Source organism: Aequorivita xiaoshiensis, from assembly GCF_022008395.1.
Classification (GTDB): Bacteria; Bacteroidota; Bacteroidia; order Flavobacteriales; family Flavobacteriaceae; genus Aequorivita; species Aequorivita xiaoshiensis.
In genome coordinates this window covers 461,371-519,041 of the sequence record NZ_JAIRBB010000001.1, presented here as the reverse complement: position 1 = coordinate 519,041, position 57,671 = coordinate 461,371, and the positions used below count along the sequence as shown (strand labels likewise).

Genomic DNA, 57,671 nt, shown 5'->3' with positions numbered 1-57,671 from the left:
GTACTGAACAACGCGTTTATAACTACTCGAAAAAATATCACTACCTCCTAAAGCACTAAATAGAAAAAATATTACAACAGGTATGGCTACATATTTCAAGTATTTAGCATTCGTTTTAAAATTTATAGCGCTTTTAAAAGGAATTGGTTGTAGTTCTGAAGCCTTTTGATCTATGCTGGCTGCAAGCAATTCACTTTCGTGCTTGTTGTGATTAAGTTGAATTACATTTAGCAGTTTATCACTAACCTCTGGAAAATGATTTCCAATTATTCTTGAAGCTTCCTCATAATTAATTCCTTTTTGAAGTTTAAAAAGCTTCGCAAGTGGGAAAGCGATAAATCGAAGAAACAAACCTATTTCAACAATTATAAATGTCCAAAATAAAATACGTCTTCCTAAGGGATTTAGCCAAAGGAAGTATTCAACCAATAGCGTAATTAGGAGGTACAACAGTCCTATAGCAAAGAAAAGGATACTTCCTTTTATAAGCTCATTGGTGTAGTATTTCCTAATAAATTCCTCCAGCTTTTGCTGAATGATACTAAAGGTGCTCATAATTGTGCCTAATGATATTCAAATCTTCTAAATTACAATAAATTTTGCTCTCTATGAGGTACAAATATTGCTCCAGAAAAAGAAACAAACCGCAGACACCAATAGCTTTAATATGAGACACCATAATTGTACCTTTGTAACTTCATAAAAAGAATGCATATTATGTCAGAAAAAGTTCGGGTACGTTTTGCCCCAAGTCCAACAGGTCCTTTACATATTGGAGGTGTACGCACCGCATTGTACAACTATTTATTTGCAAAAAAACACGGAGGTGATTTTCTCTTAAGAATTGAAGACACCGACCAAAACCGTTATGTAGAAGGCGCTGAGCAATACATTATTGAAGCTTTAAACTGGTTAAATATTCCTTACGATGAGGGTCCAAACAAAGAAGGTAATTGTGCTCCATACCGTCAAAGCGAAAGAAAAGAACTCTATAAACAATATGCAGATGCGTTAATAGAGTCTGGAAATGCATATTATGCTTTTGATACTTCGGAAGAACTTGACGCACATCGCAAAGACCACGAAGAAAAAGGGAAAACCTTTATTTATAATTGGCATAACCGTTTGAAATTGAATAATTCTTTGGTTTTATCGGGCGAAGAAACGCAACAAAAAATTGATAACGGAGATGAGTATGTAATTCGTTTTAAGTCACCAGAAAATGAGATGCTAATGCTTCACGATATTATTCGCGGGGGTATTGAAGTAGATTCAAACATTCTGGATGATAAGGTTTTGTTTAAGAGTGATGGAATGCCAACCTACCATTTAGCAAATATTGTAGACGACCATTTAATGAATATTACTCACGTAATTAGAGGAGAAGAATGGTTGCCTTCATTGGCATTACACGTTTTATTATATCGTGCATTTGGCTGGAAAGCTCCTGAATTTGCTCACTTACCTCTAATTTTAAAACCTACTGGTAACGGAAAATTAAGCAAGCGAGACGGAGATAAAATGGGCTTCCCTGTATTTCCATTACAATGGAAAACTGCAGAAGGAGATATATTCACAGGCTACCGTGAAGACGGTTATTTACCTGAAGCAGTAGTAAATATGTTGGCCTTTTTAGGCTGGAATCCTGGTACTGAACAGGAAATCTTTAGTCTAGAAGAATTGGTTGAAGCTTTTGAATTAGAACGCGTACATAAGGCAGGTGCAAAATTTGATCCTGAAAAAACAAAATGGTTTCAGAATCAGTATTTACAACAGGTAGACGACGCAACGCTCTCAGAAGATTTTATTCAGTTCTTAAAAGAGAAGCGTGTATCGACTGATTCTGACCTAGATATAACAAAAATTGTTTCAATTTTAAAAGAGCGCGCAACGTTTGTAAATGATCTTTGGGAACAAGGAAGTTTCTTTTTTGAAGCACCTTCGAATTACGATAAAAAGGCTTCAGCTAAAGCATTTAAAGAAGAAACACCTGAATTACTTCGAAAAGTAGTTGATATTATTGAAAATGAAGAAGATTTTTCGGCAGAAAACCTTTCAGAAAAAGTAAAAGGTTGGATTACATCCGAAAATATAGGATTTGGAAAAGTAATGATGCCTTTACGTTTATCCCTAGTTGGTGAAATGAAAGGACCAGATGTTTTTGAAATTCTTTCAATTCTAGGCAAGGAAGAAGGCGTAGCTCGAATAAATAAGGCAATTGAAACAATAGCTTAATAATTGTTAAAATTTTGTACCTTAAACCACTAATTATTATCAATTAAAATTTTATATATGGGTTATGCTATTGTAGTGCCAATTTTACTCCTTGGTTTATTTATTATTTTAGGTGCATTTTTTACTGTTAAACAACAAACTGCCGCTATAATAGAGCGATTCGGAAGATTTCAAAGCATGAGAAATTCTGGATTACAATTTAAAATACCTTTTATAGATCGAATTGCAGGAAGAATAAATTTAAAAATTCAGCAACTTGATGTAATAGTTGAAACGAAAACAAAAGATGATGTATTTGTTAGATTAAAAATATCGGTTCAATTTCAGGTACTGAAATTAAAAGTTTACGACGCTTTTTACAAGCTTGAGCATCCACACGATCAGATTACCTCCTATGTATTTGATGTAGTACGTGCAGAGGTTCCAAAAATGAAATTAGATGATGTATTCGAGAGAAAAGACGATATTGCTATTGCAGTAAAGGCGGAGTTAAATCAAGCTATGAGCGAATACGGGTACGATATCATTAAAACACTTGTTACTGATATTGACCCAGACATTCAAGTAAAAGCAGCTATGAATAGAATTAATGCTGCAGAACGTGAAAAAGTAGCTGCAGAATTTGAAGCTGAAGCGGAACGCATTAAAATTGTTGCTAAGGCACGTGCTGAGGCCGAAAGCAAGCGTTTACAAGGACAAGGTATTGCAGATCAACGTCGTGAAATTGCACGTGGACTGGAAGAAAGTGTAGATGTATTAAACAATGTTGGAATCAACTCGCAAGAAGCATCTGCACTAATTGTAGTTACACAACATTACGACACACTACAATCTATTGGAGAAGAAACCAATACCAACCTTATCTTATTGCCTAATTCACCACAAGCGGGAAGCAATATGCTTAATGATATGATTGCTTCATTTGTTGCTAGTAATCAAATTGGCGAGGAAATGAAAAAGCAAAATCTTAAAAAAGGTATAGTTCCCAAAAAGAGAACTAAACCAGAAACCCCTGAAAGACCTGAAGAAGGAGAAGATTTAAGCTAATAATCTTATACGTATATAGTATTAAAAAAGCCGTCTCAATATGTTTTGAAACGGCTTTTTTAGTGTTATAATTCAAAATTTTTGAAGGCAGTGTTCTATCTAGGATTAAGTTTTAAGTTCAAATAAAAGAAAAAACTTATCTTGTCTTTACAGTTTTAATACCAATTAACTTATCCACTAGTTTTAAAACGAAGGCTTTTTTAATAACTGATGAAACTGTACTAGCTATTAAATTCATTGGCGAAAATGATTCTATAGCAGATTCTTTACTTTTAGCAAAGCCCAATTTAACTTCTTCCAAATCTATTTGCGATTTTAATCGCAAATATTTTAAGTCTCTATCAATTTCTTCAAAATTGGTATATCTCTTCATAACGTAAACTAGGGTTATAGATTCATTTCTTTAAGTCTTTCTTCTGCTCTGGTATCATTTCTTAAAATATCCTGATATTCGTCAACTTCCTGTACAGCCTTAGCCTTAGGCTCGATATCATCTTCATCGTACAATATACCAGAGAATTTATACAACATTTTCTCTTCTATTATTTTTTTTCCAAAAATGAACATTAGAAGGAATAATAGTGCATAAAATGCTCCTATCAATAAGAAACCTACATAAACATGTTCAAAAAAAGTCCCTAACCAAAAAGCGGCTCCTATTGAAAGAAAAACGAGTACAAATAGAAAAAGACTACCAAATACTAGAAGATTAACTAAAGAAATACTACCTTTCATAACAGATTTAAACACGCGAAGTTTATAATACTCCGCAGTGCTTAATCCGTAATCCTCAACTTTATCGGTAATCTTATTTAGACTATCTGTCAGTTCTTTAAACATATTTACGATACTACTTTTTTCGCAGTTGCTTTAGCTTCATCCAATGTTGAATCGGCTTGTAATTTAGCATTTTGTTTTCTTAAAGCCTCCAGTTTTTCTTCCATTGCCACCAAAATATCATCTGCTTTGTGACTTGCTGTAGAAAGAGTGTCATTCAATTTCTGATCGAAACTATAGCGTGCTTTTTGAGCTTTATCACTCAAATTTTTGCTAGTTTCTTTAAACTGTTTATTTAATTTCTTTTGAGTTTTCTTAGCTTCTTTATTAAGCTTATTTCTTGTTTTAGAACCTTTTTCCGGAGCATATAGAATTCCAATTCCAGCTCCGATTGCTGCTCCTGTTAATAATGCTAATAGGGTTTGTCCTGTATTATTTGATGCCATTTTTAATTTGTTTTATAGGTTAATAACACAAAGATAGGTGTCCTTTCTATAAGTTCTTGTTAACAAGCGGTTAATAGTTAAACTAAACCTATAAAATTGTCTTAAAAATTGATATATTAAAAAAATTCGTCTTAAAAGAGCGATTAAATGTAATTTTAAATGTTAAACAAACACCTATAAAATGAAATTTAATAGATGAGGATGTTTAAAATGTTGTGGTAAATTTGAAAAATATAATTTTCTAATACCGTACTCAATCTTGAAAAATATTAAGAAATACTTTTCTGTTATATTATTCTATCCTCTTTTAATAGTTACAATTCTGGGTTGGTTTCTCATCCCTTATTTTAAACCATATTTAAAAGAAATAATTGGATTTGGAATAGTAACCACTATTCTATTTAGTTTGTATTTATTAATTCCTAAATTAAAAATACAAAAGTGGTTTTTAATAGCTTCAATTCTTTTACTCGCTGCCTTAGCTTTTATAAAGCTTTCCTTCTACTATCACTATAACGTAAAATTAAGTGGATCTGCACTATTCGTAATTTTTGAAACAAATACACAAGAAACAAGTGAGTTTCTGAGTTACTATTTAAATACGTCCATCATTCTTCTTGCTATTGTATTGTTCCTCCCTTGGCTTTTCTTGATTCCTTTTATATTAAAACAAGAATCAAGTTTACTATTTACAGATAGATTAAAATCGGTAAAATGGAAAATATTAATAGTATTAGGCATTGTATTATCCCTATTTATAATACACAAGAAATTTAGTGAACATAATATTATTTACACTAGCATAGCATCTTACTCCGATTATCAAATAACTAAAGCCAATCTTAAAAAAACTTTAGCTAAGAGCGCAAGTGACATTTTAAAAGTCCATTCTTCAGATGAAAAACCACAAACCTATGTTGTTATAATTGGAGAATCTACCTCGCGATGGCATATGCAACTGTACGGTTATGAAAGAGAAACAAATCCGTTATTAACAGAAATCAAGGATGAATTAGTGATTTTTAAAGATGTAATTACTCCTAATGTCCACACTATCTTGGCGCTAGATAAAATATTGACCTTTTCAGATTATAAGCATCCTAACAAAGAAGAAAATGCATCTATAGTTCAATTAGCAAATCAAGCGGGTTTTACTACCTATTGGATATCAAATCAAAGACCTGTCGGACTCCACGAAAGTGTATCTACATTAATAGGCAATGCATCAGACCAAACGTATTTTTTAGCTACAGATAACTATAATAGTAATATTTATGACGAAGTAGTATTACCCAAGCTTGATGAAATTTTAACGCAAGGGGACGAAAAGAAAATGATTTTTATCCATTTAATAGGAACTCACGGAGATTATAAAAAAAGATACCCAAAAAAATATGCTTTTTTTAACGACAGCCCACCACAAACTCCATTTATCACCAAGTCTAATGAACACTATGTAAATGAATATGACAATGCAATTCGCTATAACGATTCCATTGTTCGAAGCATAATTGAAACTGTTCGAAAAGAAGAAAAGTCTAGTTTTGTAATTTATTTTTCCGATCATGGGGATGAATTGCACGATACAATGGATTTAAGAGGTCATAACGAGTATTACGGCACTCCTCCTATGTATGAGGTTCCATTTGTAATTTGGACGTCGCCTGAATACAAAAATCAACATCCAAATCTATCCGATTTAAATAGCTTTACTGATAGAAAATATAATCTTGAAAATTTTATACATAGTTTTTCCGATTTAAGTAGAATTGAATTCAATCTAATGGACAAATCGCGAAGTATTTTCAATCCCGAATTTCAAGAACGAACACGATGGATTAAAGAAAATGAAGATTATGATAACAGGTAAAAAATTCATAATACTCATATCGATTCTGATTTTAACTCTGTTGTTAGGAATGGCATATCGCTATTCGCCTTATAAGATTGAATATCTTGGTTATTACGATAAAATTTGGGCTCATAGGGTTAATAGTCCTGAAAAACTTGAAAGTGCTTTAAAATACTTTAAAGGGGTTGAATTGGATTTGGTATATAATGAACAAGATGATATTCTGGATGTAACCCACCCTCCTGTTCCATCGATAGGTCTATCTTTTGAAAAGTATTTATCTTATATCGATGTAGTTGAAAAACCGTATTTATGGTTGGACATTAAAAACCTAAATTCAGAGAATGCGGATTCTATTCAAAAAAAAATATTGAAGCTATTTTCCGAAAAAAAATACCCTCTGGACAAAGTGCTTGTTGAAACACGGTATCCAGAGGCATTATTAGATTTTTCAAAATTAGGATTCAAAACAAGTTATTACTTACCTTTCGGATTAACAGAAATGTCACCTGAAACTCGAAATATTGAGCTTAAAAAAATAACTAATATTCTTGACGAACAACCTAATTTAGCTATTTCATCAAATTACACTGATTATGAAGTTATGACCAAAGAATTTCCTACAAGAGATAAATATTTTTGGATAACATCCTCAATAAGAAAGCACGGTTTTTCAACTCCTAAAAAAATATTGAAAGACAGTACTGTAAAAGCTGTTTTAATTAGTTATAAAGTAATTAAAGGACACAGATGACTTATGAAAGTTTTGCCCAAGAATCGCGTAATGGCACTGTACGGTTAAATACAATATTATCTCTTGTTGTGTCTTTATCTACCACAAAATACCCTAAACGCTGAAATTGAAATTTATCTTCTGGTTCAGCATTTTTTATACTTGGTTCCGCATATCCTGTAATAACTTCTAAAGAATTTGGGTTTATAAATTCCATAAAATCCTTTTCTTTGTTAGTATCTGGTGATGGATCTGTAAATAGTCTGTCGTAAAGACGAACTTCAACGGGTAAAGCATGCGCTGCAGAAACCCAGTGTAAGGTTCCTTTTACTTTTCTTAATGAAGCTTCTGTTCCACTACCACTTTTACTTTCTGGATCGTAAGTACAGTGAATTTCGGTGATGTTTCCATCGGCGTCTTTTACTACACTTTCTCCTTTAATAATATATGCATTTTTTAAGCGGACTTCTTTCCCAATCGTCAATCTAAAAAACTTGCGGTTTGCTTCTTCTTTAAAATCTTCTCTTTCAATCAATAATTCTTTAGAAAAAGGTACTTCTCTAGTTCCAGCACTTTCGTCTTCTTGATTATTTTCTGCTTCAAGCATTTCAGTTTGACCCTCTGGATAATTATCAATAATCAATTTTACAGGATCTAAAACCACCATAATTCTCGGTGCCTTTTTATTTAAATCTTCACGAACATTAAATTCTAAATGAGAAACATCAATCAAGTTTTCACGTTTACCAACCCCAATACTATCGGCAAAGTTTTTAATTGATTCTGGAGTATAACCTCTTCGGCGCAGACCAGAAATTGTAGGCATACGAGGATCGTCCCAACCGTTTACAACCCCCGCTGCAACTAATTGAGCGAGTTTTCGTTTACTCACAACAGTATGACTTAGATTTCTACGTGCAAATTCGCGCTGTTTAGGACGTAATTTATCTTCTTCCACCACTTGGTCTAAAAACCAATCGTAAAGTTCTCTATGAGGTAAGAATTCAAGCGTACAGAAGGAATGCGATACCTGTTCTATATAATCACTCTCTCCATGTGTCCAATCGTACATTGGAAAAATTTTCCAATCGGTTCCGGTACGGTGATGTGATTTAAACAAGGTTCTATACATCACAGGATCGCGCATTAACATATTAGGCGATTCCATATCAATTTTAGCACGAAGTACGTGTTCCCCTTCTTTGGTTTCCCCATTCTTCATCTTTTCGAGTAACTCTAAATTTTCCTCAACAGAGCGATTTCTATAAGGACTAGCTTTTCCTGGTGTGTTTGGAGTACCTTTTTGTTCAGCAATTTGTTCTGAAGTTTGAGAATCAACATAAGCTTTTCCATCCTTAATCATTTGAACAGCCCAATCGTATAACTGCTGAAAATAATCGGATGCATAACATTCAGTTGCCCATTTATAGCCCAACCAAGAAACATCTCTTTTTATAGCATCAACAAATTCCTGTTCTTCCTTTGCCGGGTTTGTATCGTCAAAACGAAGATTTACAGGGGCATTATATTTTTCTCCTAAACCAAAGTTTAAACAAATTGATGAAGCATGACCAATATGTAAATATCCATTAGGTTCTGGTGGAAATCGAAAACATAAATCATCTTTTTTGTAACCTTTTTTAAGGTCTTCTTCTATTATATGCTCTATAAAATTAAGAGGTGCTGCTTCGTTACTCATATCTGTTTTTTTAAGTCGTGCAAAGGTAAGGAATTAAGTGAAAAAGAAGTTGTTTAAAATTAGGTTTCGCCCTTGGTTTATCCAGAGCGGAGCCGAAGGACTCAAACTGACTTTGTTTGTTATATTTGTCAAAAACTATTTTATGGGAACCATTCATTTAAAAAACATTAAGATTTATGCATTTCACGGATGTTTAGTTGAAGAAGGACAAATAGGATCAGATTATTTAGTGAATCTTACCGTAAAAGCCGATTTAACTAAAGCTTCAAAAACTGATGAATTAGCCGATACTGTTGATTATGTTATGCTTCAAAATATTGTAAGAGAAGAAATGAGTATACGTGCAAAGTTATTAGAGCACGTAGCTAAGCGAATTATTGATTCGGTGTTGTTAAAATTAGAAATGGTTAATACAGTGAAGGTTACAGTGGCAAAACAAAATCCTCCTATTGGTGGAGATGTTTCGGAAGTAAGTGTAACCATGAAGAAGAAACGCTAATTTAGTTTTTATGTAGGAATTAAATGTTTAATTATTTACATTTGCACAACAATATGGCATCGTGGCCGAGTGGCTAGGCTCAGCTCTGCAAAAGCTGCTACAGCGGTTCGAGTCCGCTCGATGCCTCCAAGAAACCTTAACTTAATAGTTAGGGTTTTTTTATTTTTAAAAATTACTTCGGTTAAAATGAGCCAAGAACTTCGGGAGGAGCACTTGTTGCTTTCCAAAAAATATAGAAAAAAAGATATAATTATTGTAGATCCTCTACGGGAGGGATAGGCTTTTCTACCTCCATAGGATTGGATTGTCCTGGTATTTTTTCAAGTCCAGCCTCAACACCTTTTGGAAAAATACCTTGAATAAGAAGTAAAATACCAAATCCAAAAATTAATATACTTACCCATTTTTTAGTTTTAAAAATAAAACGTGGAGTCATTTTATTCTTCAATTTTTTAGCTAAAAGTATTTTCAAAAGATCGGTAAGAAAGAATGTTGCTAATACCGTAGAAATAAATAGAAATACGCCATTATCTGAAGTTGTAAGGGCATTGGCCATAATTAGGGTTCCTATCCAACCCGCCAATACACCAAAGTTTACAAAATTCAATAGAAATCCTTTTAGGAATAGTCCACCGAGATTTTTTTTTACTTTTACAGCGTAATGTTCTCGTACAATTTTGAAGATTGATTTATTGGTTCGGATATACGATATAATTCCATAGGCAATGAGAATCCCTCCACCAAAAATTAGTAAGCCTGGGTCATTCTTAACTTGTTCAAGAATTCTACTTGTACTATAAAAAGCTATTATTATAAAGAGAATATCAGCTACTATTGCACCTAAATCAAAGAATATAGCGGCCTTAACCCCCTTTGTGATAGCTGTTTCAATTAGGGTGAAAAATACTGGACCGACTGCAAAAGCCAGTAAGAATCCATAAAATGCAGCGTAAAGTAAACCGTCAAACATAATAGGGTAAAAATACAAATTACTTTTACCCAATGTCTGCAAAAAAATAAATTTTAGTTTTTACTATTTAATATTTAATTACTAAAAAGTATAAAACCTTTATTTTAAATGTTTTATTTATGACCTAGCATTGTAAAATCTAAATGCTTCTTAACTAAATCGGCATTTTTTACTTTTACATTAACTTCATCTCCAAGTCGATATACATTATTGGTACGTTTTCCAATTACAGCATATTCGTCTTTATCAAATTCGTAATGGTCGTCATTCAAATCTTGCAAACGAACCATTCCTTCACATTTATTCGAGATAATTTCAATATAGATTCCCCATTCGGTAACTCCTGAAATTACTCCAACAAACTCTTCATCTTGATGATCTTGCATATACTTAACTTGCATATACTTAATACTATCGCGTTCGGCATTTGTTGCAAGTCCTTCCATATCACTACTATGACTACATTTTTCTTCAAATTCCTCTTCATTAGCGCTTTTTCCGTTTTCTAGATAATGCTGGAGAAGTCTGTGAACCATAACATCTGGATACCTACGTATAGGTGAAGTAAAATGGGTATAATAGTCAAAAGCTAATCCGTAGTGACCAATATTTTTGGTTGTATACATTGCCTTACTCATACTTCTAATAGCAATAGTATCTATTAAATTCTGTTCTTTTTTACCTTGAACATCCTTCAATAATTTATTCATAGAAGTGGCTGTAGTATGACGATCTTTAGTGTTAAGTTTATAACCAAATCGTTTAATTATATTTTCGAGCGCTGCAATTTTTTCGTCGTCCGGTTCATCGTGAACTCGGTAAACAAATGTCTTTTTTGGATTCTGTTTTCCGATAAATTCAGCTACACTTCTATTGGCTAGAAGCATAAATTCTTCAATCATTTTATTAGCGTCTTTACTTTCTTTAAAGTACACGCCTTCAGGGTTTTTATGTTCGTCTAAAATAAATTTTACTTCTACCTTATCAAATGAAATAGCACCAGCACGCATACGTTTAGCTCGTAATTTTTTAGCAAGCCTATCCATTTCTAAAATAGCTTCAGCAATTTCAGGTTTAACAACATATTCCTCATCGGTAATCGAAATATCGGATGGGATTTTATGTGTTTCATCATCAGAATTTTCAATTACGTGTTGTGCTTCTTCATAAGCGAATCGCGCATCACTTAATGTAACTGTTTTTCCAAACCACTGTTTAATAACTTCAGCTTTCTGATTCATTTCAAAAACGGCTGAAAAAGTATATTTTTCCTCATTAGGACGTAGCGAACACGCATTGTTTGAAAGAATTTCTGGCAGCATTGGTACTACTCTATCTACTAAGTACACAGAAGTTGCACGTTCATAAGCTTCATCGTCAAGTTCATTTCCAGGAGTAACATAATGTGAGACGTCGGCAATGTGAATTCCTATTTCATAATTTCCATTTTCAAGTTTTTTAAAAGAAAGGGCGTCATCAAAATCTTTTGCATCCTTTGGATCGATTGTAAAAGTTAAAGTCTCGCGCATATCGCGACGCTTTTTTATTTCAGATTCTTTAATGGAAGTATCTATTTTATTAGCATAAACTTCAACCTCTTGAGGAAAGTCATACGGCAAACCGTATTGTGCTAGAATAGAGTGAATTTCGGTATTATGTTCTCCAGGCATACCTAGAACTTTAATAACTTTTCCTATTGGAGAATCTTCTTTTTCTGGCCATTCTAGCATTTCAACTAAAACCTTTTCTCCAGATTTAGCTCCGTTTATTTTATTCTTTGGAACAAAAATGTCGGTGTACATTTTGTAATCTGTTACATCTACAAATGCAAAGTTTTCCTGTACATCAATAGTGCCTACAAATTCTGTACGTTTTCTTTCTATAATTTTGGTTACTTCCCCTTCTGTCTTCCCTCCTTTTTTACGTTTAAAAACGTAAACTTCAACAATATCGCCATTTAAGGCTTTATTTAAATTTTTACTACTTACATAAATATCATCTTCAAGATCTTCTACAATGATGTAGCCTTGACCACGACCTGCTATATCAACTTTCCCAGTATAATAGTTTTGTGATGGGGTAAGAATATACTTTCCTCGATCAACTTCTTGTATACTACCTTTTCCATGTAAATTTTTTAGCTTCTTAATTATTTGATTTCTACTACTGGCATCGTCTAATTGAAGTTTAGCAGCAATTTGCTTATAATTAAAAGCTTGTGAATGATCTTTCCGAAGTATGTTTAGAATTGTTTGAGAAAGATTATCTATTTTATTTTTACTCTTTTTACGTTTGTATTTTGGCATAGTTTAATTTGTAATTATTGTAAATGTAATACATATCTCATAATGATTGGATTACATTAGCAAAGATTTAGTACCTTAGAGAAGGTTTATAAACAATATAAACTTGAATTCCATTAATGTGATTGGAATTTAAAAGTAAGAATAATTTCATAAGCTACTTAGATATATAAAATGGAACATTTTAAAACCATAGCTATATTCCAATACCCTGCAGAATATGCAGTACTTCAACTTTTGTTTGATCAAGAAGGAATTAGATATGTGTTTCAGAATGAAACAATGATTAGTGTATTTCCTTTTTACTCGAATGCTATAGGTGGTATTAGACTTCAAGTACATATAGACGATATTTCTCAAGCAGAACAAATAATGAGCGATTTCAACAATCCTTCTAACTTAAAAATCGTTTAAAAATTTCTAGTCTTACTCTAGAATTAAAAATCTTTATTTTCCTTTTTTGTAGTTATCAACATATATTAATACTACATTTTTCTTTTTTAAAATTTAATTAAATAAAATGGTGTTTATTATAGTGTGTTAATATGTACAATAACTTTTTGATGTTTTGTTTTGAAATTAACTTGTTCTCTTTTAATAATAAGTTATTAACATAATATTACAATCTGAACAGCTTAAATTATAGTTGAATAGCTATAGTAATTAACAACTGTGAACAACCTATCTCTACAAATTATAATTGATAAGTATTTTTAAAATTAATGTTGTTAACTGAAAATTTTCATCCCATAACTGACCAATAAAAAACGGTTAAAAAATTTGCATTATTAGAATTTTAAAACCTATTGTAAATAATTTTTACATCTGCAATTTTACTTATAGGAATTCAATTAACAAATATCAACAATGTTGTTAACCATTATGTGAAGCTAAGGTTAAGAAACGATTAATTTACACTTCAATTAAATTAATCTATTGAATTTAAGTATCTTAAACATGTTGATAACCTATAATATATACAAAAAGCAATATTAGATAGAACAATAATATTTCTGCTACCTAAATCATTATCTTTGATGAAAATTAAATATTATGAAAATTTCTATCGGAAACGACCACGCAGGTACAGATTATAAATTTGAAATAATCTCTTATTTAGAAAAAGAAGGACATACTGTTATCAATCATGGTACGGATGAAAATTCTAGTGTTGATTATCCAGATTTTGTTCATCCTGTTGCTGAAGACGTTGAGAAAGAAAATGTAGATTTGGGTATCATTGTTTGCGGAAGCGGAAACGGTGCCAATATGACGGCTAATAAACATCAAAAAGTACGTTCTGCTTTATGCTGGACAAAAGAAATTACCGAATTAGCGCGCCAACATAATGATGCTAACGTTTTAAGTATTCCAGCTCGATTTACTAGTAAACAACAAGCAGTTGAAATGGTAAAAACATTTCTGAATACAGATTTTGAAGGTGGCCGTCATCAAAAACGAGTGGAAAAAATAGCCTGCTCATAAATTTTTAAAATGTCGCATAACCACGCACATTCTAATAGCCATTCACATCCCGATCTGAAAGGTAGAAAGCTTCTGCTCTCTATTTTTCTTAATATAGGTATTACTGTTGCTCAAGCTATTGGCGGGTTAGTTTCTGGAAGTCTATCATTACTTTCCGATGCTTTGCATAATTTTAGCGACGTACTTTCATTGGTTGTTAGCTACATTGCGGATAGATATTCAAAAAAAGACGCTTCAGTTACAAAAACTTTTGGGTATAAGCGAGCCGAAATTCTTGCAGCGTTCGTAAATTCTGCAACATTAATTATAGTTGCTGTTTACCTTATTTACGAAGCCATTTTTAGATTTATGGATCCACAACCTATTAAAAGTGGTTTAGTAATATGGTTAGCGATTTTAGGAATTGTTTTTAACGGATTTAGCGTACTATTACTTTTTAAAGAGTCTAAAACAAATATGAATATGCGTTCAGCATATTTACACTTATTTTCAGATATGGCTGCATCTATAGCTGTTTTATTAGGTGGTGTTTTAATGCTATATTTTGAATGGTATTGGGTAGATAGTATATTAACTGTGTTAATTGCGCTATACTTGTTAGTTATGGGGTACGATTTAATAAAAAGTTCTTTTAAAGTGTTGATGCTTTTTACTCCAGACGACTTAAATTTGGAAGAAATAATTGAAACGGTTTGTGAAATTTCAGAAGTGAAGAATATGCATCATATTCATATCTGGCAGCTTAACGAACAAGAAACGCATTTAGAAGCACATCTAGATTTTCATGAAAATGTTTCACTATCTGAGTTTGATGCGGTATTAACTAAAGTTGAAGAAGTTCTTTTTAAAAACTTTGGAATAAATCATGTTACTATTCAACCTGAGCACCAAAAAGACGATCCCAAAGACATTATTGTTCAAGATTGATTTAATAGAAAAACTATGGAAATTGAAGTAAAAAATTTTGAAGAATTAAACACTAATGAACTTTATAGTCTTTTAAGATTAAGAAGTGAAGTTTTTGTTCTAGAGCAGGATTGTGTTTATCAAGATATAGATGGAAAAGATCAACGCGCTTTACATGTTATGGGTAGAGAAGATGGAAAAATAATAGCTTATGCTAGATGTTTTCGAGAAGGAGATTATTTTGACCAATCTTCAATTGGTCGAGTAGTTGTACGGGATAACTATCGCAAGTTAGGGTATGGACATAAAATTACTGATGCGGCAATTAAAGCAATAAGAGAGTATTACAAAGCTGACAAAATAAAAATATCAGCCCAAACTTATCTAGTTACTTTTTACGAAAGCCACGGTTTTAAGACTATAGGTGATCGCTATTCAGAAGATGGAATACCTCACATTGCAATGATTAGAGCTTAATTAAATTCTTTTCAAGATTTAGATCTTTTAATAATTCGTCTGTAAACTTGTAATGTCCACGACGCGTTATTATTTTAAATCGTTGATTACGCATTCTAGTAATCGTATCTAAAAACTGCCATTTAGATTTTAATAATCTAAGTTTTTCCGTTTTTAAACTTATTTCAAAATAATACTTAATTCCAGCCCGACTTGCTACTATATCTGGAGTTATTACTACATCACTATCCTTTTTAAGATAAGATTTTGGAGCTTCGTATCCTTCTAAGTTAGCTCTAATTTGTTCAAACCCTCTTTTTTCTAAATAGTTTACCGATTCTTTAATAATTTCTTTGTTTTCTTCTCTATCTGCTTGTATCATAACAGCTAAAATAAGAATATATTGATTAACAACCGGTTAAGGTTATGTTAAGCTAAATATTTAGAGTGTTAATTTAGTTTTTGTACTTAACAGAATTATCAAATGGAAGCTTTAATTGATGTAAAATATTTTCATCATCCTGGTGGTCGGTAATGTCTAATCCGTACTTAATGTTTACTGTATTTTCATAAACGTAAGTTCCAAATAAGTGATCCCAAATTGAAAACATATTTCCAAAATTAGAATCTGTCCAAGGCATTTGATAGTGATGGTGAAACTTATGCATATTCGGAGTTACAATAACAAGGCTTAAGGCTTTGTCGAATTTTGTTGGAATCGAAATATTTGCATGAGTAAAATATGTAAACAGTACACTTAAAATTCTATAGAATAGATAAAAAGCTATTGGCATTCCCATAATTACAACCGCGACTAACGCGAAGGTTTCTCGAATAATAAAATCGAAAGGATGATGTCGTGTTCCAGTTGTTACATCTACATTTTTATCGGAATGGTGAACGATGTGTAAACGCCACATCCATTGAATTTTATGAAGTAGAAAATGTACAAAATACTGGGCGATTAAATCTAAAATTAAGATTGATAGTATTAATTCGAACCAAACAGGGGCAGCAATATGTTGTAATAATCCAAAGTTTGAATTGTCCAACCAAAAAAATACTCCAGCCGTTAATATTCCAAAAAATAAATTTATTAACATTACAAATGCAAGTAGAATAAAATTTGTTTTAGCGTGTCGCCATTTGTTGTATTTAGTAAATACTAGTTTGTAATATCCCTCTAAAATCCAGAAAATAGTTAGTACAAAAAACACCCAACCTGCTTTCATCCAAGTAGGCATTGTTTCGAAGAAATTTAAGAAGGCCTGCATTTGTCTGTTATATTTTCAATCAAATTCTGTTTATCATTCCTTGCTCGAGCATAATATCTAAAGCTTTATTTGAATCGCTTAAACCCCTACACAGCGAACCAGGTAGAATAATTTTTCTGCTTTTACTCTTATTTTTATCATCAATAAAATCTACCCTAAAATATGCTCTTGAAAAACACTTTTTAGATCGATGGAATGTTACACGAATTATCTTCTCTCTTTTAATTACGGAAGTATTAAAATATTTTCTTTTCCTAAATGAATCGTAAATTGTAAAAACAACTATACCAAAGAGTAATAAAAGATTAATCCAATCACTATTTTTAAATGAATTATAAGTTAAATACAGGAAACATAGTACTGTAAATATTATAGAAATTGTATAAATTACTTTATTTTCTGATGTATCCTTAGAGGTATAATTTTCTAAATTTCCATCAGAAGTAAAAATAATTTTTTCTTCTAAAATATGACAGAATCCTTCATACGTTTTAAACTTCGAGATTTCGTCCATTTTATAAAAAGTGATTGCATGACATCAAATTTCTATAGCGTTTTTTTGAGGCTAAATCAAACAAATTATCACTTCAAAATTTTCTTATATCTTCCTTCATCATTCAAAACAGCCACAGCTTCTAGAATTTCAGGATTGTGTTCTATTTGATAGTTATATAAACCTTCACGATAAAAATAACGCTTTAGAATTTCGTCTTTTAATAACGATTCTATTTCAACTTTTTTATCCATAATAGCCTTCTCTTTTGCTGTATCAATAGCAGCCATTAATTGATTGTAACTTTGAGAAATTTCATTGTTTAATTCGTCCGATTCAGCCAATTTTAAACCTTCTGCAAATTTCTTTTCGGTTTCTGTTTCATATTCAAAATTATTTGCTTTTAAATACTTTAGGAAATCTTGGAAGTCACTTTGTCCAAACTTAAAGTTTTTCCAATCCGTCATTTGATGGCTGTAATAGTATTTTGTAGCATAATCAAAAATTGCATTGTCTTTTAGTAAAGCCGTGGTAATTGGGCTATAAACCGCCGATGCCATTTCAATATCTGGCAGTATTCCTCCTCCGTCATAAACAGTTCTACCTCCTTTAGTTTTAAACTTGTTATATTCTTTTGGATCTTTTCGAATAGGATCGCCATTTTCATCTCTATGCCAGTAATCAACAGCTTGAATTCCACGACCGCTTGGTGTGTAATACCTAGAAATGGTAACTTTTAACTGAGTTCCGTATGTTAGCTTTTTAGGACGCTGTACAAGCCCTTTTCCGAAGCTTCGAGCCCCAACAATCACTGCGCGATCTAAATCTTGTAAACCTCCTGAAACTATCTCACTAGCCGATGCACTACGACCGTTGATTAAAACTACTAAAGGGATTTCTGTATCTACGGGTTCAAAACGTGTTTTATAAGTTGCATTATACTTTTCAATAACTGATTTTGTGGTGGTGATTACTTGATCTTTCTCAACAAAAAGGTTTACAACGCTTATTGCCTCATTTAATAGTCCTCCCGGATTTCCTCGTAAGTCTAATATTATCTTTTTCGCACCTTGAGATTTTAAATCTATTAATGCTGCTTTGGTTTCAGAAGTAGTTTTACTATTGAATTTTGAAAGTACAATATACCCAATATCATTGTTTATCAATTTATAAAAAGGAACTGCTTTAACTTTCACTGCTTCGCGTGTAATGGTTGTGGTAGTGGTTTTACCTTGTCTTTTATAAGTTACATCAACTTTAGAACCTGGAGCACCTTTAAGTAATTCTCCCGCATCTTCTTCAAAATTTGCCAAGGTAACATCCCCTATTTTAATAATTTCATCTCCTGCTTTTAAACCTGCTTTATCTGCGGGATACCCTTGATAAGGTTCTACAATTATTATTTTATCTTCCCGGGTCTGAGCGGTAGCACCAATACCTGTATAAACTCCAGAATTATTAATTTTAGCATCCTCAACTTGTTGTTCGTTCCAATATACGGTATAAGGATCTAAGTCATCTAACATTCCTTTTATAGCTTTATCCATAAGAGTAGCCGGAGTAACTTCATCTACATAATTCATATTTAATTCCTTGTAAAGCGTAGTGAAAATTTCAATCTGCTTCGCTATTTCAAAAAAATCGCTTTTAAAACTTACAGTGGTAAAAAATATACCAATAGCCACAATGGGAATAATTATTCTCTTTTTCATAATTGTTGTGTTAATGAGATTTTGAGTTGTTGTGATAGTCTACCAACTTACTCAAAGTATCAGGATTTTATTCTACACTTCAGAAATATACGAAGAATGATAATATTTCTAATTCCAACGAAGAATAAATAGGAATTGTTTCACGGTTTTGAAATAAATTGAATAAAACTTGAAAGCTTAGCTATTATCTTCTTGCAATTTTTTCAGCAATTTTAGCATTGACTTTTCCAATTGAACATATTCCGGTTTTACTTTTCCTAAATATAAAAAAAGCATCTTAAACCTAGTGTTGCCACTTTCTTCAATTAGGTGTTTATGTAGTCTATATACCTCGCGAAGTTGTCTTTTTACGCGATTTCTATCTACGGCAGATTTAAAATTACGCTTAGGAACAGCAAATGCTGCTAGATTGGTATCAATTTCTTTATTGGGTAAAAAAAACACTTTTATAGGAAATTTTGTATACGTTCTCCCTTCTGAAAACAAGGTTTCAATTGTTTTGGTGCTTTTTAGCTTTTCAGTTTTTGGAAATTTTTTGTTCACCGAGTAAATATATAAAAAGACTTCTCAGCTTTTCGGTTGCACTTCAATAGTTTTCCTATCTTTTAGTTTTAAAGAAAATCACCTTTTAAAGTTGTAATTTTAATTCTTAGTTTAAAACTGTAAAAACAAAATTTAAAAATCATTTATTTTGAAAGAAACGCTTAAAATATCGATTATTCAAAGTAATCTTCATTGGGAAAATGCTGAAGCAAATCTGAAAATGTTTTCAGCGAAAATAAAAAATATTGAAGAGAAAACAGATTTAATCGTCCTTCCTGAAATGTTTTCAACAGGTTTTTCTATGAACGCCGAAAAATTAGCCGAACCTAAACATGGAAATACTTTAAAATGGATGATTAACGAAGCAAAAACGCATAACACAGCCATTACCGGAAGTGTAATTATTAAGGAAGATGAGAATTTTTTCAATCGGATGTTTTTTGTATTTCCTGATGGCAGTTATAAGAAGTACGACAAAAAGCACACATTTACCTTAGCAAAGGAAAATGAAACGTATAAAGATGGTACCGAACGTTTAATTGTAGATTATAAAGGCTGGAAAATCTGTCCGCTTATTTGTTACGATTTGCGTTTTCCTGTGTGGGCAAGAAATACAGAAGATTATGACATTTTAATTTATGTAGCAAACTGGCCAAAAGTAAGAACCTTAGCTTGGGATACGCTACTACGTGCGAGAGCAATTGAAAATATGACTTATTGCGTAGGCGTTAACAGAGCTGGTTTTGATGGAAACGACCACGAATACGTTGGACATTCGGCAATTTATGATGTTTTAGGAGCTAAAATAACTTCTAAGGACATAGGGGAATTTACCGAAACGGTAGTTTTAGAAAAACAACACATTGTTAACAATCGAAAACACTTTCAGTTTTTGAATGATAGAGACGATTTTACTTTAGTATAAAAGTTTCGTTTAAGCTCCAATTGGCACGTACTTCAATCTCTTTAGGATAATAGATAATTTTTTCGGCTTCCATCCTATTTAAGAAACTCCCTGTGTCCCATCTTCCGTTTTGATTGTCGTCGTAGATAATTCTTAAAAGATATTTTTCCGGAGAAAGTTCGTCGAAATAAACAGGACTGTTTTCGGTTAAATATCTTTCTGCTACAACACTATACTTGCTATTTAAAATTTGAACGATAATTGGAAATCTATTTACATTTACCAGATTGAGACTAAGCGTTCCGTAATCTGAAGACAATCGCGTTTTTACGTTAAAATACAGCGTGTCATTGGTATTCTCGAAAAAGTCGGTCAAGGCTCCCGGCATAATGCTAATGTTATAGCTTTCATCTTCTTCTTTTGGAAAATGCAGTTCTGCTAAATTGTGTTTTTTATTCAACCTTATTTTAGTTTCAACAAACACCGAGTCTTTGTTAATAACTTCAAATTTCTCTGTATCAAAAGAAATTATTGGTGTGTTTAATCGCAATTTAAAGGTGTCCTTTAATTTTAAAAACCCAGTTTTAACTGCTGAAACTTTTAACGAATCACTGTAAAGATCACGTATTCTTACCGAAACTGTATCTTCTATATTTCCATTTGTAACTTTAAAGAGCACAGAATCTACTTTAAAATTAGGCTTAAACCAATAGTGAAGTGAATCTTTTATTTCATCTTTATAAGATGTGGAAACGTAATTTTGACCTACATCCGATAACATTTCAACTTTTAAGCTATCTACGCGCCCTTCATAACCAAAAACAATATGGTTTTTAGAAACTAAAGCAGGTCTTGCTAATTTGTAATCCGGAGTTTCTTTAAAAAGTGTAAGTGCATAAGTAGAATCTGTAGGCAAGGTAATTACTTCATTTACAAATCCAATTTTATCTGTCTTTGGTTGAAAAGTGTAATCGTTACTTTTTTCATTTAAAGCAATTAGTAAATATTTTCCTTGTTTTAGATTTGAAAGCTCAAATGTCCCGCTACTGTCTTTAGTAACAGTTATGTACATCGGTTTTTCAGAATAAACCACTGAGTCTTTAAAAGTTTCATTTACTTCGTAAAGCATTACCGTTGTTGGAATTTCAGGAGAAATTAGTTTAGCGTCTTTTACCTCTCCTGAAAGTTTTAAACTATCTATATACGTTCCTGTGGAAAACACATATTTAAAATATTCAAACTCGTTTTCTTCATTGTTATCAACAATACTTTTTCCGAAGTTGAAAGAATAGGTTGTATTAGGTTTTAAGGTATCTAATAGTTTTATTTTTAATCTCTTTGAAGTACTTAGCGGTGTGATAACCGGCGTATACTTCATCGGTGGAGAAATGATTAACTGATTGTTTAAATCTTTTAACTTGATATATTCATCAAATCGAATTTCAATTTCATCTCCTTTAAAATTCGTGCTGTAATTTTCGGGAATACTTCTTACAATTACTGGAGGAATAGTATCTCTTGGTCCACCTGATGGCGTTCCTTTTTTGGCGCAATCAGTAAATGAAAGCATAAACAAAAGCGCAATGGGAATGTATAGAAGGCGATGTTTCAAGATGAAATTTTAGTTGTTAATAAATTTAAAATTGAATTTATTGAAATCTGCCCAAAATTAAACAATAAGAAAGAACTAGTAGCAATTAACAAACAACTATTAATGTTTATGCAACGGCAATCGTTGCAATACTAATGCATACATTCTCTCCTTTAAGCAACTGTAGTGCACATTTTTCTAGCGTTGCACCTGTGGTTATAATATCGTCTACCAATAAAATATGCTTGTTTTTGATATCTTTTAATTTTTGTATGGAAAAAACTTCTTCACTTTCAAAACGGAGCATTCTTGTTTTAAAAACTTGGGAACCAGATTTTGAAATTTTAATTAAAATATCATCACGATAGGCTACGTTAAGGGCTAAGGCAATTTCTTTTCCAAACCCTTCTACTTGATTATAGCCTCTTTTTTTTAATTTCTGTTTATGTAAAGGAACCGGAATTACTAAGTCTATATTATTGTAATTTTTACACTCGGCCAATTCTGCACCAAGCCATTTTCCAAAAAAATAACTAATCTCCTCCTTTCCACGATATTTTAAGTTGTGAAGTAACTCCTGTGTTATTCCTCTTTTTTGAAAATAAAGTAGAGATGTTGCATTTTTTACTAAAAATCTTCCATAAAACTTATTTTTTAAAAAATTACTTTCATTTTTGTGAAACGAAGCTATAGGTAAGGAATGAATACATTCAATACAAACTGTTTTTTCTCCCTTAAGTAACGGATTATGACAACTATAACAGATTTTAGGAAAGAGTAGATTTAACATTTTTTATGAAGTTTTATCATTTTGTAAACGTTTGTTAAAGAAATACCTACCTACATTTACCAATTATACTAAATACAATTAAATTATGAGCACCGAAAATGAAAATAATAGCGGTAAGTTTAAGATCCTTATAGGAGTTCTATCTCTACTGCTTATAGCATTAGCAGTGTATACTGTAACATTATTTAATGAGAATAAAGCTACAATTTCTAACCTAGAAACTGAAAAAGATTCTATCGAGCAAGAACTTGAAGGGTTAATTGCCAATTACGATGAAGTTATTAAGGATAACGAGTTAAAGGATAAAGACTTGTTGGCCGCGCGTGAAAGAATAAATGTGCTATTAGACTCTGTTAAAGATGCTAAGGCTAATATCGGTTTGATTCAGAGATATAAAGTAGAAGTTGGTAGGTTAAAGCAAGAAAGAGCTATGCTGTTTAAAAGAGCCGATAGTTTAATTGATGCCAATAAAAGACTTGCTATGGAGCGCGATAGTACGTTCTTAGAGTTGGATAATACTAGGATGGTTGTAGATTCTGTAAATCAGGAGAACGAAGCAATGAATGAAATCTTGAAAAAAGGATCGATTGTTAAAGCTACAAACTTAAGAGGGGAAGCTGTAATTATTAGAAATAGTGGAAAAGTTGTAGATACAAGACGTTCAAGCCGTGCAGATAAAATTAGAGCTTGTTTTACATTAGCTCCAAATTCAATTGCTAAAAGTGGAGACAGAATTATTTACATTCAAGTTATCAACCCTAAAAATGTTATGATGGGTGATGATACAGTAAAACAATTTGAAGATAAAAACTTAAACTACAGTGCTTCTACAAATGTTTTTTATGAAAATGAAGCACTAGACGTTTGTATTTTAGTTAATTCAAAAGAAACAAACCTAGTTGAAGGTAGATATACAATTAACATTTTTGATGGACCAAATCAAGTTGGAACAACAACTATGGAATTGAAATAGCCGATGAAATATACATTTTGATATAAAATTCATTATGTTTGGCTAAAATTAAAACTAAAACCATTGCAATTTTTGCAATGGTTTTTTAATAATAAAAAAAATCAAGTTCTCTCTTCGAAGGTTGAGGGGACTTTCCTATTTTTGTGACATGGCAAACAACGACGATCATTTTAAAAAAGTAGTTTCCCACGCAAGGGAATACGGTTACATATTTGCATCTAGCGAAATTTACGACGGTCTTAGTGCTGTTTATGATTATGCTCAAAATGGTGTAGAATTAAAGAAAAATATTCGCGAATATTGGTGGCGAAGCATGGTGTATATGCATCAAAATATTATAGGGATAGATTCTTCAATATTAATGCACCCAACTACTTGGAAGGCTTCGGGCCACGTAGATGCTTTTAATGATCCTTTAATTGACAATAAGGATTCAAAAAAACGCTATCGCGCCGATGTGCTTATTGAAGATTATGCTGAAAAACTTTATCAAAAAGCGCAAAAAGAAATTGAAAAGGCAAGAAAGCGTTTTGGCGATAGTTTTAATGAAGAAGAGTTTGTTTCTACAAATCCTCGAGTTGTAAGATATCTAACCGAACAACGCACTGTTTTAGAGCGTATGGCTAGTTCGCTTGAAAAAGAAGACTTAGCAGATGTAAAAGCGTTGATAGAAGAGCTCGGTATTGCAGATCCGGTAACTGGATCGAAAAACTGGACAGAGGTACGTCAGTTCAACCTTATGTTTGGAACTAAACTTGGTGCTTCAGCCGATAGCGCGATGGACCTTTACCTACGCCCAGAAACGGCTCAAGGAATCTTTGTAAACTTTTCGAATATTCAAAAGAGTGGAAGAATGAAAATTCCATTCGGAATCGCTCAAACCGGAAAAGCTTTCCGTAACGAGATTGTAGCACGACAGTTTATCTTTCGAATGAGAGAGTTTGAACAAATGGAAATGCAATTCTTTGTTCGTCCTGGAGAAGAACTTAAATGGTACGAATACTGGAAGGAAACACGCTTAAAATGGCATCTTTCATTAGGAATGGGAGAAGAAAATTATCGTTTCCACGACCACGATAAACTTGCACATTACGCAAATGCAGCTGCAGATATCGAATTTAACTATCCTTTCGGATTTAAAGAATTAGAAGGAATACATTCAAGAACAGATTTTGATCTTAAAGCTCACGAAAAATTCTCTGGTAAGAAATTACAGTTTTTCGACCATGAGATGAATGAAAGCTATGTTCCTTACGTAGTTGAAACTTCTATAGGTCTGGACAGAATGTTCCTTGCTGTATTGAGTAATTCACTTCAAGAAGAAACCTTAGAGGGTGGAAGTACACGTACAGTTTTAAAAATACCAGCAATTTTAGCACCGGTAAAAGCTGCAGTTCTTCCTCTTGTTAAGAAAGATGGACTTCCAGAAATTGCGCAACAAATTATCGATTCTCTTAAATGGGATTACAACGTAGCTTACGACGAAAAAGATGCCGTAGGAAGACGTTACCGCCGTCAAGATGCAGCTGGAACACCTTTCTGTATTACAGTAGATCATCAAACAATTGAAGATAATACAGTAACCATTCGTAACAGAGACACAATGGAACAAGAAAGAATTAGTATTTCTGAGATTTCAGATAAATTGAAAGAAACCATCTCATACCAAAGCTGGCTTTCTAAATAGTTTTTTTTAAGTGGTTAATTCTATATTTCAAGAAGAGGAGGATAATTAAATATCCTCCTTTTTTATACCTAAGAAGTAGTTATTCTGTTCTATTTACGATTGAAGTAACTTCAACAGGAATCGCTTTATTACATCTATTCATCTGTCTTAAGCCATTATATTTTACCCATACAGGCTGATTCTCTTGTTTAAATTTTTCTTTTAAATTCACAGGATCAACGTAGTAAATTCCTCTTTCACCACTTTCCAATTGTATGGTATACTCACAATCATCTTTTATGTTTGAGTAAATAATTTTCCCTGCCAAATACCCTTCTGCTATCATTTTTTTTGCTTCCATTTCTGATGAATTATTCTCATCACCCGCAGATTGGTTTTGCATGGGACCACAAGAAATTATAAATACTGAGAAGAGAGCTAAAGTTGTTTTAATTATCATTTATTATTGTGTTATTGATTTATGAAGATACAAAATTGAACCCATTTATTAAGAAATGATTTCGCATATTTCTTACTAAAAATAAGCTCTCAACTGTACACTTCCTGTATGTACTGTTTTAGTAGTTTCGCTTTTACGTCCAAAATAGGATAGGTTAGCATCCAAATATTTGGTTATTCGTTTTTGTAACAACATCCGCCAAGTAAAGTTAGTTCCTGGTTGTAGGCCCTCCAACATTTGATACGCTACAGGAGAAAATGGACTTCCTTCAAACTTGTTATTAATATAATTAAATTCTCCATTTATAGAAACCTTTTCAGCATTGGAATAAGCAAATGAAAACCCTAATACCTGTTGGTCTAACTTTTCCATTTCACCTAATTTATTCGATTGGTTTTCAAATTCATAAAAAACATCAAATCGAGTTTGCTGGCTCAATAAATACGAAATTTTTGGATTGATAGAATATGATTCGAGTTGGTAATTCCTATTTGCAAAATTTTCTGAAAGACTTTCATTATTGCTAATTTGACTTTTAAAATTCATCAACCAGCTTTCTTTAATCTTGTGATTGAAGTTAAGTTGATGACTTTTCGATTTGTTTTGTTGTAAGCCAATAGCAAGCAGATTGTCGCTAGACGATGAAAGATATGTGTAGCTAGTAGAAAAATGCTGTTTTCCGCGATTGAAAAATAGCGCATTTCTAAAATTTGAAATTAACCCAAGTTGATCCTCCCCTCCATCTTCAAAAGGATTAATATTAAAAGCATCATTTCTTCGTTTTACTTTTCTATCTAGAATGTATGAAGTTTGATTGTAAAAGTGAGAAAGAAACTTTTTAATACCCACTTCATTCATCCATTTTTGAGGATTTAAAGTAAGTATCTGACTGAATTTATTCTGACGGATTTTTAAGAAGACTTGATTGGGTAGTAATATTCTAATGTATTCTGCTTGATCTTGAAACTGCGCTACTTCAAATTCTTCTAATTCTTGAATTCCATTATTATTGTAATCAATCCAAGTGTAAACACCCTGCCCTGGTTCGGTTTTAACATAGGTAAATTCTTGCTGTGGAATAACCCCATTGTTAGATTCTAAAGTAGTATTCCATCGAATTCCCCCCTGCAACAGCGCTTGGTTGAAAATAATTCTGGAGTTTAACGAACGGTCTATTTCACGCTTAGTTTCAATTGTAGGAATTTCTTGACTCAATCCAGTTTCGTCTCCTATTTTAGGTTCATACTTTAGCGTTCTGTAATTAGCAAATGCCGATAGTTGTGTATTGTCAGTATTTATCAATCGCGATTTTAAATAAAATGTATGTGACGAATTTACTTTTTGAAGTATGTTGTTTCTAACACTGTCATTCACCCGATATTGATAACCAGTCTCTACAAACACTTGCGTGCTATCTCCTACGCCCATATAAGCCTCATAAGCGCTAAATTTTTGACTTGTTGGGGAAATGCTATCGCGAAGGATATCTTTAATCTGGTTATCTTCTAAAGCCGTTTTAGCGCCAATCCAAGCTTTGTTCAACGAATATGTGGCCGTATTGTTTAGTCGAAAGAAATTTGATGTAATTGAATCGGCTTTGCTATTTAATAAACTTCCGTTTGTTCTTAACCTGAATTTATTTAGTTTAATCTCTGATGCAATTACATGACGTGTCCCATTGAAGTTTTCAGAATAATTCAAATTTTGAAACTCATACCTACCTATTCCATTTTTTGGATGTGAAAATTCAACTCCAGAAATTACAAAGCTTTGATTTCCTTGTGGGTTTAAAAGGTTCCAATCTCTGTTAAATTCAATATTGTAAAGGTTTTCGATGGTTTTAAAATCTTTTTGTACAAAGTCTAACGAACCAAATGCATTAACTTTTAGTGTATCGGCTGAGGTTAGTACGCGCTGTTTAAAAGCTAATCTACCTGCAAAACCATCGTTATTAGTATCGTCTATATCGCTGAATAAATTGAGATCGTTTTTACTACCTGCAACTTCAAAATCTATTTGAGTTTTATGGGAAGGATGATAACTTCCATTTAAACCACCTATTTGAAGCTTTATGGGAGCATTTAATTTAATAATTGGCTCATAATTACCTTGGGGGACACCATTTACAGGAGGTATATATTCAAAAATCCTGCTGATAGCGTTATTGTCAGCAATTACATAGTTACCGTTGTTACTTCCCACTAGTGAGAAACGCACACTGTATAGTTCGTCTTCTGGATTATTTGAAAACACGAAAACTTCCTCCCCATTGATAATTACTTTTTTGTAGAGAATTTTGTTTTCTGAATAGGTATCAGGAACCGCCGATGGTGCGGTCATTAAATCCATATCATCTCCAGCTGCTTTTAATATTGCCACTTGTTCCTCCGAAAGGCTTTGTTGCAAGGGCTGATTTTTAGCATCATTTTCAGAATAAACATATACTCCTAAATCCAATTTATCACTTGAATAATTCCCGCCTCCATAACCAATAAAACGTGTGTAGCTTCTATCGGTATATTGATATTCTACAGTAATTCGCATATCGCTAGTTATAGGATAAGTAGGATTAAATTTTATTTCACCAGCATTGTAATCAATTACGTAATCTTCGTTTTCGCCTCTATTTAAGAGCAGTCCGTTTACATAAACTCGCTCACTACCTGAAACAACCAAAATATAAAGCTCTCCGTTAGGACCTACGAGTTTATATGGGCCTTGGTTTCCTTCTTGTCCAACAAATTCACTTTTAGAAAAAACACCCTTAACTAATGCTCCAGAAGCGAATGCTGAAATTTTGGAACCGTCGTCGTTGTTAAAAGTCCCGCCTAAAGAAATCCCTTGCACTTTTTTCGTAAATCTTCCGAAGTAGCTATTGTTGTTTTGAAGATCTATATCTCCTGCCCGTATATTCCAATTTTCTCCAAAAAGCTCTATGAAAATCTGGTCAAATTCATTTAAACTCTGTGAATAACCGCCTTCTTGGGTAGGAATATTTGCATCCTGAATAGAAGCACGAATCGAAACCTTATCACTTAATTTACCTGTTATCTGTAAATCTAACTGACTATTAACAACTGCATTTTGATTGTTTCCAATGGTAATACCCCGTGAAATACTTCCAGAAGTATTCAAGCCATCAAAAGGTGTAAAGGTGTTTTTGTTAGTACTTTCTTGTAGAGAATATAATTTATCAATCCGCCCGGTGTTTTCAACAATTATTTTTGGGTCTAGTGCGAAATAATCTCGGGTAAGAAAATCAGGATACTTTAAATACTGAATGGTCACAGAGTCTTCTTTTTGAAGTAGCCCATCGGCTGCATTAACAGTACGGGAAGGAAAAATAATTCTTCCTTTTTTAAAATCTATTAAATAACTAAAGGGATCTAGCTCATTTCCTTCTTTGTCGAAAATGTTGAACTTTTTAGGATTTATTCCTGCACTATCAATTGCAACAGTATCTCTTACAGCAAATTTTTTCTCAACATAATTTGAATTAATATCCTGTGCATAGCCTATTGCTACGAACGTAAAAATGAAAATGGACAGGATTAACTTCATTAACTATAAAACTATTCGTTTGGCTTTTTATTTTGATAGGGTAAAAATACAATCTCAATCCCGAGGGGCTTGGAATTTTCTAGAACAAATTTAAACACTTAATGTAATATTGTATTGGTTGTTAATAGCTGTTGAGATATTTATCTTGCAAGCTTAAAATATTTATTTAACTCACAAAAAAATACCCGACTTCAGGGCATTTTATATGAAAATAATCTCATACAACGTAAACGGAATTCGCGCAGCCATGCGAAAAGGATTTATCGATTGGTTAAAAGCAGCAAACCCTGATGTAGTTTGTATTCAAGAAACTAAAGCTAATATTGATCAAGTAGATGTAGCGGAAATTGAAAAGGCAGGATATCCCTATCACTATTGGTTTAGTGCTCAAAAAAAAGGGTATAGCGGCGTTGCGATATTTACTAAAATTATCCCCAATCACGTAGAATACGGAACTGGAATTGATTATATGGACTTTGAAGGGCGAAATATTCGTGTAGATTTTGATGCTCCTTCTCTTCCTGGTGGGCAGATTTCTGTAATGAGTTTGTATTTGCCAAGTGGAACAAATATTCAGCGTTTAGAGCACAAACTTACATACATGGATGATTTCCGAAAATATATCGACAACCTTAGAAAAGATATCCCAAATTTGATTATTTGCGGCGATTATAATGTTTGTCATAAGGCAATTGATATTCACGACCCAGTAAGAAATAAAAACGTCTCTGGATTCTTGCCTGTAGAGAGAGAATGGTTGGACGATTTTATGAATAGTGGTTTTATAGATAGTTTCAGACACTTCAATAAAGAGCCACATAATTATACATGGTGGAGCTATCGCGCAAACGCAAGGAACAATAATAAAGGCTGGCGTATTGATTATAACTTGGTGTCTGAACCTTTAAAAGATAATTTAAAACGCGCTGTAATTTTATCGGATGCTAAACACAGTGACCATTGCCCGCACTTGGTGGAGTTAGAATTCTAAAAATGCGTCATGTTTGACGAGTTTTGTAAACCCGTCGAGTAATATCAAATACATTATTATGAAATACACAACGCTTCCAAATACCAATTTAACAATCAGTAAACTCTGTCTTGGAACGATGACGTGGGGGCAACAGAATATTGAGGCCGAAGCGCATCAACAATTAGATTTTGCTATTGAAAAAGGGATAAACTTTATAGATTGCGCCGAAATGTACCCAGTTCCCGCAAATCCACGGACCCAAGGCAGAACAGAAACTTATATTGGAAATTGGTTAGCGAGGAAGCAAAACAGAAACAATTTAGTAATTGCAACCAAAATTGCTGGGCCTAGTCGAAACATGGATCATATTCGCTTGCCTTTAGATTTTAGTAGAAAATCTTTGAATGAGGCGATTAATAATAGTTTAAAGCGATTACAAACCGATTATATAGATTTATATCAACTACATTGGCCTGAGCGAAGTACTAATTATTTTGGGCAACGTGATTATACCTATAAAGAAAACGAAGCTTGGAGCGATAATTTTGCTGAAGTACTTCACAATTTAGCGCATTTTGTAAAAGAGGGTAAAATTCGCCATATCGGGCTTTCAAACGAAACTCCTTATGGGGTGATGCGTTGTATGGAAGAGGCTAGAAAAGGGAATATTAAAATTGCAACAGTTCAAAACCCTTATAATTTATTAAATCGAAAAGATGAAATTGGGCTTTCTGAGATCCTTCATCGTGAAGATATTGGGTATTTACCGTATTCACCCCTAGGTTTTGGAACGCTTACAGGGAAATATTTAGAGGGAAAAGCAAATGAAAAATCTCGTATAAATCAATTTAAACAATATAGCCGTTATAGTAGTGATACTGCAAAGGATGCAACGAGACAATATTTTGAAATTGCTAAAAAATACGATTTGAGCTTTACTCATTTAGCACTAGCATTTATTCTTCAAAAGAAATTTGTTACAGCCCCGATTGTAGGTGCTACTTCTTTAGAGCAGCTTTCAGAAAATATTGAAAGCATTAATATTACGCTTTCTAAGGCCACTTTAAAGGAGATTGATCTTGTCCATAACAATATTCCTAATCCGGCTCCTTAGGCACCTACAAGCGTAATAAAATCTAATTTATTAAACTAAAAAGACCTGTCAGGTTTTTAAAATTTGAAAGGTCTAGATTTCACATTATATTTTAAAAATATTATTGTTTATCAATAATTATTCTATATTTGTTATCGTTAAACGATAATACTTTGAAGAAGATTAAAATAATGCACGGTTTTGTGATAGGGCTTATAGTAGTATTTGCGTTGTCTTTTATTGGTAATATATATCTTGAATTCTTTTCTGACTTTATGGACCCATATAGAGAACTAGAACTGTATAATGATTTCATATTTGGATATTACACATCGTTTGTTGGAGTATTTTTATCAGTTTTCACTTTTATAGGCTTAATATATGTTGAAAATGGATTAAGAATAACCTTAAAAAATGGAATGTTTAATGATAAAAGTTCCCATAACTTTATAATGGCAGGAAAATTATTCTTTGTGTCTGCAATTTTAGGCGTTGCTTTTGATATAGCTGTATTTCTTCATTCAGAAGGACAACGAATATTAGGAATTACTGTTGAAAGTTTGAGTAAAAACTTCCTACTTATAATTTTAGCTTTTGTTTTATACATTATTGCCGACATTATTAAAAACGGCAATGAGTTAAAATTGGACAACGACCTAACAATATAATATGCCAATAATTATAAATCTAGACGTATTGCTTCAAGAAAAAGGAATGACAGGAAAGGAGCTTGCCGAAATTGTAGGTATAACAGAGGCCAATCTTTCCATTTTTAGAAGTGGAAAAGCCAGAGCGGTCCGTTTTACAACCCTTGAATCTATTTGTGAGGCGTTGGATTGTCAACCAGGAGCTATTTTGGAGTTTACAAAAGATTAAAATTTCTACTTTAATGATGTCCATATTTGCTATATATGGACATAAAATGTACATTTATAGTACTAAAGTATTTTTATTATGAATGTAAGCTTAACAGAAAAACAACGAAAATACATAGACGACCAGGTAAAATCTGGCGATTATCAAAACGCCAGCGAAGTTGTTCGAGATGCTTTACGTAAACACGAACTTAACGAAGAAAAGCTTCAATATTTAAGAAAAGAAATACAAAAGGGGATTGATAGTGGAATAAGCTCAAGAAATGTTCAGGATATTCTGAAAGCAAAAAGAAAAGAGCATGGACTCGAATAAGAGACAGTTCTTAAGTTATCAACTTTCTGAAACTGCAGATCTTGATCTTGTTGAAATATATGAATATTCGCTTATAGAATTCGGATTTGAGCAAGCGGAAGAATATTTAGATGGTTTTCATCACTTATTTAATCAATTAACCAATTTTCCGAATGAAGGTGTTTTAAGAAAAGATATTGGACTTAACATACTTAGTATTCCTTATGGTTCTCACCTCGTATTTTATTCAATTGCCAAAAATTCTATTTCAATCATAAGAGTTTTACATCATAGCCAAAATACTTTGTATTATTTTAAGTAAACCGTTAATATAATAAAGGGCAGTTCAGAAATTATTGAAAAGAAAAAGACCTGTCAGGCTTTTAAAACCCTCGAGGTCTTGTATAAATTAATAGTGAGAAATAAAAAATCCCAAACTCCAGTTAACTGAAATTTGGGATTTTAATATTTTTAAAGTTTGCGTTAGCTTAATCAGCCAATACCATTACTTTATTATTGTTACATTCAACAGTTCCTCCAGAAATATGAAGTATCCATTGTCCGTCTTCTTGAGTAAAGTTTTTTTGAAACCCTTCAGCAAATGTTGGGTTTCCTCTAAATTTTACTTTTCCTTTTTGTAAAACAGAAACAATAGCTGCGTGGTTGTTAAGCATTTGAAACTCACCTTCCACACCAGGAACGGTTACGCTTTCTACTTCTCCAGCAACTAATGATGCTTCAGGGGTAACTATTTCTAAGTACATTTTTTCAATTATGAATTATGAATTATGAATTCAGGATCTGTTTTATAATTCAGAATTCTGCATTCTTAACTCTGAATTATTTTAAGCTTCCGCAAGCATTTTTTCTCCTGCTGCAATTGCTTCTTCGATAGTTCCTTTAAGGTTGAATGCTGCTTCTGGAAGGTGGTCTAACTCTCCATCCATAATCATATTGAAACCTTTAATTGTTTCTTTAATATCAACTAGAACTCCAGGAATACCAGTAAACTGCTCTGCTACGTGGAAAGGCTGAGAAAGGAAACGTTGTACACGACGTGCGCGTCCTACTGCCATTTTATCTTCCTCTGAAAGTTCTTCCATACCAAGAATCGCGATGATATCTTGTAATTCTTTATATCTCTGTAAAAGCTCTTTTACTCTTTGTGCACAAGCATAGTGTTCTTTTCCAAGAATAGCTTCTGTAAGAATTCTTGAAGTAGAATCTAAAGGATCTACTGCAGGGTAAATACCAAGCTCAGCAATTTTACGAGAAAGTACTGTTGTTGCATCCAAGTGGGCGAACGTTGTTGCCGGCGCTGGATCCGTAAGGTCATCCGCAGGTACGTAAACCGCCTGTACAGAAGTAATAGAACCTCTTTTTGTTGAAGTAATACGCTCTTGCATAGCACCCATCTCTGTTGCCAAAGTTGGTTGATAACCTACCGCTGAAGGCATACGACCTAGAAGGGCAGACACCTCAGAACCTGCTTGCGTAAAACGGAAAATGTTATCTACGAAGAAAAGTACGTCTTTTCCTTGTCCTTCTCCTGCTCCATCACGGAAATACTCAGCAATTGTCAATCCTGAAAGCGCAACACGTGCACGTGCTCCAGGTGGTTCGTTCATCTGTCCGAATACGAAAGTAGCTTTAGATTCTTTCATCGCAGTTTTATCAACTTTAGAAAGATCCCATCCACCTTCTTCCATAGACTTCATGAAATCGTCACCGTAACGGATAATTCCAGATTCAAGCATTTCACGAAGTAAGTCGTTACCCTCACGAGTACGCTCACCTACACCAGCGAATACTGAAAGTCCACCGTGTCCTTTTGCAATATTGTTAATTAACTCCTGAATAAGTACTGTTTTTCCTACACCAGCACCACCGAATAGACCAATTTTACCACCTTTTGCGTAAGGCTCAATAAGGTCAATTACTTTAATACCAGTAAATAGAACTTCAGTAGAAGTTGAAAGATCTTCAAATTTTGGTGCTTCACGGTGAATTGGAAGTCCGTTATCGCCAGCTTTTGGCAAGTTTCCAATACCGTCAATAGCATCACCAATTACGTTAAAAAGTCGGCCATATACTTCATCACCAATAGGCATTTGAATAGGCGCTCCTGTAGCAACAGCTTCAGCACCACGGCTTAAACCGTCTGTAGAATCCATTGAAATGGTACGCACCATACTTTCACCAATGTGTGATTGAACCTCAAGAACTAATTTGTTCCCGTGGTTGTTTACCTCTAACGAGTCGTATATTTTTGGAAGTTCCGATCCGCTTTCAAAAGCAACGTCTACTACCGGGCCAATAATCTGTGCAACTTTTCCTGTACTTTGTGACATGAGTAACTCTTTATTTTATAGTTATCTAAGGCTGAATAAACCAGCCCTGTTTTAAACAGGTGCAAAGATAGTTTTTTCTGAATGATAATTGCAATGGAATTTTTAAAAAAATTACAACCACACAATTATCTGCATAACAGTTAATTAGAACATCTTATAAAGGAACAGCAGAATCGTTTTTTTATTCTATTCGTAAAACAGTTTCTATGAAGAAGTTTCTGCAATTAACTTTAGAATTATTTTAAAGCAATTTTCAAATTGTTAGTCGAGTTTTTCACAAAGTCTACGAACCTCCTTCGAGAATAAATCGATTATCTTGTTTTGTAGTTTGTCTCCTTTAGGAATAATCCGGCCATCGATTTCAACAACAGGTGTCAATTCACCCATAGTCCCTGTGGCAATTACTCCATCGGCATTGTAAAATTGTGAAAGTGTAATATCGGCTTCTGAAATTTCAATTTCGTGTTTTTTACATAATTCAATTACTGAGTTTCTCGTAATTCCAGGTAAACAGGCATGAGCGAATGGAGTAAAAACTTTACCATCTTTTACCATAAAAAGATTGCTGCCATTTAATTCGGCTATAAATCCACGATCGTCCAGCATTAAACCTGCATCTTTTCCTGCAACATTAGCTTGAATTTTTGCAATTATGTTATTAAGTAAGTTGTTGTGATGGATTTTACTGTCTAAAAATTGCGGCGAATTTCTTCTTTGACTTGTACTAATTACTTTTATTCCATGGTCATTGTCGTATACTAAAGGTTTCCATTCTGCTAAAACAATTAAACAAGAACCACTCTGATTTAATCTAGGATCCATACCGCTTGTAATCTTTTCACCTCGGGTTAACGTTAACCGAATATGAGTATCATCGGTCATTCCGTTTGCATCGAGAGTTTGCTTAATTGCCTTTTTGATGAATTCCTTTGAAGGAATATCTGCAAAGGCCAAGGTTTTAGCCGATTCGTGTAAACGAGTTAAATGTTTGTCTAAACAAACTATTCCTTCAGGGTAAACGCGTAAACCTTCCCAAACTGCGTCACCACCTTGAACCGAGCTGTCAAAAACGGAAACTTTTGCTTCACTTCGCGGGTGTAGCTTGTCTTTTATAAATATTTGAATATAGTCGTTTTTGGGGTTAGATTTTTGAAGCATTTTATTGAAGTTATGAGTTATGAGTTGATGGAGTTGTTATGTCGAGAAAGAATTTCCTTTAAATTAAAATATTTTTTTTAGCACCTCATCCCGAAGGAATGAAATATTTATAGAAAAAAGTAACCGATATTTATACGACCCCATCGGGGCCGGATGCGGTTTCAATGATGTTTGCTATAAATATATGAACCATTCGGGTTCGGTATTCTTATAGTATTGGTTTGAATTCATAATAATTATGTATTATTCACAATATTATTTTTTAGAGTTTCGTAATAGGGCAAAGCCTCTTTTAGCAACGATTTCAAATGTTCGGGTAAGGGCTGAGAACTACTTTTTTGAAGCCTAAACCCTTCGCTGTTGTGAACATTTTTATACCAATGTTTTGCCCAAATTCCATCTTCTGGAATGCTGCCTTTTTCCCATCGAAGCATTTTTTCAGAAAAAGGAATTTTCAGTAATTTACAAAGTTTTCTTAGATAGGCTTCGGGATTTTTTAAAAGTTCGTCACTATCAATAACTGTAGGAGTCTTTTTATTGTTCTTCAGAAATAAGAATAATTCTGAAGCTTTTTTTATTCCAATATCATTCAAAGTAGGGGTGTGGATTACTTTTGAAAAGGATGCAATCAATTTTTTTGGATGACGAATAAGAATAACATTTTCCCAATTTAATATAAAGTGTGGTGTGTCTGTTAGGTAATGATGTGCCATCCCTTTTACAAAAACCTTTTGGGTTTTAGAAAGCTTGTTTATAGCATCAACCACCTTTTCCTCTTTCAATTCCATAGTTTGTAGAATTTCTTTTTGAGAAGGATGCTCATTTTCCAATGCTGCGTTAGCGAGATAGTAACCGTAAAAAGGCTCGTCTAAAACAGAAATATCTTCTCGTTGTGCAAACGAATACATAAGGGCGGTAGAAAGATTTCGCGGACCCGAGATAAGATTGATTACTTTCATTTACTAAAAGTATCAAATTTATTTTGGAAATAGGATATCTTTTATAATAGCTCGAACTGAATTTTTTCAGTGTTTTATTCTCGACTTCTTTTATATTGACAACTTGAAACAGGAGTAAAAAAATACAAGGATGTTTAAAACATTCAACATAATCTATAATTAAAAAAGACGAACCTTAGAAATATTTCTAAAATTCGTCTTTAAAGTATTATTCGTTTCGTTCGAAACTTATTCCACAGTAACCGATTTGGCTAAGTTACGGGGTTGATCTACGTTTTTATCTAGTAATACTGCAATATGATAAGAAAGCAACTGCAATGGAATTGTAGTAACCAACGGTGTTAATGCTTCTGGAGTATGGGGCACTTCAATTACATAATCTGCCATATCTCTAACCGCAGTATCCCCTTTAGAAACTACAGCTATAATTTTACCTTTTCTAGCTTTAATTTCTTGGATGTTACTCACTACTTTTTCGTAATGCTCACTCTTTATTGCGATTACCACAACTGGCATATGCTCGTCAATAAGAGCAATAGGGCCGTGTTTCATTTCGGCTGCAGGATATCCTTCGGCGTGGATATATGAAATTTCTTTTAACTTCAACGCTCCTTCCAATGCCACTGGGAAGTTATAACCTCTACCTAAGTAAAGGAAGTTGCGTGCGTCTTTAAACACTGCAGATATTTCTTTTATTTTATCCTCGCTTAATAACGCTTCTTGAACTTGATCTGGAATTAATTCCAATTCACGTAAATAAAGCATATAAGCACTGTTAGAAATAGTTCCTTTGGCTTTTGCTAGGCGAAGAGCCATCATTGTTAAAACAGTGATTTGAGTTGTAAACGCTTTAGTTGAAGCAACTCCAATTTCGGGTCCGGCGTGGGTATAACTACCACTATGCGTTTCTCTTGAAATAGTAGAACCAACAACATTGCAAATACCGAAAACAAAAGCACCTTTAGATTTTGCTAATTTAATAGCTGCAAGCGTGTCGGCTGTTTCACCACTTTGTGAAATAGCAATAACAACATCTTTTTCTGAAATAATCGGATTTCTATAACGGAATTCTGATGCGTACTCTACTTCAACAGGAATACGTGTTAAATCTTCAAAAATATACTCCGCAACTAAACCAGCATGCCATGAGGTTCCACATGCAACAATAATAATTCTATCGGCATTTAAAAACTTTTCGATATGGTCTTCAAGTCCGCCAAGCCTTACAATACCTTGGTCGGCAAGGAGTCTTCCACGATAAGTATCTTTAATAACAGAAGGTTGTTCGTAAATTTCCTTTAGCATAAAGTGATCAAAACCACCTTTTTCAATTTGTTCAAGATTCAACTGAAGTTCTTGAATGTAAGGAGCAACTAATTTATCGTCTTTTATCTTTCTGATTTTTACATCACGTCCTAGTCTAATAATAGCTAACTCTTCATCTTCAAGATAGATAGCATTATTTGTAAACTCGATAAATGGGGAAGCATCACTAGCTATAAAAAACTCATCTTCTCCAACACCTATAGCCAATGGGCTACCTAGTTTAGCAACTACAATTTCGTTTGGTTTTTTAATGTCGAAAACAGCAATGGCATAAGCTCCTACAACTTGGTTAAGTGCGATTTGCACTGCTTTTCCAAGTTTTACTTTTTCTTGTTTTTGAATATCTTCAATAAGATTAACTAATACTTCTGTGTCTGTTTCAGACTTAAAAGTGTAACCTCTATTTGTTAATTCTTTTTTTATTGATGCGTAGTTTTCAATAATACCATTATGTATCATTACCAATTCACCATTATTTGAATAATGAGGATGGCTATTTACATCATTTGGAACACCGTGAGTTGCCCAGCGAGTATGTCCTATTCCAACATTTCCCTCGCGATTTATCTCAGTTTCAGCCTTAGTTTCTAAATCTGCAACCTTTCCTTGAGTTTTACAAAGCTGGATATCTTTTCCGTCATAAAGTGCAATTCCTGCACTATCGTATCCTCTGTACTCTAAGCGCTTAAGACCGTTTAGAATTATCGGATATGCTTCTCTTTTGCCAATATAGCCTACTATTCCACACATAGTCGAATTTTAATTTGGTTCTGTATAATAAATTTGAAGTTTCAGTTTTTTCTCTTGGTTGGAAGTTGCATTTCCGTAAATAACGGTTCCTTCAGGAGAAATAACACTACTAGATGGCACCTCTTCGATACTAGGTTCCATAGCTTCTTTTAATTTTTGAGTTGTTCTATTCTTAACATTTTGAGATACAACAATTCCTAAAGGAACGTTTGTACTATCTTTATTTATAATGTTACTAATATGGTCGGTAATTTTTAATTTATAATATTTTCCATTTCCATCAGTACCGCGCTCTAACCTTCCAAAATGATTGGTAAAAGCCTCAATTGGCTCCAAACCGTTTGTTGGGTCGGAAGTGTAATCTACTAAGACGTTGCTGTTTTTTAAGTCGTAAATCATAATACGTTCTGGTTCAGATGCACCACCTGATACGATATCTTGATTTACATAAAAAACAAGGTTTGCTTCATTAACAAGCCATTTTTTACTTCTAAGTAATTCAAGTTCATCGGCAACACCATTATTGTCCAGATCTTTTCCAAAAAGTTCTACAACAGAAATTATTCCATCACCTCCACGAATGTAAAGGTTTTCATTTCCTGTTTCGGTATTTGGATTATCTACAGCTGTTTGTATAGGGCTAGGAAGTTCATTTTCAAAGGTATTAACATTAATACCATTAAAATTTAATTTAAAGACATCGTCTTTTCTTCCTTCACTATCTTCATCGTAATAACTATAGAATATAGAGACATTTGCTTTAGATTGATCAAACAAAAACAAACTACCATCATTAGTAGGGGAGTTTACTTTAAAATAAATTCCTCTTAAATAATTTTTGAAGTTATTGTTGTTTCGCAACTCCTCTTTCCCTTCCATATCAATTATAGTAGTTTGGAAAAAAGTTGAGTCTAATTTAACGCGTAATCCAGGACCTAATTTTTCTTCTTCGTCAGTACCTTCATTATAAATATACCCATTTCTAGTAGGAATAAATTGTTCTACTTTTCCTAATTCGGTATCGATATAGTTTTCAAATTCAGCACCTTGATTGGTGTAGTAATTTTGAAATTCTTGAAAACCAGCTTCAGGATCATATTCTCTTAAGAAGTAGTTAGATTTATAAATATTCACATTTATAGGACTGATACCGTAGATTGAATCTAACTCATAAGTAGTTACACTATCCACAGTTGTTCCTTCACTAAAATATGGTAAATACACAAAAACACTATCTACACGAGCACTATCACCAAACGTTGGATTGTTTTTTTCCATAGTAAGCTGTGATAACAAGTTAACAGTAGATTTGCCGTAAACAGGGTCATTGTAAACTCCCAATTGGTAGGCTGGAAGTCTATTACTTTGTAGAGGGCCAAGTTTTTTGCTGTAAGAAATTACAGTGTGTGATTCATCCAAAATACCATTCGGACTTTCATCTCCAAGTATTTCAGAACCAATTGTACTTATATCGCTTTCACAAGAAGATAAGCCAATAATTATAAATAAAATAGTGCCGGCGAGGGGCAACAAATTTTTAATTTTCATTTGCAAATAGTATTTGATAAATAGAAACGCCCAATACGCAAATTGCTTTCGTTTAGTAATTCAAAAGTGTTTACACTTTTTGTACCGCAAATAGCAAATAGGCATTTCATCAGTTTCTTTTTAATTGTTTTTCGGTTGAAACTATAAGACGCAAATATTATTGCGAATGTTGAAGAAATTATTCTAATACTTTCTCGCTGTAAAAATCCAAATATGCTTGGGAAAAATTCTCCATATTGTGATAATTTAACACAGGTTTTTCCAAAGTGTTAATATATTCTTCAAGTTCTGCAGGTATTTCTTCAGAACCTTTGATGATGGCGTCAGAATTATCAAGTGCAATCTTCATTAAATTAACGTAAGTTGGATTCTCAAGTCCCATAATTGCTTCATCATCAATAGCATCAAATCTCACTTTGTCTATAGTGTTTTTAGCCAACTCGCCATCAAATCCTTGATTGTACACAGAAGTTACAATCTTACTGTTTTCAAAAAGTGGTTCAGTTCCGTAGTAATTACGCAGATATAATGGTAAGAATGCAGCCATCCAACCGTGAACGTGAATAATATCTGGAGCCCAATTAAGTTTCTTTACTGTTTCAATTACTCCTTTCGCAAAAAAGATAGCACGTTCGTCGTTATCTTTGAAGAAATTCCCTTCCTCATCTGCAAAGGTTGCTTTTCTTTTAAAGTAATCTTCGTTATCAATAAAATAAACCTGTATACGCTCTTTTGGTATCGACGCTACTTTAATAATTAACGGCATATCTAAGTCGTTAATTACTAGGTTCATTCCAGAAAGTCTAATTACTTCGTGTAATTGATGTCTTCTTTCATTAATATTGCCGTAGCGAGGCATAAAAATTCTAATCTGTCCGCCACTGTTGTTAATCATTCTTGGAGCTTCAAACGACATTGAAGAAATCTCGGTCTCAGGAAGATATGGTACTACTTCGGAAGACACATACAAGACTCTTTTATCTTTCATCTATAGGGTATTTTAAGTGTTAAATGCAATTTTTTCCTAAAACAGGAGATTTTTAAAAACACGCAAAATTACGAAAATTTATGTAGATTGTCTTTAATATATTAATTTTGCCGCTCTTAAAACCTTTTTATGGCAATATTTACCCAAAAGCAATCACTGGTACAAGCTCTTTCACTTGTTAGAGAAAACAATAAAATAGGTTTTGTGCCAACAATGGGTGCATTGCATGAAGGACATATTTCGTTAGTAAAGAAAGCCTTAGACGAAAACGATGTTGTAGTTATTAGTATTTTTGTAAACCCAACTCAATTTAACAATAGTTCAGATCTCGATAAATACCCGCGAACTCCAGAGGACGATATATCTTTATTGTATAGTTTAAATAAGGAATTAATTATATACCTACCCGAAGTTTTAGACCTTTATAGCGAATCAGTTTCATCGAAAAACTACAATTTTGATGGTTTGGAAAATGAAATGGAAGGAAAACATCGAAAAGGACATTTTGACGGAGTAGGGACTATTCTCGATAAATTTTTCAGAATTATCCAACCAGATTTTGCTTATTTCGGGGAAAAAGATTTTCAACAATTGCAAATAGTTAGAAAATTAGTTGAAATTGAAAATCTTCCAGTAAACATTGTAGGGTGTCCAATTCTAAGAGAAAGCAATGGTCTTGCAATGAGTTCGCGTAATAAACGACTAACCGAAAAGCAATTTGAAGAAGCTTCAGTAATTTATAAAGTTTTAAATGAAGTAAAAGAGAATTTTTCATCTACTTCTATATCAGCTTTAAATGAATTAGTTGCGGAACGATTTTTGCAAAACCCTCATTTAAATCTCGAATATTTTGAAATTGCCGATGAAGGAACCCTTAAAACAGCTGAGCAAATAAGCAATGGCGCAAAATACAGGGCTTTTATAGCGGCATACGCAGGAGAAGTGAGGTTAATAGATAATATGTCATTAAATTAATACCTTTGCAAAATGCAAATACACGTAGTAAAATCTAAAATCCATAGAGTAAAAGTTACCGGTGCCGATCTTAATTATATCGGTAGCATCACTATAGACGAGGATTTAATGGATGCCGCCAATATTATTGAAGGCGAAAAAGTTCAAATTGTAAATAATAATAACGGTGAACGTCTTGAAACCTATGCAATTCCAGGTCCGAGAAAAAGTGGTGAAATCACTTTAAACGGAGCGGCGGCAAGAAGAGTAGCTCCTGGCGATATCCTTATTTTAATTACTTACGCAATTATGGATATAGAAGAAGCAAAAGCTTTTAAACCTGCATTGGTTTTCCCAGACGAGGCAACCAATCTTTTGCGTTAAATTGAATCGCTTCTTTTTAAAATTTTTGAAAATTTCCATTCCTTTAGGATTGGGGGTTTTTCTAATTTGGTATATATACCAATCATTTACACCGACACAAATTGCTGAAACGAAGAAGTATTTTGCCGATGCAAATTACGGATTTGTATTACTTTCAGTTTTTCTAAGTGTCCTTAGTCATTTTTCACGTGCATATCGGTGGAGCTTTATGCTAGAGGCCATTGGGTGTAAAACAAAAATTGCCAATAACTTTATGGCTGTTTCTGTAGCTTACCTAATGAATATATTTATTCCAAAAAGTGGGGAAGTATCAAGGGCTGTAATTTTAGATAAATACGAAAATGTGCCATTTCAAAAAGGATTTGGTACTATTATATCTGAAAGAATTGTCGATTTACTGTTCTTACTATTTTTTACAGCTCTAGCCTGCATTATTAAATTCGAAGTACTTTACGATTATATATTTGAAGCTATTCCAGCTTCCATATTATATGTGCTTGCTGTTGGTGTTCTATTAATAATTATTAGTATTCCCATTTATATTCGGTTTTCGAAGTCTGATGTAAATAAGCGATTAAAAAATTTTGTAATAGGATTAAAGGAGGGGGTTTTCAGTATAGTGAAGATGAAAAAAAAGGGTCCTTTTATACTCCACACATTTTTTATTTGGGGCTTATATATATTATCATTTTACACTGCAATTCACGCATTACCAGAAACATCTAATATTTCAATAGGTACTGTCATCATTACTTTTGTAGTAGGCAGTTTTACCTTTGCCTTTACAAATAGTGGTTTTGGAACTTATCCTGCTGCGATTGCGGGGATATTATCGGTTTTTGCAATAGCCAAAACAGTTGGTGTGGCAATAGGTTGGATTGTATGGATTTCCAATATAAGTTCCATCGTTTTATTCGGTGTTCTTTCCTTGATCTTGTTGCCTATTTATAATCGAGACAAGTAAATGTTATAATTAAGCTAATTTAAAAAACAACAATTTTAAAATTGATTATTTTACAGTCGGAAGCTAAAAAAATCCTTGATATGAAAAAAATTATATTTTTTGCATTCTTTGCAATAACATTCGGTACAGTTAGTTCACAGGTGATTTATGAAGAATTCAATTCAAAAAAACTGGATGAAACGCGAAAACTTAAGATACAGTTACCCAGAAATTACGATACAAATACAGATAAAAAATATCCTATAGTTTTAGTACTTGATGCTGATTACTTGTTTGAACCAGTTGCTGGTAATGTAGACTACTTTAGTTATTGGGAGGATATGCCTGAAGCAATTGTTGTAGGTGTTATGCAATCAGGAAGTAGATATAAAGATGGAGAATACGACGACCGGAGTTATATGCCAATTGACAAAGGAGCTAGTTTTTTTGAATTTATTGGGTTAGAATTGATTCCATATATAGATGAAAATTATAGAACAGCTAAATTCATTATTGGGGTGGGACACGACTTTACTGCAAACTTTTTGAACTACTATTTATTTAAGGATCCACCGTTGCTAAACGGATATATAAATTTAAGCCCAGACTTAGCGCCAATGATGGAAGAGCGTCTTGTACAGCGTATTCCACAGATTCCTGAAAAACTATTTTATTATTTGGCTACTGGTACAGAAGATATTAAAGGATTACAAGAATCTACTGAAAGTTTAAATAATCAATTAAATGGTATAGAGAGCGAAACTTTTAATTACTACTACGACAATTTTGAAAATGCGACACATTATTCATTAGTGGGGCGTGGTATCCCCAATGCTTTAGAGAAGATATTTTCTGTATATAGACCAATAAGTAAAGCAGAATTTTCTGAAGTTTTATTGAATAAGAATACTCAAGTATATCAATACCTAGTTGATAAATATCAAATTATTAAAGATTTGTTTGGATTAGATATACCTATTAGAATTAACGACTTTATTGCCGTAGGAACAGCTGCAGAAAAGCAAAATCAATGGGAAGCTGTAGAAAAACTAGCGAAACTTGCTAAAAAACAATACCCCGATAATGTTTTAGGTGATTATTATTTGGGGCGTTTTTATGAATCACAAGGGGATTACCGAAAAGCAATTAGAATTTATCGCAGCGGTTTTGGAAAACAAGATGCAGATTTTATTACCCAAGAATTACTTTTAGACTTAGCAGACGACTTAAGTGCTAGGGATTAAATCTCTCGAATTGTTTTTTTGTGAATTATAGCCCAGTTACTCAATGAGTGATGAGTGCCATTTAATTCTAATTTAGAAAGTATATTGCTGCGATGTTTTTCTACCGTTCTTGGTGAAACACATAGGTTATCGGCGATTTCAGCAGTACTTAGCTGTTGTGCAATCAACTTTAAAATTGTTTTTTCTGAAGCTGTTAAAAGTTTTATTTTCTTCAAATCGTCTGATACGGTTTGAAGTGATGACGGTTCAAAAGATTTACTAAAATATGTTTTTCCTTGAATTACATCATTAATACACTTTTCAATTTCAGAAAATGAATCCTCTTTAAGGAGATATCCATTTATTTGAAGTGATTTGGCTTGAGATATATAATCACTCTCTTTGTGAAATGAAAGCACAATAAACTTTGTATCCACTTCTTTTTCTTTTGCCATTTTTATAACTTCAAATCCGGTTAATAATGGCATATCTATATCTAGAAGAGCAATTGTTGGTTTATAGGTTAATATATGTTCTAATGCTTGTAAGCCGTTTATCGCTTTTCCCACAACATTGTAGTTATTAGAAATTAGCTCATCGTTCAATCCTTTTAAAATCATTGGATGATCGTCTGCGATTACGAATGTTATATCATTTTTTACAATCATTTAAAGTGGTGTAGATAAAGTTATTTGGGTACCCTTATTTATTTGACTTTTAATGTCAATTTTGGAATTTAGAATTTTAGCACGTTCTACTATAGTTTGCATTCCTAAGCTATTATTAAATTTTAATTTATCAATACTGTCAAATCCTTTACCGTTGTCCACAATTGTAGTCTCTATAAAGTTATTTTTCTTTACAATTTTTATATAGGCTGCTTTTGCATCAGAATGTTTTATCATATTGTTCAACACCTCTTGAATAATTCTGTATAAATGTAAGGATGCATCCTTGCTTAACAAAGCATCTATATCTTCAATTTCATGCGTAAAAAAAATATTTGTATTGTCGTCAACCTCGTTTATTAACTTTATTATTGCTGCTGTTGGTCCTAGTTTTTCCAGGGTAGCTGGGTGTAAACCTCTAGAGATTGTGCGAAGTTCATCTAAAGTATTTCCCGCCAAGGATTCCATTTCAATATTACCAAGCGATTTTGTTTTCTTGGTTAGCAACATTAGTTTTTGTCCCACACTATCATGAAGTTCCCGAGCTACTCGTATCCGCTCTTGTTCTTGAGCTTTAATTAGATTATGAGTGTAATTTTCATTTCTTTTTTGCTCTTGCTTATTTTTAAAGTAAATGGAAATAAAGACACCCAAAGAGATAAGCGTTAAAAGAGAAAACCAAAACCACCCTGTTCTCCAAAATGGCAGTTTTATAGTAAAATTATATTGGTAAGGTTTAGACTGCCAATTTCCAATCCCATTGTCTGCAATAAATTCGAAAGTATAATCTCCAGGAGGTAAAAATGAAAATACAGCTTTTGGATCGGAGGTTGCTGGTGACCATTCATCCCCGTCACGCAGTCCTATCATTCTATATTTATATTTAACCTTTTCTGGATTTGTAAATGTTATTGCCTCCATTAAAAAAGTTAAATAATTCTTTTGAAAAGGTAGGATAATTCTATTTGAGCTACGGTACAAACTATCTTCCAAGGGTTCAGAAAACAAAAACACATCAGATAGGTTTAATCTTGGAGGTTGAAAATTTTGTAAATACTCATCCTCCCTAAAGGTAATAATACCATTTATAGAAGAGGCTACTACCGTCTTTTTGTGGGTGACATGTAGCGAATTAAAATCTATGTCGTTTTCTAAAAAATGTGAAACTGTGTTAAAATGTTTACTTGATATACTATCCTTTTCTAATAATAGTTTTAGATCAATTTTATAGAATACATCTCGTCCTGCTACCCATAAATCTTTATCATCAACTTTTAATGCGCGGAAATAATTTAAATTATTTAAGCGCGAAATATCTAATACCTTTATCTTAAATTCCTCATTTTCTAGCTTTATATAATAAAAGTTTTTTTCATTTCCAGCTATAATTTCGTTTTCACTTATTACATCTATGCTTCTAAAATTATTATGTTTATAAAAGTCAATCCCAGGTATGGGGCTAACCTTGTTGTTATGAAGTTGGTGTAAACCACTGATTTTGCAAAGAATAAGACGATCTCCAATTGGCACAACCCCAACACTTCGAGAAGAATTTATAAAATAGGTAGAGTCCTTAGTTATGGCTTTAATTCTGCTAGTTTCAAAAAGCAGCGTACGATCTTCATCCTTATAGATTAAATTATAAACCCCTGTGTCTATAACTTTAGGTGGTTTATTTTTGGAATATTCTTTTACATCCTGATTTGTAGAAGCCAACAAAGTGTTCTCAGGAGTTATAAACAAGTTGGTTACAGGTTTATTATCTGTAAAATAACGAACGTTTTCTGGACTCGTAACTGCTATCGCACCGGCATCAGTTGCAATAATTAACTGGTCATCCCACTGCAAAAAATCATTGACAAAGTTCGAGGGCATCCCCTGCTCTTTATTATAAATTTTAAACGAAGTATCCCGAAAACGAATTATCCCTTCACCGTAAGAAGTCATCCAGTGATTCCCTTCAGTATCTTTAATTATACTGTAAATATACTTACTAGGCATTCCTTGCTTTTCGTTATATATGATAATCTTACCTGTTTCCTTATTAAATACCCCAAAACCATTTCCTTCAAAAGCTAAATAAAGCTCATTTTCATTTTCTTCCAGAATATCATAAACGCGGTTTAAGTCAAATTCGTTGAGGTTGAAATTGTAATTAGTGATTTTGCCTTTATCTATTTTGCATAAACTACCGTATGTACCTAACCAAATAACCTTATCATCATCGATTAAGATTGAATAACAAATTTTATTTATTCCGTCTTTGTCACTATAAATATTTTCAAGTTTGAGAGTGTCCAGCGTTAATTTGAAAACGCCTTTGTTAGAAGAAGTAATAAAAATGGTATTATCGTCGTACCACGCAGATTTTAATAGAGTAGCATTATTAGTTACATTGTAATTAATATCCAATTTTTCCCACTTTCCATTTTTATAAGACGCTATGCCTCTTGCAAAGACAATATAAATTGTGCCATCTTTGGCTTCTAAAAAACTATTTGCACTTCCTAAAAATTTAGTCTCAAAAGTTTCACTAAGAACTACTTTTTCATCTTGAATTACGCAAACACCTTTGTTAAGTGTTCCTACCCAAATTCTTTGTTTAGAATCTTCAAAAATGCTAAAACTTATATTTGAAGTTAGCCCGTTTTCAGTAGTGTAGTTTTTAAAAGTTTTTCCATTGAAACAACTCACTCCTCCTATAGAGGAAATCCAAATTCTATCTTTACTATCTTGAAGTATTGCGTGAGTCTCGTTGCTAATTAAACCATCTTCTACTTTGTAGTTTTTAAATTGAAGTTGCTGAGCATTACTACTCAACAAAAAAACACTTAAGAAAAGAAGAGTGAAGAATAAGCGTTTCATTTATAGATGGTTTCTACAGTAAATATATTTAATTTAGCGGAATTATTATGGCTAAAACAAAAACAACATTTTTTTGTCAGAATTGTGGAGCACAATTTGCAAAGTGGCAGGGGCAATGTACTTCATGCAAAGAATGGAATACAATTGCAGAAGAAGTAATCCAAAAAGCTGAAAAGTTAAGTTGGAAATCTTCTGAAACCACCGCTAAGCGAGTGACAAAACCGCAACGTATATCCGAAATTTCAACTCAAGCAGAAGCTAGATTAAACACACAGAATAACGAGTTAAACAGAGTGTTAGGTGGCGGTTTGGTTCCAGGTTCATTAACCCTTCTAGGGGGAGAACCAGGAATAGGGAAAAGCACTTTGATGCTTCAAATTGCATTAGAACTTCCTTATAAAACACTTTATGTTTCGGGAGAAGAAAGTGCACAGCAAATTAAAATGAGAGCCGAGCGTATTCAGCCGAGCTCTGAGAATTGTTTTATTTTAACCGAAACTAAAACACAAAATATCTTTAGAAATATAGAAGAAGTTGCTCCAGACATTGTTGTAATCGACTCTATTCAGACTTTACATACAGACCATATTGAAAGTGCTGCAGGTAGTATTTCTCAAATTCGAGAAACTACTGCTGAACTTATAAAATTTGCAAAGGAAACTGCTACCCCAGTAATTTTAATTGGACATATTACTAAAGACGGCAATATCGCAGGTCCCAAAATATTGGAGCATATGGTGGATACGGTTCTGCAATTTGAAGGTGATAGAAACCATATTTATAGAATTCTTCGCGCAAACAAAAACCGTTTTGGAAGCACCAACGAATTGGGAATTTATGAAATGCAGGGGAGTGGTCTTCGCGAAGTTTCAAACCCTTCAGAAATTCTAATTTCAAAAAACGAGGAAGATTTAAGTGGAACCGCAATTTCTGCAACCCTAGAGGGAATGCGCCCGCTTATGATTGAAATTCAAGCTTTGGTTAGTAGTGCTGTTTATGGTACGCCTCAACGTAGCGCAACGGGATATAATGCCAAGCGACTAAATATGATTCTTGCTGTTTTAGAAAAACGAGCCGGTTTTAAACTTGGCGCTAAAGATGTTTTTTTAAATGTAACTGGAGGCATAACAGTTGATGATCCAGCAATAGATCTGGCGGTTGTAGCAGCGGTACTTTCATCAAATATTGATATTGCAATAGACAAACGACTTTGCTTCGCTGCTGAGGTTGGTTTGGCGGGAGAGGTGCGTCCTGTTACACGAGTAGAACAACGAATTTTAGAAGCAGAGAAACTTGGCTTTACCGCTATTGTAATCTCAAAGTATTGTAAAATTCCGAAAAATAATTTCCATATAAATATTATTAAGGTGGCTAAGGTTCACGATGTTGTACACCATCTATTTGGTTGATGCTATTCTTATAAGTGAATCGAATAAGCTCACATCTTGTTTTATAAAGTGGGCTCAAATACGGGAAGGCTTTTGGTAATTTTTCCATTATCTTAGTCTCGCAATGAATCAAAGAACATTTATTATCATATTTTTTTTGAGTTTACTGCTTGGGGGTTGTAAGGAAGATGTTCAAAAGACAGTAGAGATTTCTGAAAAACCTTTAAAACTTCCTGCACGGGTAGCTTATGAGAAAGAATTTAATGAAAATGACTCAACCTTTATGCTTTGGAAGGAAGCTTTTCAAAAAGCGAAACACGACAACCTTCAAATAACGCTTCCATATTCTGAAAGTGGAGTTTATTCCGAAGACGAATTAAATGTTTACAGTTATAACATTCAACTTAAAGAAGGAGAACGAATAGTTGTGGATCTTCAAAAACAAGTTGATTCTAGTTTAGTTTTTATTGATTTTTTTGAAGTGAAAAAGGATTCATTAAGGCTGCTAAAAAGCGCTGAAGAATATAAATCTATGTTTTCAAAAGAAATCGAAGAATCGGGTTTATACAAGTTAATTCTTCATCCGCAACTAAACATGAAAGGTTCCTTTCAATTAAAAATATACTCTGAACCACTATACCCTTTTCCGGTTGTTGGCGGGGTTAATAAAGATATTCAAGGGTTTTGGGCAGACCCACGGGACACGGGAAGTCGTTCTCACGAAGGAGTGGATATTTTTGCCAAGCGGGGAACACCAGTTATTGCCATTACGGATGGAACAATTTCATCTACAGGAAATGGTGGGTTTGGTGGATTACAAGTTTGGATAACCGACAAATTAAAGAAAAAAAGAATTTACTATGCCCATTTAGACAGCTTTATAGTTTCTGAGGGCGATAAAGTAAAAATTGGTGATACAATTGGCTTTGTTGGAAACACCGGTAATGCCACAGAGCTTCCTCCACATCTACATTTTGGAGTTTACAAAGAGCACGGTGCTGTAAACCCAATTTCATTTATTAAAAAAACCGAAATTCAAACCATTGATAAACCTTCAACAGTTAATTTGGCTATAATTAATACATATATTGCTGAGGTTCGAAAAGGTCCTGCTTCTATTTTTCCACAATTAGGTGTGCTTCGAAAAAATGACACTATAAGCGTATTGGGAAAAAGCCAGGATTGGTTTCATATTCATTCTTCAAAAGGTTTAAAAGGATATGTATCCGAGAGGGTAATTACCCCACTTTCATCAAATTAACTTTTATTTAGCCCTTCACAAATTCACATATTGGTACCTTTAGGAGTCAACTCTAATAAAACGACTATGTCTATTTTCAAAAAAATAAAGCAAACTATAAATTTAATGCAGGATATTGATCTTGATGCCTTGGGGAAACTTTCACAAAAAGTTGATTTACCAGAAATAATGAAAACTGTTGGGGAACTCGATGATAGGCAGTTGGCTGGCTTGATGAAAATGCTTAAACATAAAGGAGGCAAAAAGGGGCAACATAAATTACCTCCAATAGATGGGGATTTTTATGATTTGGCCTTAAAGCTAACCCCAGAACAACGCGAACTGCAAATTAAAGTGCGTAATTTTATGGAAGATGAGATAAAGCCAATTGCAAATGAGTATTGGAATAAAGCTGAATTTCCATTTCAGATTATTCCAAAAATGGCTGAACTAGACATCTGTGGAATAGCATACGAAGGTGTAGGGTCACAAATTCACCCGTTTTTAATGGAAGGAATTATAGCCATGGAACTGGCTCGAGTTGATGTTTCCATCTCTACATTTTTTGGCGTTCATAGCGGCTTGGCAATGGGATCGATATATGTTTGCGGAAGTGAGGAGCAAAAACAGGAGTGGTTGCCTAGAATGCAGCGTATGGAGTTAATAGGAGCTTTTGGGCTAACAGAGCCAGAAGTTGGTTCTGCAGTTGCAGGTGGTTTAGGGACAACATGTAGAAAAGAAGGAGATGAATGGGTTTTAAACGGACAAAAAAAGTGGATAGGTAATGCTACGTTTGCCGATGTTATAATTATTTGGGCGCGTGATGAAGCTTCAGACCAAGTAAAAGGTTTCTTAGTGCGTAAGGAAAATCCTGGTTTTAAAGCGGAAAAAATGGAGAACAAAATGGCGCTGCGTACCGTTCAAAACGCTATCATAACCCTTACCAATTGTCGAGTACCGGAAAGTGATAGATTACAGAAATGCGATTCGTTTAAAGATACGGCAAAGGTATTGCAAATGACGAGAGCAGGAGTGGCATGGCAAGCCGTTGGATGTGCACGTGGAGCTTACGAAGCTGCATTAAAATATACCAAAAAGAGGGAGCAATTCGGCAAACCAATTGCTTCTTATCAATTAATTCAAAATCACTTAGTAGAAATGGTTGCCAATTTAACGGCCATGCAAACTATGTGTTTCCGACTGTCAGAATTACAGGATGAAGGATTATTAACAGATGAACACGCTTCCCTTGCAAAAGTGTTTTGTAGCATGCGAACTCGTGATGTGGTAAGTCGCGCTCGAGAGGTAATGGGCGGGAATGGAATTCTTTTAGAATACGACGTAGCTAGATTCGTAGCAGACGCCGAAGCAATTTACAGTTATGAAGGCACTAAGGAAATTAACACCCTAATTGTAGGTCGCGCCATTACGGGGTACAGCGCTTTTGTATAATGATTTATTGATAAATGCTTAAAGTTATATTAACACTCTCCTTAGGATGGCTCTAGATTAGTAAATTTGCACTAAGATTAAAGCTATGAAATTAAAGGAAATAGATAGGGTAAATTCCATTACCAAAGAAGATTTTCTGAAGCAATACTTTAAACCCCAAAAACCAGTTGTAATTGAAAGGTTTATAGAGGATTGGCCAGCTTACACCAAATGGAATTTAGATTATATGGCCGAAGTGGCAGGGGACAAGACGGTGCCTTTGTATGATGATCGACCTGTAAGTCATAAAGATGGGTTTAATGAGCCGCATGCCGAAATGAAAATGAAAGAATACGTAGCCCTTCTTAAAAAAGAACCTACTAAATACCGAATCTTTCTTTGGAATATTTTAAAAGAAGTACCACAGCTGCAGAAGGATTTTTCGTATCCAGATTTTGGATTGAAGTTAATGAAGGGTTTACCGATGCTTTTTTTCGGAGGGAAAGACTCTTATACCTTTATGCATTATGATATCGATTTGGCAAATATCTTCCATTTTCACTTTCAAGGTAAAAAAGAAGTAATTCTCTTTGATCAAAGCCAGAATGATTACTTGTATAAAATTCCTCATTCTTTAATTACGAGAGAAGATATAAATTTTCACGATCCAGATTACACCAAATGGCCAGCCTTAAAAAAAGCCGAGGGATATATTGCTAATCTAGAACATGGAAATGTGCTGTATATGCCGGAAGGGTACTGGCATTATATGCGTTATATAACACCGGGCTTTTCAATGAGTTTACGCGCCATTGCTAGAAACCCGAAAAATTTAGCTAAAGCTGTTTACAATATTGTTATTATGCGTTACTACGATCAATTTATGCGAAAAATTAAGGGTCAGAAATGGATTGATTGGAAAAACGAACAAGCCATTGTTCGCACTAATAAAACACTTTAATAATTGTATAATTACCTATATTCGTCAAAAAATTTAAGATGAAAACATTTGCCACTATAATTGCCCTTTTTTGTTTACAATTAACCTTTGCTCAAGCCTATACAGGGAAAGGAGATGTAAAATTTCAAGTTGGTGCCAATTTACAAAATAACGGTTCAGGAGTTATGACTAGTTTAGACTTCGGTATGGGTGAAAACATTTCTGTAGGACTTACTTCCTCTTATTTGCTAGATGTTAAAAAATACATTACACCTGCAGGTAATGAGGAGCCAATAGCAAAATTTGCAGACCGTTTTGACTTAAAAGCAAGGTTTAATGCCAACTTAGGTAATGTAGTAAATGTGGATGAAAATTTTGATGTATATCCAGGGCTTAATTTAAGCTTAAAGAATTTTGGAGGACATTTAGGCGCGCGTTATTTCTTTACTAGTGGGTTTGGTGTATTCACAGAAATGAATGTCCCTTTTGCAAAGTATAACACCGATACTTTAACACCTGCTGAAAAACTTCACAATCAGGTAACTTTTAATGTGGGAGCTTCTTTTAATATTTAATAACTTTTAAAACGCTATTACATCACTTTCAGATGGTATAACATTGGTAAACACTTCGGATGTGGTGGGGACGAATGGAGTTATAGGATTTTCATCTAAATACCCAGGAGGTAGATTTCCAAGCTTTATAAATTCGGAGAATGTATAGGGCATACTTTCCATAAAAAGCCCATCAGCATATTTTGTTAGTTGTTTATGTTCAGGGTTGATTAGCACATGCATATGCAAATGAGGAGCAAAGGAATTTCCAGAATTTCCTAAGCGTCCAATTTCTTGACCTGCACTAACAATATCTCCTTCCTCCACTAATAAAGAATTGGGAATCATGTGGCAATAAGTGCTAATGGTTCCATCGTCGTGTTCAATATAAACAACATTACCGGTAGCGTTATTAATGTCCGTTGGGTAATCTAATTGAAATGGTGTTTGGTTATCTGGGATACCGTCTTCGGTAAAAATCACTTTTCCTCCTTTTGCAGCCAATATTGGAAGATTATAACAATACCAATCCTCTAGGGTTAAACCATCATTATCATAGGGAAGCCCATCAACTAATAAGGCATAATCTATGGCGTAACGCTGGGGATTATTTCCTATTAAATATCCTTGTTGAGTAGAATCGAAAAGTGGGTCTGGATATGGAAATATGGCACGTGTATGGTACGATGTAGCACCAGGAGCACCTTCTGCAAGCCAAACGCCATGGGGCACAGGAAAGTTAATGCTTATAGGTTCTGGATATTCATTTTCAATTTTTAAATTAAAAGTATGATGTTTTGTATTTCCTTGATTATCTATGTATTCAAACACATGCTCCATCGAGTTCTCCTGCCACCCTTGATCTGGAAATGGAAGCCAAATACTCGCAATGTGCAAATTTTCTCTTGTATTAAAATCACTGTAGTTTAATTGTAATGTATTTGCATTAAATATGGAAACCTTGTTTAATGAAGGTGCTTTTATGTGCATTTCGTAAACTACCCATTCCCCATTAGTATTTTTTACTTTTACAGGAGGTGTTGGTAAAGCCACAAGTATATTAGGTGAAGCGTTTATAGATTCATTTTTGTTACAGGATAGGGTGAATAGTACCAGGCTTAATAATAAAATAATGTTTTGAACCATAGTGAGTTAGTTTTTAATCAACTTCATTAAGCTTGCTGTAAACCAATTCTGGTTCCCAACCTCTGTAAAATAAATAATCTGCCAATTATTTTCGCCTATTTTTTAATTTTTTTCTGGACCCAATTGTTTCAACCATCTCTATACCAAATATTTAAAGGTTTTTTGGTGTTCGGAGTTAATATTCTATTAACCTTATCCAAACATTGAGTTTGAATAGTTTATAGGTTTAAAACCTAAATCTCCCATATAAAATTCCATAGCGTGGAACGGCATCAAATACTGTAGCGGTCTGTACATAATCTGAGCTATTTTCAAAAATATATTCTTTGTCGTTAAATATATTAATAATCTTTAGCCCTAAAGTCCAGTTTTTACCTTTCGGACGAAATTCGATTTCCGCATTGTTGGTCTCATAAAATTGTGACGAAACTAGATATCCTTTGCTTTCAAAGGTGGCAATGAATACTTTGTTTATATTGAAAATGGTTTTCAGTTCAAATTTATAACGTTCGTTACGTATTGTATTCCTTCCATTTTCACCTGCATTTATAGTATAGTTTGCTAAAATTTTAAAATTAACCACTCCTTTTAAATAGGTAGTTCCCGATAAATAATATTGCGAAGTGTTGTTTTTTAACTTTGAATTTTCATTATTAATTATTACAGCTTGTTCAGAAAACTGTTTCTGATAACCAATTTTAACAGAGGTATTTACAGGGTCAATATATGAAGTAAAACTAGCTTGAAACAACCATAATTTTTGTCCTGGACTAAATATACTCTGAGTTATATCTGTATTTTGGCCAAGAGAGTTTTTAAAACTTACTTGATTCAAAAATTTGCGATGAGTGGCTGAAACGTTAAATAATATCCGCTTTTCCACTCTCGCAAAAGTATAGTTAAAAGAGTAACTGTGACTTTTAAGAGCCTCTGGTTTTGAGATACCAAGACTCAAGTTGCGATAACTTTTTATTATAAAATTATCTGTAAAATAATTTAATCTTGGTATTTCGGAGATATAGGAATATTTAAAATGATAGGTGCCCGTTTTAGTTTTTCTTATTCTCAAACCAGCACTTGGATTGGGTAGAAAAAAGTTTTTTGAAAAATTGTTTTTATCGTAACTGTTCCAGATAGCATCTAGGTTTGCGTAAAGTAAAACATCTTGATACAATTCTTCTTCTATTTTAAACTGCAAATGTGGCAATAGACTGCGAGCAGTATGTCTACCGGAAAGACTATCAATCTTTTCATTTTGGTTTTGAAAGCCTAAATAGGATTTAGTTTTTATGGTTTCGTTAATATGCTGAAAACCCCCGGTAAATGAGTAAGATGTTTTATTATTTTTAAAAACAAGACTTGCATCCAAGCCCTGATAATCCAAGGTAGTATTATAATCTGAATAACTGAGAGTTTTTTGATTAATACTGTCAGCAATAAAAGTATTTGGAAAGATTTTGAATATCTGGTCTAACTTTTTGCTTCCAACATAAAAATCAATAACAACAGCTCCAGATTTTATCTTCTGGGTAAGTTGAATTTGGGTGTCTTGTTCCCTAGTTTTATTTCGAAGAGTTTGTTGAACGTTTTCCTCATTAAAGAGTAAGCCGTTTTTACTTGTTCCATTTAAAAAGGTAAGTGTATTGGCAACTGTAATATTTCTGTCTTTTGAAGGCGTAAAGGTAATTTTTAGGTCATTGCTAAGGTTAAATTTTTCTTGGTTGAAAGAGTTTTGTTCTTTGAAGAAAATATCTTTTGGTTCTACAAAGTATTGATACTCGCTTTTATAATATTGCTCAAACGAATCATTGAAATAATAAAGAGAGTTTCGTAATTTAATACTATCCGAGAAACGTTTGTTTATTAAAAGGTTATTCGAAACTGAAGTGTTTTCGATATAATTCTCGGTATTTAGCTCATTTGTGCTACCGCTTAAAAAGACAATTGGATTTTGATTAATAGAAAAATCCTTAGTAAAATCGTTAAAACCAATTGGTGAATAGGTATAGACGCCAAACTGTCTACCGGCCGGACTACCAGTATTGTTTGTATTAGCGAGGTTGAGTAATTTTACAAGTGGATTTATCACTCCTAAATTTACATCGCCCAAAAATCTATTTTCAATACCACCACCTATTTCGGCTTTTCCAAAGAGAACAGACTTTTTATCTTTTTTAAGTTTAAGGTTTAAAACAATATTTTCAGAAGATAGAAATTGTTTTAAAACGGGATTTTCATCGTAATTAT

Annotated in this window: 54 protein-coding genes and 1 tRNA gene (2 of these 55 only partly in view); 28 read left to right on the top strand and 27 right to left on the bottom strand. The window is 33.2% G+C overall.

What is annotated here, in order from left to right; genetic code table 11:
* A protein-coding gene (locus K8344_RS02375; RefSeq protein ID WP_237606691.1) for a DUF4175 family protein crosses the window boundary here: on the bottom strand, window positions 1-555 show its 5' portion. 2,856 nt of this gene lie to the left of the window's left edge; 555 of the gene's 3,411 nt are visible here — the first part of the coding sequence; it begins with the start codon at window positions 553-555; its stop codon lies beyond the left edge, outside the window.
* Window positions 556-717: 162 nt separating this feature from the next.
* Here K8344_RS02375 and gltX point away from each other — a divergent pair, with 162 nt between their 5' ends.
* Together gltX and K8344_RS02365 are read left to right on the top strand one after the other, a co-directional pair.
* Window positions 718-2,235 carry a glutamate--tRNA ligase gene (gene gltX, locus K8344_RS02370; RefSeq protein ID WP_237606690.1) on the top strand — a complete coding sequence of 506 codons (1,518 nt, stop codon included), beginning with the start codon at window positions 718-720 and terminating at the stop codon, window positions 2,233-2,235.
* A 57-nt stretch (window positions 2,236-2,292) separates the two neighbouring features.
* Entirely contained in the window at window positions 2,293-3,282 is a 990-nt protein-coding gene (locus tag K8344_RS02365; RefSeq protein ID WP_237606689.1) for an SPFH domain-containing protein, read from the top strand.
* A gap of 136 nt (window positions 3,283-3,418) precedes the next feature.
* Here the strand turns inward: K8344_RS02365 and K8344_RS02360 are convergent, their stop codons facing one another.
* Genes K8344_RS02360 through K8344_RS02350 form a run of 3 tightly spaced genes read right to left on the bottom strand, consistent with a single transcriptional unit; the run spans window position 3,419 to window position 4,505 of the window.
* Window positions 3,419-3,655 carry a hypothetical protein gene (locus tag K8344_RS02360; protein WP_237606688.1) on the bottom strand — a complete coding sequence of 79 codons (237 nt, stop codon included), beginning with the start codon at window positions 3,653-3,655 and terminating at the stop codon, window positions 3,419-3,421.
* Window positions 3,656-3,669: 14 nt separating this feature from the next.
* Complete coding sequence (locus K8344_RS02355) at window positions 3,670-4,122, bottom strand: phage holin family protein (protein ID WP_237606687.1); 453 nt, start codon at window positions 4,120-4,122, stop codon at window positions 3,670-3,672.
* Window positions 4,123-4,124: 2 nt separating this feature from the next.
* Window positions 4,125-4,505 (bottom strand): YtxH domain-containing protein, encoded by a 381-nt coding sequence (locus K8344_RS02350; protein ID WP_237606686.1) that lies wholly within the window; start codon window positions 4,503-4,505, stop codon window positions 4,125-4,127.
* A 259-nt stretch (window positions 4,506-4,764) separates the two neighbouring features.
* Here K8344_RS02350 and cptA point away from each other — a divergent pair, with 259 nt between their 5' ends.
* Window positions 4,765-6,375 carry a phosphoethanolamine transferase CptA gene (gene cptA, locus K8344_RS02345; RefSeq protein WP_237606685.1) on the top strand — a complete coding sequence of 537 codons (1,611 nt, stop codon included), beginning with the start codon at window positions 4,765-4,767 and terminating at the stop codon, window positions 6,373-6,375.
* Window positions 6,362-7,111, top strand: a complete 750-nt coding sequence (locus K8344_RS02340) for a hypothetical protein (RefSeq protein WP_237606684.1) — start codon at window positions 6,362-6,364, stop codon at window positions 7,109-7,111. Before cptA ends, K8344_RS02340 begins: the two co-directional genes overlap by 14 nt.
* Window position 7,112: 1 nt before the next feature.
* Here the strand turns inward: K8344_RS02340 and K8344_RS02335 are convergent, their stop codons facing one another.
* On the bottom strand, window positions 7,113-8,789 hold the full coding sequence (locus tag K8344_RS02335) for a glutamine--tRNA ligase/YqeY domain fusion protein (RefSeq protein ID WP_237606683.1): 1,677 nt from the start codon (window positions 8,787-8,789) through the stop codon (window positions 7,113-7,115).
* A 142-nt stretch (window positions 8,790-8,931) separates the two neighbouring features.
* Between K8344_RS02335 and folB the strand changes: the two genes are divergently transcribed.
* Window positions 8,932-9,288 (top strand): dihydroneopterin aldolase, encoded by a 357-nt coding sequence (gene folB / locus K8344_RS02330; protein ID WP_237606682.1) that lies wholly within the window; start codon window positions 8,932-8,934, stop codon window positions 9,286-9,288.
* A 55-nt stretch (window positions 9,289-9,343) separates the two neighbouring features.
* Window positions 9,344-9,417: transfer RNA gene (locus K8344_RS02325), tRNA-Cys, on the top strand.
* 121 nt (window positions 9,418-9,538) lie between these two features.
* On the opposite strand, the gene K8344_RS02320 is transcribed toward K8344_RS02325, so the two are convergent.
* Together K8344_RS02320 and rnr are read right to left on the bottom strand one after the other, a co-directional pair.
* Entirely contained in the window at window positions 9,539-10,300 is a 762-nt protein-coding gene (locus K8344_RS02320) for a LysE family translocator (protein WP_338144578.1), read from the bottom strand.
* 71 nt (window positions 10,301-10,371) lie between these two features.
* Window positions 10,372-12,564, bottom strand: coding sequence for a ribonuclease R (gene rnr, locus K8344_RS02315; protein ID WP_237606681.1), 2,193 nt, complete (start codon window positions 12,562-12,564; stop codon window positions 10,372-10,374).
* 171 nt (window positions 12,565-12,735) lie between these two features.
* Here rnr and K8344_RS02310 point away from each other — a divergent pair, with 171 nt between their 5' ends.
* The 4 genes from K8344_RS02310 (at window position 12,736) to K8344_RS02295 (ending at window position 15,429) form a co-directional block, all read left to right on the top strand.
* A complete protein-coding gene (locus K8344_RS02310) occupies window positions 12,736-12,975 on the top strand; it encodes a DUF2007 domain-containing protein (RefSeq protein ID WP_237606680.1) in 240 nt (79 codons plus the stop codon).
* Between the two features lie 639 nt (window positions 12,976-13,614).
* Entirely contained in the window at window positions 13,615-14,046 is a 432-nt protein-coding gene (gene rpiB, locus K8344_RS02305) for a ribose 5-phosphate isomerase B (protein WP_237606679.1), read from the top strand.
* A gap of 9 nt (window positions 14,047-14,055) precedes the next feature.
* Window positions 14,056-14,973 carry a cation diffusion facilitator family transporter gene (locus K8344_RS02300; RefSeq protein WP_237606678.1) on the top strand — a complete coding sequence of 306 codons (918 nt, stop codon included), beginning with the start codon at window positions 14,056-14,058 and terminating at the stop codon, window positions 14,971-14,973.
* Window positions 14,974-14,988: 15 nt separating this feature from the next.
* Window positions 14,989-15,429, top strand: coding sequence for a GNAT family N-acetyltransferase (locus tag K8344_RS02295; RefSeq protein ID WP_237606677.1), 441 nt, complete (start codon window positions 14,989-14,991; stop codon window positions 15,427-15,429).
* On the opposite strand, the gene K8344_RS02290 is transcribed toward K8344_RS02295, so the two are convergent.
* The 5 genes from K8344_RS02290 to rnpA form a co-directional block, all read right to left on the bottom strand.
* Window positions 15,419-15,790, bottom strand: a complete 372-nt coding sequence (locus K8344_RS02290) for a hypothetical protein (RefSeq protein ID WP_237606676.1) — start codon at window positions 15,788-15,790, stop codon at window positions 15,419-15,421. The genes K8344_RS02295 and K8344_RS02290 overlap by 11 nt on opposite strands.
* Before the next feature lie 73 nt (window positions 15,791-15,863).
* Window positions 15,864-16,682: a sterol desaturase family protein gene (locus K8344_RS02285; RefSeq protein ID WP_237606675.1), complete on the bottom strand. Its 819-nt coding sequence runs from the start codon at window positions 16,680-16,682 to the stop codon at window positions 15,864-15,866.
* 19 nt (window positions 16,683-16,701) lie between these two features.
* Complete coding sequence (locus K8344_RS02280) at window positions 16,702-17,196, bottom strand: hypothetical protein (protein WP_237606674.1); 495 nt, start codon at window positions 17,194-17,196, stop codon at window positions 16,702-16,704.
* A gap of 68 nt (window positions 17,197-17,264) precedes the next feature.
* Window positions 17,265-18,887 (bottom strand): S41 family peptidase, encoded by a 1,623-nt coding sequence (locus K8344_RS02275; protein WP_237606673.1) that lies wholly within the window; start codon window positions 18,885-18,887, stop codon window positions 17,265-17,267.
* Window positions 18,888-19,064: 177 nt separating this feature from the next.
* Window positions 19,065-19,430 (bottom strand): ribonuclease P protein component, encoded by a 366-nt coding sequence (rnpA, locus tag K8344_RS02270; RefSeq protein WP_237606672.1) that lies wholly within the window; start codon window positions 19,428-19,430, stop codon window positions 19,065-19,067.
* Window positions 19,431-19,578: 148 nt separating this feature from the next.
* On the opposite strand from rnpA, the gene K8344_RS02265 reads away from it, so the two are divergent.
* On the top strand, window positions 19,579-20,355 hold the full coding sequence (locus K8344_RS02265; RefSeq protein ID WP_237606671.1) for an amidohydrolase: 777 nt from the start codon (window positions 19,579-19,581) through the stop codon (window positions 20,353-20,355).
* On the opposite strand, the gene K8344_RS02260 is transcribed toward K8344_RS02265, so the two are convergent.
* Together K8344_RS02260 and K8344_RS02255 are read right to left on the bottom strand one after the other, a co-directional pair.
* Window positions 20,342-21,946 (bottom strand): Ig-like domain-containing domain, encoded by a 1,605-nt coding sequence (locus K8344_RS02260; protein ID WP_237606670.1) that lies wholly within the window; start codon window positions 21,944-21,946, stop codon window positions 20,342-20,344. The two genes, K8344_RS02265 and K8344_RS02260, sit on opposite strands and share 14 nt — an antisense overlap.
* A 106-nt stretch (window positions 21,947-22,052) precedes the next feature.
* A complete protein-coding gene (locus tag K8344_RS02255) occupies window positions 22,053-22,715 on the bottom strand; it encodes a ComF family protein (RefSeq protein WP_237606669.1) in 663 nt (220 codons plus the stop codon).
* An 85-nt stretch (window positions 22,716-22,800) separates the two neighbouring features.
* Here K8344_RS02255 and K8344_RS02250 point away from each other — a divergent pair, with 85 nt between their 5' ends.
* Together K8344_RS02250 and K8344_RS02245 are read left to right on the top strand one after the other, a co-directional pair.
* On the top strand, window positions 22,801-23,688 hold the full coding sequence (locus tag K8344_RS02250; RefSeq protein WP_237606668.1) for a hypothetical protein: 888 nt from the start codon (window positions 22,801-22,803) through the stop codon (window positions 23,686-23,688).
* Window positions 23,689-23,836: 148 nt separating this feature from the next.
* The gene (locus K8344_RS02245) at window positions 23,837-25,375 is read left to right on the top strand and encodes a glycine--tRNA ligase (protein ID WP_237606667.1); all 1,539 of its coding nucleotides are present in this window, start codon (window positions 23,837-23,839) and stop codon (window positions 25,373-25,375) included.
* A gap of 79 nt (window positions 25,376-25,454) precedes the next feature.
* Here K8344_RS02245 and K8344_RS02240 read toward each other — a convergent pair whose 3' ends face one another.
* Both K8344_RS02240 and K8344_RS02235 read right to left on the bottom strand, forming a co-directional pair.
* Window positions 25,455-25,814 carry a hypothetical protein gene (locus tag K8344_RS02240; RefSeq protein ID WP_237606666.1) on the bottom strand — a complete coding sequence of 120 codons (360 nt, stop codon included), beginning with the start codon at window positions 25,812-25,814 and terminating at the stop codon, window positions 25,455-25,457.
* Between the two features lie 75 nt (window positions 25,815-25,889).
* Window positions 25,890-29,375 (bottom strand): hypothetical protein, encoded by a 3,486-nt coding sequence (locus tag K8344_RS02235; RefSeq protein ID WP_237606665.1) that lies wholly within the window; start codon window positions 29,373-29,375, stop codon window positions 25,890-25,892.
* A 205-nt stretch (window positions 29,376-29,580) separates the two neighbouring features.
* On the opposite strand from K8344_RS02235, the gene K8344_RS02230 reads away from it, so the two are divergent.
* The 6 genes from K8344_RS02230 (at window position 29,581) to K8344_RS02205 (ending at window position 32,930) form a co-directional block, all read left to right on the top strand.
* Window positions 29,581-30,366: an exodeoxyribonuclease III gene (locus tag K8344_RS02230; protein ID WP_237606664.1), complete on the top strand. Its 786-nt coding sequence runs from the start codon at window positions 29,581-29,583 to the stop codon at window positions 30,364-30,366.
* Between the two features lie 58 nt (window positions 30,367-30,424).
* Window positions 30,425-31,462: an aldo/keto reductase gene (locus tag K8344_RS02225; protein ID WP_237606663.1), complete on the top strand. Its 1,038-nt coding sequence runs from the start codon at window positions 30,425-30,427 to the stop codon at window positions 31,460-31,462.
* A 152-nt stretch (window positions 31,463-31,614) separates the two neighbouring features.
* Complete coding sequence (locus K8344_RS02220) at window positions 31,615-32,109, top strand: hypothetical protein (protein WP_237606662.1); 495 nt, start codon at window positions 31,615-31,617, stop codon at window positions 32,107-32,109.
* A 1-nt stretch (window position 32,110) separates the two neighbouring features.
* Window positions 32,111-32,317: a helix-turn-helix domain-containing protein gene (locus K8344_RS02215; RefSeq protein ID WP_237606661.1), complete on the top strand. Its 207-nt coding sequence runs from the start codon at window positions 32,111-32,113 to the stop codon at window positions 32,315-32,317.
* Between the two features lie 78 nt (window positions 32,318-32,395).
* Window positions 32,396-32,629 (top strand): type II toxin-antitoxin system ParD family antitoxin, encoded by a 234-nt coding sequence (locus K8344_RS02210; protein ID WP_237606660.1) that lies wholly within the window; start codon window positions 32,396-32,398, stop codon window positions 32,627-32,629.
* Entirely contained in the window at window positions 32,616-32,930 is a 315-nt protein-coding gene (locus tag K8344_RS02205; protein WP_237606659.1) for a type II toxin-antitoxin system RelE/ParE family toxin, read from the top strand. The genes K8344_RS02210 and K8344_RS02205 overlap by 14 nt, the downstream gene beginning before the upstream one ends.
* Window positions 32,931-33,096: 166 nt before the next feature.
* On the opposite strand, the gene K8344_RS02200 is transcribed toward K8344_RS02205, so the two are convergent.
* The 7 genes from K8344_RS02200 to K8344_RS02170 all read right to left on the bottom strand — a co-directional run bounded on the left by K8344_RS02200 (window position 33,097) and on the right by K8344_RS02170 (window position 41,688).
* Complete coding sequence (locus K8344_RS02200; RefSeq protein ID WP_237606658.1) at window positions 33,097-33,372, bottom strand: FoF1 ATP synthase subunit delta/epsilon; 276 nt, start codon at window positions 33,370-33,372, stop codon at window positions 33,097-33,099.
* A gap of 81 nt (window positions 33,373-33,453) precedes the next feature.
* Window positions 33,454-34,959: a F0F1 ATP synthase subunit beta gene (gene atpD / locus K8344_RS02195; protein WP_139854144.1), complete on the bottom strand. Its 1,506-nt coding sequence runs from the start codon at window positions 34,957-34,959 to the stop codon at window positions 33,454-33,456.
* Between the two features lie 261 nt (window positions 34,960-35,220).
* Window positions 35,221-36,117: an aminotransferase class IV gene (locus tag K8344_RS02190; protein WP_237606657.1), complete on the bottom strand. Its 897-nt coding sequence runs from the start codon at window positions 36,115-36,117 to the stop codon at window positions 35,221-35,223.
* A 236-nt stretch (window positions 36,118-36,353) separates the two neighbouring features.
* The gene (locus K8344_RS02185) at window positions 36,354-37,076 is read right to left on the bottom strand and encodes a sulfotransferase-like domain-containing protein (RefSeq protein WP_237606656.1); all 723 of its coding nucleotides are present in this window, start codon (window positions 37,074-37,076) and stop codon (window positions 36,354-36,356) included.
* A 228-nt stretch (window positions 37,077-37,304) separates the two neighbouring features.
* Window positions 37,305-39,152 (bottom strand): glutamine--fructose-6-phosphate transaminase (isomerizing), encoded by a 1,848-nt coding sequence (gene glmS, locus K8344_RS02180; RefSeq protein WP_237606655.1) that lies wholly within the window; start codon window positions 39,150-39,152, stop codon window positions 37,305-37,307.
* Window positions 39,153-39,161: 9 nt separating this feature from the next.
* Window positions 39,162-40,700: a BamH family beta-barrel-assembly machinery protein gene (locus K8344_RS02175; protein WP_237606654.1), complete on the bottom strand. Its 1,539-nt coding sequence runs from the start codon at window positions 40,698-40,700 to the stop codon at window positions 39,162-39,164.
* Between the two features lie 178 nt (window positions 40,701-40,878).
* Window positions 40,879-41,688 carry a glycogen/starch synthase gene (locus K8344_RS02170; protein WP_237606653.1) on the bottom strand — a complete coding sequence of 270 codons (810 nt, stop codon included), beginning with the start codon at window positions 41,686-41,688 and terminating at the stop codon, window positions 40,879-40,881.
* A 129-nt stretch (window positions 41,689-41,817) separates the two neighbouring features.
* Between K8344_RS02170 and panC the strand changes: the two genes are divergently transcribed.
* The 4 genes from panC to K8344_RS02150 all read left to right on the top strand — a co-directional run bounded on the left by panC (window position 41,818) and on the right by K8344_RS02150 (window position 45,213).
* A complete protein-coding gene (gene panC, locus K8344_RS02165; RefSeq protein WP_237606652.1) occupies window positions 41,818-42,663 on the top strand; it encodes a pantoate--beta-alanine ligase in 846 nt (281 codons plus the stop codon).
* Between the two features lie 12 nt (window positions 42,664-42,675).
* Entirely contained in the window at window positions 42,676-43,026 is a 351-nt protein-coding gene (gene panD / locus K8344_RS02160) for an aspartate 1-decarboxylase (RefSeq protein ID WP_139854137.1), read from the top strand.
* 25 nt (window positions 43,027-43,051) lie between these two features.
* Window positions 43,052-43,990: a lysylphosphatidylglycerol synthase transmembrane domain-containing protein gene (locus tag K8344_RS02155; RefSeq protein ID WP_237606651.1), complete on the top strand. Its 939-nt coding sequence runs from the start codon at window positions 43,052-43,054 to the stop codon at window positions 43,988-43,990.
* A gap of 80 nt (window positions 43,991-44,070) precedes the next feature.
* A complete protein-coding gene (locus K8344_RS02150) occupies window positions 44,071-45,213 on the top strand; it encodes an alpha/beta hydrolase-fold protein (protein WP_237606650.1) in 1,143 nt (380 codons plus the stop codon).
* Here the strand turns inward: K8344_RS02150 and K8344_RS02145 are convergent.
* Both K8344_RS02145 and K8344_RS02140 read right to left on the bottom strand, forming a co-directional pair.
* Window positions 45,210-45,860: a response regulator gene (locus K8344_RS02145; protein WP_237606649.1), complete on the bottom strand. Its 651-nt coding sequence runs from the start codon at window positions 45,858-45,860 to the stop codon at window positions 45,210-45,212. The genes K8344_RS02150 and K8344_RS02145 overlap by 4 nt on opposite strands.
* Complete coding sequence (locus K8344_RS02140; protein WP_237606648.1) at window positions 45,861-48,725, bottom strand: sensor histidine kinase; 2,865 nt, start codon at window positions 48,723-48,725, stop codon at window positions 45,861-45,863.
* Between the two features lie 47 nt (window positions 48,726-48,772).
* On the opposite strand from K8344_RS02140, the gene radA reads away from it, so the two are divergent.
* The 5 genes from radA to K8344_RS02115 all read left to right on the top strand — a co-directional run bounded on the left by radA (window position 48,773) and on the right by K8344_RS02115 (window position 54,299).
* A complete protein-coding gene (radA, locus tag K8344_RS02135; RefSeq protein ID WP_237606647.1) occupies window positions 48,773-50,134 on the top strand; it encodes a DNA repair protein RadA in 1,362 nt (453 codons plus the stop codon).
* 136 nt (window positions 50,135-50,270) lie between these two features.
* Complete coding sequence (locus K8344_RS02130; RefSeq protein WP_237606646.1) at window positions 50,271-51,374, top strand: M23 family metallopeptidase; 1,104 nt, start codon at window positions 50,271-50,273, stop codon at window positions 51,372-51,374.
* A gap of 66 nt (window positions 51,375-51,440) precedes the next feature.
* A complete protein-coding gene (locus K8344_RS02125; RefSeq protein WP_237606645.1) occupies window positions 51,441-52,805 on the top strand; it encodes an acyl-CoA dehydrogenase family protein in 1,365 nt (454 codons plus the stop codon).
* Window positions 52,806-52,890: 85 nt separating this feature from the next.
* Window positions 52,891-53,745, top strand: coding sequence for a cupin-like domain-containing protein (locus tag K8344_RS02120; RefSeq protein WP_237606644.1), 855 nt, complete (start codon window positions 52,891-52,893; stop codon window positions 53,743-53,745).
* Between the two features lie 38 nt (window positions 53,746-53,783).
* Window positions 53,784-54,299, top strand: a complete 516-nt coding sequence (locus K8344_RS02115) for a DUF6646 family protein (protein WP_237606643.1) — start codon at window positions 53,784-53,786, stop codon at window positions 54,297-54,299.
* A 6-nt stretch (window positions 54,300-54,305) separates the two neighbouring features.
* Here the strand turns inward: K8344_RS02115 and K8344_RS02110 are convergent, their stop codons facing one another.
* Window positions 54,306-55,424: a M23 family metallopeptidase gene (locus tag K8344_RS02110; RefSeq protein ID WP_237606642.1), complete on the bottom strand. Its 1,119-nt coding sequence runs from the start codon at window positions 55,422-55,424 to the stop codon at window positions 54,306-54,308.
* Between the two features lie 226 nt (window positions 55,425-55,650).
* On the bottom strand, window positions 55,651-57,671 hold the 3' portion of the coding sequence (locus tag K8344_RS02105; protein WP_237606641.1) for a carboxypeptidase regulatory-like domain-containing protein. The gene runs 640 nt beyond the window's last position; only the last 2,021 of its 2,661 coding nucleotides appear in the window; its start codon lies beyond the right edge, outside the window; its stop codon occupies window positions 55,651-55,653.

Bases quoted from the DNA above. Each gene is read 5' to 3' on its own strand.
- K8344_RS02115 (WP_237606643.1), top strand. From the start codon at position 53,784: ATGAAAACATTTGCCACTATAATTGCCCTTTTTTGTTTACAATTAACC.
- K8344_RS02235 (WP_237606665.1), bottom strand. From the start codon at position 29,375: ATGAAGTTAATCCTGTCCATTTTCATTTTTACGTTCGTAGCAATAGGC.
- K8344_RS02205 (WP_237606659.1), top strand. From the start codon at position 32,616: ATGGACTCGAATAAGAGACAGTTCTTAAGTTATCAACTTTCTGAAACT.
- K8344_RS02300 (WP_237606678.1), top strand. From the start codon at position 14,056: ATGTCGCATAACCACGCACATTCTAATAGCCATTCACATCCCGATCTG.
- K8344_RS02175 (WP_237606654.1), bottom strand. From the start codon at position 40,700: ATGAAAATTAAAAATTTGTTGCCCCTCGCCGGCACTATTTTATTTATA.
- rpiB (WP_237606679.1), top strand. From the start codon at position 13,615: ATGAAAATTTCTATCGGAAACGACCACGCAGGTACAGATTATAAATTT.
- K8344_RS02290 (WP_237606676.1), bottom strand. From the start codon at position 15,790: ATGATACAAGCAGATAGAGAAGAAAACAAAGAAATTATTAAAGAATCG.
- K8344_RS02120 (WP_237606644.1), top strand. From the start codon at position 52,891: ATGAAATTAAAGGAAATAGATAGGGTAAATTCCATTACCAAAGAAGAT.
- K8344_RS02365 (WP_237606689.1), top strand. From the start codon at position 2,293: ATGGGTTATGCTATTGTAGTGCCAATTTTACTCCTTGGTTTATTTATT.
- K8344_RS02200 (WP_237606658.1), bottom strand. From the start codon at position 33,372: ATGTACTTAGAAATAGTTACCCCTGAAGCATCATTAGTTGCTGGAGAA.
- K8344_RS02280 (WP_237606674.1), bottom strand. From the start codon at position 17,196: ATGGACGAAATCTCGAAGTTTAAAACGTATGAAGGATTCTGTCATATT.
- atpD (WP_139854144.1), bottom strand. From the start codon at position 34,959: ATGTCACAAAGTACAGGAAAAGTTGCACAGATTATTGGCCCGGTAGTA.
- K8344_RS02285 (WP_237606675.1), bottom strand. From the start codon at position 16,682: ATGCAGGCCTTCTTAAATTTCTTCGAAACAATGCCTACTTGGATGAAA.
- K8344_RS02215 (WP_237606661.1), top strand. From the start codon at position 32,111: ATGCCAATAATTATAAATCTAGACGTATTGCTTCAAGAAAAAGGAATG.
- K8344_RS02185 (WP_237606656.1), bottom strand. From the start codon at position 37,076: ATGAAAGTAATCAATCTTATCTCGGGTCCGCGAAATCTTTCTACCGCC.
- K8344_RS02350 (WP_237606686.1), bottom strand. From the start codon at position 4,505: ATGGCATCAAATAATACAGGACAAACCCTATTAGCATTATTAACAGGA.
- glmS (WP_237606655.1), bottom strand. From the start codon at position 39,152: ATGTGTGGAATAGTAGGCTATATTGGCAAAAGAGAAGCATATCCGATA.
- K8344_RS02170 (WP_237606653.1), bottom strand. From the start codon at position 41,688: ATGAAAGATAAAAGAGTCTTGTATGTGTCTTCCGAAGTAGTACCATAT.
- K8344_RS02190 (WP_237606657.1), bottom strand. From the start codon at position 36,117: ATGCTTCAAAAATCTAACCCCAAAAACGACTATATTCAAATATTTATA.
- K8344_RS02340 (WP_237606684.1), top strand. From the start codon at position 6,362: ATGATAACAGGTAAAAAATTCATAATACTCATATCGATTCTGATTTTA.
- K8344_RS02210 (WP_237606660.1), top strand. From the start codon at position 32,396: ATGAATGTAAGCTTAACAGAAAAACAACGAAAATACATAGACGACCAG.
- K8344_RS02150 (WP_237606650.1), top strand. From the start codon at position 44,071: ATGAAAAAAATTATATTTTTTGCATTCTTTGCAATAACATTCGGTACA.
- K8344_RS02355 (WP_237606687.1), bottom strand. From the start codon at position 4,122: ATGTTTAAAGAACTGACAGATAGTCTAAATAAGATTACCGATAAAGTT.
- K8344_RS02335 (WP_237606683.1), bottom strand. From the start codon at position 8,789: ATGAGTAACGAAGCAGCACCTCTTAATTTTATAGAGCATATAATAGAA.
- K8344_RS02275 (WP_237606673.1), bottom strand. From the start codon at position 18,887: ATGAAAAAGAGAATAATTATTCCCATTGTGGCTATTGGTATATTTTTT.
- K8344_RS02225 (WP_237606663.1), top strand. From the start codon at position 30,425: ATGAAATACACAACGCTTCCAAATACCAATTTAACAATCAGTAAACTC.
- K8344_RS02250 (WP_237606668.1), top strand. From the start codon at position 22,801: ATGAGCACCGAAAATGAAAATAATAGCGGTAAGTTTAAGATCCTTATA.
- K8344_RS02110 (WP_237606642.1), bottom strand. From the start codon at position 55,424: ATGGTTCAAAACATTATTTTATTATTAAGCCTGGTACTATTCACCCTA.
- radA (WP_237606647.1), top strand. From the start codon at position 48,773: ATGGCTAAAACAAAAACAACATTTTTTTGTCAGAATTGTGGAGCACAA.
- K8344_RS02360 (WP_237606688.1), bottom strand. From the start codon at position 3,655: ATGAAGAGATATACCAATTTTGAAGAAATTGATAGAGACTTAAAATAT.
- folB (WP_237606682.1), top strand. From the start codon at position 8,932: ATGGGAACCATTCATTTAAAAAACATTAAGATTTATGCATTTCACGGA.
- K8344_RS02245 (WP_237606667.1), top strand. From the start codon at position 23,837: ATGGCAAACAACGACGATCATTTTAAAAAAGTAGTTTCCCACGCAAGG.
- rnr (WP_237606681.1), bottom strand. From the start codon at position 12,564: ATGCCAAAATACAAACGTAAAAAGAGTAAAAATAAAATAGATAATCTT.
- K8344_RS02145 (WP_237606649.1), bottom strand. From the start codon at position 45,860: ATGATTGTAAAAAATGATATAACATTCGTAATCGCAGACGATCATCCA.
- K8344_RS02230 (WP_237606664.1), top strand. From the start codon at position 29,581: ATGAAAATAATCTCATACAACGTAAACGGAATTCGCGCAGCCATGCGA.
- panC (WP_237606652.1), top strand. From the start codon at position 41,818: ATGGCAATATTTACCCAAAAGCAATCACTGGTACAAGCTCTTTCACTT.
- K8344_RS02140 (WP_237606648.1), bottom strand. From the start codon at position 48,725: ATGAAACGCTTATTCTTCACTCTTCTTTTCTTAAGTGTTTTTTTGTTG.
- K8344_RS02295 (WP_237606677.1), top strand. From the start codon at position 14,989: ATGGAAATTGAAGTAAAAAATTTTGAAGAATTAAACACTAATGAACTT.
- K8344_RS02310 (WP_237606680.1), top strand. From the start codon at position 12,736: ATGGAACATTTTAAAACCATAGCTATATTCCAATACCCTGCAGAATAT.
- panD (WP_139854137.1), top strand. From the start codon at position 42,676: ATGCAAATACACGTAGTAAAATCTAAAATCCATAGAGTAAAAGTTACC.
- K8344_RS02255 (WP_237606669.1), bottom strand. From the start codon at position 22,715: ATGTTAAATCTACTCTTTCCTAAAATCTGTTATAGTTGTCATAATCCG.
- K8344_RS02125 (WP_237606645.1), top strand. From the start codon at position 51,441: ATGTCTATTTTCAAAAAAATAAAGCAAACTATAAATTTAATGCAGGAT.
- gltX (WP_237606690.1), top strand. From the start codon at position 718: ATGTCAGAAAAAGTTCGGGTACGTTTTGCCCCAAGTCCAACAGGTCCT.
- K8344_RS02240 (WP_237606666.1), bottom strand. From the start codon at position 25,814: ATGATAATTAAAACAACTTTAGCTCTCTTCTCAGTATTTATAATTTCT.